Source organism: Longimicrobium sp., assembly GCA_036387335.1.
In the GTDB taxonomy this organism is placed as follows: Bacteria; Gemmatimonadota; Gemmatimonadetes; order Longimicrobiales; family Longimicrobiaceae; genus Longimicrobium.
Map to the genome: position 1 here is coordinate 1 of DASVTZ010000147.1, position 57671 is coordinate 57671.

Below are 57671 nucleotides of genomic sequence, written 5' to 3' on the forward strand. Positions count from 1 at the left end.
ACGCGCATCGCCCTCCGCCACCCCCTGGCCCACCACGAAGCGGCGTGCCGCGCGGGCGTAGTGCGCCTCGGCCAGCGCGCGCGCCTCGTCCACGTTCACGGGAAGGTCGTGCACCACCTGCTGGTCGCGCGCGGCCAGCGCGGACTGCAGCACCGATCCGCCCGCGTCGCCGCCGTTCAGCTCCGCCTGCACCACCGTGTCCGTGGCCCGGTGCGACACCGCGCGCTTCCCCGCCACGTCCCACCCGGCGACGGTGAAGCCGGTGGCCTGGTGGGCCAGGTCCGCCGTCACGGAGAGCTCGATCAGCGCCTGCCCCACGGTGAGGGTTGCGCTGCCGGCGTCGCGGGCGGTGCGCGGCTTGGCCTTGAGCGTGTCGCCCTCCATCCACAGCTCGGCGCCGGCGGCGCGGGCGCGCTCGCGGGCCAGCGCCAGGTCGCTCTGGTTCACCTGCGCCACCACGCGGTGCGTCGGCCCGCTGAAGTCCACGTCCGCGCGCAGCGAGTGGGCGCTGGCGATGCGGCGCACCACCTCCGCGTCGCTCACGTCCTCGAAGGTCCGCGTGCGCCGCGTCATGCGCAGGTCCTGCAGGCGGTCCTCGGCCAACACCAGCAGCTCGGGCGGCCGCGCGCCGGAAAAGCGCGCCTCGATCGCCGTGATCCGTCCCTCGAACACCGTCCCCGCCCCATCGCCGGCCCCCATCTCGATCTTGAGCGTCTTTCCGAACTCCAGCACGTCGCGGCCGAAGTAGAGGAAGCCCACGGCGCCGTTCTTCGGTCCCCAGTTGATGAACGTGGCCTCGCAGCGGTACAGCCCCTCCGCCGTCTCCTCCACGAACAGGTCCTGGACCTGGGCGGCGAGCGCGGCCTCCTCGCGCCCGTCGATGGAGATTCGGGGGCGGGAAGCGTAGATGCCGGGAGCGCCGGTGTCGGGCATGGTCCTCGGGAAGCGGGAGAGAGGGAGTCGTGCGCGGGCGTCAGTGCGCCAGCAGGCGGAGCTGGATGCGCGTGCGGCGCTCCTGCAGCTCGGCGTGGACGCGCGGGGAGACCGGCGGGGCGGGCGGCTGCATCTCCGCGCCGCCGCCGGAGGCGGGCTCGGGAGCCAGCACCACCTCCATCTCGTTCACGATCACGGGCATGGCGTCACCTGCGGATGGATGTGGATGCGGTGGCGGAGATGGACGCCCCCGCCAGCGACGCGGAGCCGCCGACCGAGGCACCGGCGGAGAATCCCGCGGACCCCTTGAGCGACGGGGCGGTGGCGCCGCTCAGCCCCAGCGATGCGGCGGCGGAGACGGAGACGGTTCCGGAAACGTCCAGGAGCTTGCCGGGGGGCACCAGGCGCGGGTTCTCGATCCCGTTGGCGAGCGCCACCTTCTTCCAGTCGCCCACCCCCGCCTTGGAGGAGGCCCCCTGCACCGTGTCGCCGTCGCGCGCCGGCTGCATGGGACGGGTTCCCGGCGCCGCCGACCCCTTGCCCCCCGACGCCGCCCGCGCCGCCTCGGCCGCGGGCGAGGTGACGCCCTTGTTGGGGTCGCCGAACTCGATCGCCAGGTCCTGCTTGCTCAGGTTGAGCGACATGCTGGCGCGCAGCGGCTTGCCCTCTTCGGAGAAGTACTCCAGCGACTCTTCCAGCGAGTCCACCGTCCCCTTGAACATGAACGTCCCCCACTGGAACTGGACGCCGGGGGGAAGCAGCCCCGTCTCCCCGTCCTTGGTGGTCTCCTGCGGGGTCATGAAGTAGGTGACCTCGCTGGTGAGCTTGCGCACGTCGCCCCCGGGGTCGGCCGCGCCGGCGGGGAGGGGAAGCTGCACGTCGAACCAGAGCTGCAGCGAAAGCTTGGTGGCGCCCTTGCCCACGAACTGCGTGGACGAGCCGCCGGGCTGGCTTCCCCCCGCGTTCTGGTTGCTGAAGGAGACCTTGAGCGTCTCGGGGTTGAACTGCACCACCACCTTGCGTGGCTCCCCGCCGTCCTTGTTCTGCTCCTTGAGCGCCCCGTCGCTCCCCGGCCACAGCTCCGTGAGCACCGCCTTGGCCAGCGCCCGTTCCTTTGCGTTCGGCATCGTCCTCCCTATTCCCTATTCCCTATTCCCGATTCCCCATTCCCCGCCCCTAAAGCAGCCGCAGCGCCTCATACGCCACCTGCATCTCCTCGATCGCCAACTGCCCATCCTTGGCCGAAAACGCCGGCGCCTTCAGCTTCACCGGCAGGCACCCCTCCAGCCGGAACTGCATCTGCACCGTGCGGTCGCCGCCCATCACCACCACGCTGGCGGTGCCGCGCAGGCCGCCGCCGCCGGGGGCGCTCACCGCCTCGAACCAGCGCCACAGGTCCACGTTGGCCGTCATCCCGCGCTTCAGGGTGAGCTGACCGAAGTCCACCGGCCCGGCCATGTGCACCGGCCCCGCGTTGCGCCCGCCCTCGCGGATCGTCTTGGGCTCCATGCTCATCTCCAGCCCGTCGACCTCGCTGAACGCGGCGTGGCACAGCTTGTCCGCCACGCCGGGCACCTGGATCTCCACCTCGAAGTTGAAGGCGGTGAACGGGTGCGCCGCGGCGTCGGAGGCGTCGAAGGCGCTCACGTCAGCGCTCCTGCACGGTGACGCCGGCGCCGGTCTGCACCAGGCGCACGGTCAGGAAGGCCAGTGGGCGCGAGGGAGCCACCCGCAGCTCCACCACCAGCCGCCCCAGCTCCACGTTCGCCGCCGGGTTCACCGTGTCGTCCGTCACCACCCGGAACCCCTGCTCGGCCACTGCGCCGGCGAAGGCGCCGCGGGTGAACATGTCGGCCAGCAGCGTGTCGAACTGGCGCTGCACCAGGCGGCGGAAGGAGGCGTCGTTGGGCTGGAAGACGTAGAGGTTCCCCTCGCGCAGGGCGAGGCGGCGCAGCAGGATCAGCAGCCGGCGCACGCCCACGCCCGAGAGCTCGGCGTCGTCGGAGAGCGTCTCCTCGCTCCACGCCATGAAGCCGCGGGGGAAGGGGGCCACTGCGTTCACCCGCCGCCCCAGGAAGGCGCTGCGCGCGGCGGCGCCCAGGCGGGGCTCCAGCGCCACCACCCCGGCCAGCGGCTGGTTGGCGGGGGCGGCCCACGCGCCCAGCGCCAGGGCGCGCGCCGCCAGCACGCCGCTCACCGCGCCGTCTGGCGGAATGGCGCGCGTGGGCTGCCCGGACGATGCGGGCGCCACCACCGTCCACGGGTGGTAGAGCGCGCCGAACGACAGGGTGCGCGCCGCCTGGTCGCCCGGCTCGGCGGAGCCGGCGCCCAGGCTGTCGGCGAGCGCGGCCGCGTGCGCCAGCGCCTCCTCCTCGCGCATGCGCACGGGGAGGGAGATGACGGTGAAGATGTCCGAGCGTGCCGCGCAGAAGCGCAGCATGGCCTGGTGAAGGACGGGCAGCAGCGCGGGGTCGGCGGCGGCGTTGCTCTCCCAGCGGGGGGCGGTCGGCGGGGCGTACGCGACGGTGGCCGACCAGGGGCTCTCCTCGCCCCCGCGCCGCGCAGCGGCGCGGAAGTACGCGGCCCCGTCCGGCGCCCACGCCTCGTACTGCCGCGCGGGCCCCGCGTACAGCCGCGTGGGCGCGCCGAACGACGGCTCCACCGAAGTCTCCAGCACGAACGCGTCGCCCGGGCCGCTCCACGTGAGCGCCAATCGCTGCTCCTCCACCGCCACCGGATCGAGCACCGGCGCCGGGAGAGCGGCGGCGCCACAGGCGCGGAAGCGGTCGCGCGGCACCCCCTGCAGCCAGCTCTCGGACCAGGCGCTGCGCCCGGATTCGGCCTCGGCGCGCACGCGCAGCCAGGTGGCCGCGGGGCAGGGCGCCGGGCGCAGCAGGCGCGCGGCTGGGTTCCGCGTGTTCGTGCGCCGCCCGCCCCGCCCGAAGCGCGGGTCGGACGAGTCTTCCAGCACGTAGCCGGTGGCGCCCGCGACCGCGGTCCAGGCCACCTCCATCACCCCCTCATCGCCATCGGGACCGGTGACGGAGGTGATCGCGGGCGCATCGGGGACGGCGGGCGGGGCGTGTTCGCTCCCCTCGCGCCAGCTCCACCCCGTGTGCACCGCGTCCGGCATGGCGAGGATGGAAGCCTCCTCCACCGGGAGCAGCGCGTGCATGCGCGTGGGGCGCACCCCCGGCCGCTGCTGGTACTGGCGCTGGAAGGCGGTATCGAGCAGCGTCTCCGCCCCCTCGTCGGCGAGCGCCGCGTCCAGGAACAGATTCACGTCGAAGTGGTGCAGGCCGTCGCGCTCCAGCGCCGTGGCGTTCCTCACCTGCGCCGGCTGAAAGAGGTCGTCGCGGGGAAGGGCCAGCAGACCCAGGGGAAGGTAGACGTCGCCCGCGGTGCGCCGGGGCGCGGCCAGCGGGAAGCGCGGGCGCCCCAGCTCGGCCCACAGCGGCGCCGCCACCCCCCGCTCCACGGCGCCCCACAGCGCGGGCCCCGCGATGCCGCGCGCCACCTCCTCCACCGGCTCATAAAGAAGCTGGTCGGGGGGAAAGAGGCCGAAGTAGCGCGGGTGCCCGGGCGCCAGCGCCACGTCGGCGGCGCGCAGCAGCGACTCGGTGGTGCGGCGCGCCCACAGCTCCGCCGCGGCCAGCGAGGCCACCCACGGCTCGGCGGCGACATCGCCCCACGCGGGCCCCGTCTTCAGCATCCCCCAGGCGCGCCGCACCACGAAGGTGCGCGCCGAGTCGCCCCGCTCCTCCTCGTCCACCAGCAGGAAGATGGAGCTCCGAAAGGGGGCGGGCGGCGCGGCGACCTTGGCCACCAGCCAGCACCCGGGGCGGATCCCCGCCGCGTGCCCCTCGGAGAGCGACACCCGCACCTCCCCGTTCCCCACCTTCCAATCGAGCGCGGCGACGGCGCGGGTGCGCCCCGCGCCCAGGAAGGCCAGCGAGACGGGCGCCTGCGCGGGAAAGGCGCCGGGAAGGAGCGAGCGGAACCAGTAGCCGTCGCCAGCCGCGCGCAGCTGCTCGGCCTGCCGCTCGGCGCGGGTGCGGTCCGCGTCGTCCGGGGCGGGGCGCGGGGGAAGGAAGGCCACCGTGCCGCTGGCGGGGTAGTCCACCCGCAGCAGGTCGCGCGTCTCGGGGCGCAGGAGCCGGAAGCCGTGCGCCACCCGCTGGACCGCGCTGGCGGGGAGGCTCTTGCGCAGGGTGGTGGCGTTCACGCTCACCGCGTCCGCCCAGCTCCCGGGCGACGACGCGCGCGCCCACGCCGCCCCGGCCACGGCGCCGCCCCGCCCGCGCAGCACGCCGGGCACCAGGAAGCGCGCCGCGCGGGGGCGGCGCGCCAGGCGCAGCACCCAGCAGCGCCGGCCCCCGTTGCGAAAAAACTCGCGCACCGCCGGCGCCAGGTGGGCGTACGTGGTCTCGCCGCGCACGGGGTCCCACGCCAGCGGCAGCTCGCCGCCGAAGATCTCGCCGAAGCGCACCACGTCCTCCACCGCCACGGGAATCCCCACGGGACCCGAGGCGGCGAAGCCCGCGAAGGCCGCCACGTCCATCCGGGGGAGCCCTGGGGGCGCCGGAACGGTGACGGTCTCGAAGCGGATGCCGGGAAGGCGCGGCGCGGCGGTGGCCATGGAGCGGTGCCGCCTACTCGAGGTCGATGCGTTCGGCGGCCAGCACCAGCTCCTCCACCGCCACGTCGGTTCCCTTGCCGCTCAGCGAGGGGCCCGTGTACTTGGTGGGCCGCGCGTTGGTGAGCTTCCACGCCTGCACCGTCTGCGTGTGGTCCTCGCTCTGCAGCTCGATGGTCACCGTGCGCAGCGCCGTCTGGCTTCCGTCGCGCACCTCGCTGATCCAGTTGTACAGCGTCTCCAGGTCGCCGATCAGCCCGCGCTTCAGGGTCACGTCGGGGACCTTGTAGGTGCCGGTGATCTTGAGGGGGGCGTTGTCTTTGGAGTTCCCCGCGCGGTACTCCGCCACGGTGATCTCCATCCCCAGTCCGCTCACCTCCTGGAACGCCGCGCGGGTGCTGGCCGCGTCGGGGCCGTTCTCGATCACCACCCGGAAGTTGAACTGGTTGTAGGGACGCTCGCGTTCTACGGCCATCGTTGGCTCTCCTTGCGAATTGCCTCGCGCGGGGGTGTGCTGCGCGGATCAGGGGTCCGGGGCGGCCGCGCGGGGGCGCGCGGCCGCGGGCCCGGTGCTCACGCCTTGCGGTCGCCCGTCCACTGGCCGATGCGGAAGATCACGAACTCCGCGGGGCGCACCGGGGCCACGCCGATCAGGCAGATCAGCCGGCCGTTGTCGAAGTCGTTCTGCGTCATGGTGCTGCGGTCGCACTTCACGAAGTAGCTGGTCTCCGGCTTGTCGCCCATCAGGTGGTTCTGCTTCCACTCGTTGTACAGGAAGTCCTCGATGGTGCGCCGCACGTTGGCCCACAGCGGCTCGCTGTTGTTCTCGAACACCACCCACTGCGTCCCCCGCTCGATGCTGCGCTCCAGGAAGGCGAAGTAGCGGCGCAGGTTCACGTACTTCCACTCGGGATCGCTGCTGATGGTGCGCGCCCCCCACAGCCGGTTGCCGCGCCCCTCGAAGAAGCGGAAGCAGTTGATCCCCTCGGGGTTCAGCACGTCCTGCTGCCCCTTGTTGAGCGAGATCTCGAAGCCCAGCGCACCGCGCACCACCTCGTTGGCGGGGGCCTTGTGCACCCCCTTTTCCACGTCGTTGCGCGCGTAGATCCCGGCGACGAAGCCGCTGGGGGGGAGCACGATCTCCTGGTCCGTCACCGGGTCCAGGATGCGGACCCAGGGGTAGTAGAGGGCGGCGTGGCTGGAGTCGAGCTGCGCCCGCTGCGCGCGCACGTCGGCCAGCGCCTGGTCGTTGGCGCTGTCCAGCACGGCGATGCGGTAGCGCATGCGCTCGGCGTGGCTCACCAGCGCGTTGCTCACGGCCTGGGTAGCGGCGCGGGCGTCGTCGTCCACGTTGCCGCCGGCCGAGTAGCCCGGCGCGGCCACGATGGAGATGTCGGAAACGTCCTCCAGCGCCCGCAGCCCCGTCTTGTGGCGCACGTCGGTGTCGTCGCCCTCGTAGTGCTCGGGAAGGGGACGGTACCCGTCGCTCCCGCCGGTGAGCGCCACCTCGAACGTCTGCCCGCTGGCCGCCGGCACGTCCGCTCCCACGGCGGGGGTGAGCTGGTCCAGGAGCAGCCGGGCCACCTCCGCGCCCTCGTTGAGCGTGGGGGCGAACTCGAACGTGACCGGCGTGCGCAGCGACTGGGCGCGGTTGGGGATGTCGGCGGCGAAGGTGGTGCCCACCGAGCGGCGCCCCTCCGGGTGCAGCCCCAGGTTCTCGAAGGTGTCGCGCCGCAGCACGTTCCCCACGCGGTCCACGAAGGTGACCTCCACGCTCACGCTCACCACGTGCACGCTGTCGCGCCCGGTGCCCTCGGCCACCAGCGTAGCCAGGTCCCACGCGCCGCTCCCGTCGCCCGGGTGCAGCCGCCAGTTGCTGCGCCCCAGCACGTCGTCGAAGTAGCGCTCGGCGCGAAAGAGCATCCCGCCCGCCGGCGTCACCCCGGCGGGGCTCCCCTGGTCGGCGATGTAGACCACGTCGTCGGGGTTCACCCCGCGAAGCACGTTGAAGGTCACGCCGCTCACCGGGTCGCGGTCGGTGGCCAGCACGTTGCCGCCCACGCGGAACGCGAACGAGACGCGGCAGTCGCCGGCGCGCCCGGGGTAGCGGGCCCGCAGCGTCAGGTCGCCGATCACCGCCGTGGCGCGCCCACCGGAGGTGGCCAGCGCCAGGTCGTCGCCCACGAGCGGCTGGTCGTCCTCCGCCTGCGGCAGGGCGTAGATGCGCGACACGTAGAGGCGCTTGCCCCCGTTGTCGAAGAAGTTCCGGACGCCGTGCGCCAGGTAGTTGTGCGCGCGCTCCGTCTCGCCCACGTACTCCAGGCGGTCCAGCCCGCCGAAGACGCGCTCGAACTCGGCGAAGCTGGTGACCAGCTCGGGAAGCCCGTCGGCGGGGCCGTAGCGGGCCGGGCCCACGAAGCCGGCGGTGCTGGTGCTGACCCCCTCGATGCTCTTTGCGCGGAAGCTGGTCTCTTCCACGTACACGCCGGGGGCAAGGTATTCGGGCATCTTCTGCTCTCCAGGGTTACGGGGGCGACGCTGCGGCGGAGATCCACAGGCGAGGGAGGAGCGCGGCCCCGCCGGCCGCCAGGGTGCGGAGCACCAGCTCCTCGCCGTACACGAGCTCCGCCGTGTGGTCGTCCACCGGCGGTTGTCCATCCTCCTGCCAGAGCTGCGCGGCGCGCTGCTCGTCCAGCACGCTCTTGATCGAGGGGCGCTCCGGCCACGCGCTGTCCACGTCCGTGCAGCCTGCGAACGGGAAGCGCAGCGCCCCCGGCTCGTACCACGCCTCCACGGACACCGGCCAGCGGTTCCCCGCCGGCGCGCCCTGCCCGCTCCCGGGAGGCGAGCCCAGCCGCAGCCGGTCCACCGAGGGAACGGGGAGCACCAGGAGCGCGCGCCCCTCCTCGTCGGCCACGGCCGTGTGGGTCACGCCCTCCACCGTGGCGCGCAGCACCGCCCACGCGGCGGGGCGCTCGAGCTCCGCGTCCCACAGGTCGGCGCGGACGGTGGCGGCGCTGGCAGGCACCGGCCGCGCGGGCGACGAGAACAGGTAGGCGCGCCCCGCGGGCCCCGGCACGCTGGCCGCCGACGCGCCCAGGAACTCGCCCCGGTAGCCCAGCGGCAGCGTCACCGAGAAGGCGGTGGGCAGCCAGCGCCCGGCGGGGTCGTCCACCGCGATGGCGTACTCCTGCGGCGGCCCGGCCAGCTCCGGGTGCTCCTCGTCCGCCGCCGGAAGCTCCTGCTCGCGGCGGCCGGGAAGGGCGGGGAAGGAGTACACGCCCGACCCGCTGCGCACCGCGCGCACGGGGGGAAAGCCGCCCCCCGCCAGCCACGCGAACACGCGCAGCGAATCGGTCACGGGTACGTCGAAGGCGGCATCCCAGAAGCGGATCCCCAGCGGCGAGAACGAGCGCGTCCGCTCCAGCACGCGGATGCGGGGTGCGAGCGCGCCGCTCACGGAAACGCCTCCTCCAGCACGCCCATCCCGAACTCGCGCTCCTGCACCGGCCCGAACAGCGCGTCGGAGCGGGTCGACTCCAGGTCCAGCGTGCGCGCCACGTAAGGCACGGAGAGCTGGTACGCGTGGTCGATCATCACCTCCCAGATGCGAAAGGTGTCCTCCACCGACAGGTCGGTGAGGGAGATCGTGACGGTCTCCTCGGGCTGGAACACGCCCGGGCGGTAGGAGTTGAGGAGCCCGGCCGGAAGCACGGGGTTGTCCTCCAGCACCCGCATCATCCACCCCGCGATCTCGTGCTGCAGCGACGCCTTGCGCGCCCACGCCGTGGCCATGAAGTGCAGGTCCACCGGCAGCCGGGTGCGCTGGCGGCGCCCGTCCAGCGTGCGGCCGGCCGGGTTGCGCGCGCCTCCGTTGTGGTAGACCCGGTACAGGAAGAGCGACACCCCCTGCTCCATGGGATGGTTGAAGTCGTCCGATACGTAGACCTGGAAGTCGAGCACGGCGCCGTTGAACTCGGCCGGGTCGTAGCTGGCTCTCAGCAGGCGGACCACCGCCTCCATGGCGCTCGCGATCGCCGCGTGTGTGCTCACCGCGCCTCCCCGGGCGCCGCGGCGCGCACCGCGGCCAGCAGGCGCTCCCGCCCCAGCTCACCCAGCGGTGTGCGGTGCGGGCGAAGCTCGTAGAGGAAGGCGTGGCGGGCGTCGCCGGACAGGGCCAGCACCCGCGTGCGGGGGGAGCGGTAGAGCATCAGGGCGGGGACCGTATCGTTCTCGGGGGATGGGTCGGTGATCACCACCACGTCGGCTTGAGCCGGGATCTCTCGTGTGTCGTCCACGGACGCGCCGTCCAGCAGCACCAGGTCGGGCGCCTGGGCCAGTATCTCGCGGAGCACGTCCCGCAGCACCGGCGGCTCAACCGCGAGGGCGACACGGATCAGGGGGAGGCTCCTGGAGAGGCGTGGCCTGGGGCGGCATCCCGGCCGCCCATACAGGATGCGCGCGGCGCCCCCTCCGCGAATGGGCCGATGGGTGGGGGTGAGGGTGCACGCCGCGGCCCGCACCCCCGGGACACTTGCGCCCCGCCCGCCCCCACCACGTGAGGCACGCGTGGTACGCATCCGCGATGGCCGCACGCGCGCCCTCCTGCATCGGGCTCGTCCAAGTGAACGAAGCGCCTGAACCGTTGGATCTAGACCACGGTTCCAGGGGGATAGTGGATCGCGGGCGGGGAAGTCTCACGCGGAGGCGCGGAGACGCGGGAGGAAACAGCGACTGCATGGCTCACACGGAGCCACAGAGAGAACCGCAAAAAGGTTATCTCTGTCGTTCTCTCTCTGCGTCTCCGCGCCTCCGCGTGAGACAAAGCTGTTCAGGATGCAGACCGATCTCCTCTAAATGGTATCACGCGCCAGCAGTACGTCATCGGGCCGCCCCCCGACGTGGAGGGCGGCCCGAAGTGGATCGCGTGAACCGGCGATGGTGGATCGAGCTCAGTAGCGCGAGCCGGACCCGGACAGTTGCAGGGTGCGCAGCAGGGCGCCGGCCTCGCCCCGCGTCGGCACGTCCAGCTTCTCCAGGATGTGGTGCACGTGGTTCTTCACCGTCGCGGGCTGCAGGGCCAGGGTGCGAGCGATATGCTTGTTGGTGAGCCCGCGGCTGATCAGCTCCGCCACCTCGGCCTCGCGAGGAGTGAGCTGCACCCCCGGCGGCGCCGCGCGACCCGTTCGCGCCAGCGCGGCAACACGGTTGGAGAGCAGCGCCGCCACCCGCGCCGAGCACTCCAGCTCGCCGCGCGCGGCGCTCAGCACCGCGCGCGCCAGGTGCTCCAGCGATCCGTCGCGCCCCACCCACCCGGCCACCCCCGCCTCCACGCACGCCATCACCGTGTCCTCGTGCTCTTCGTCCACCGCGAACACGACCGCCTTCACCGTGTGGGGGATGTCGTGCACCAGCTGCAGCGCCCCCGGCATGGACACGTCCAGCAGGACCACGTGCGGCGCGCTCTGCTCCACGCAGGCCAGCACCTCGCGCGCGTCGCCCGCCGTCCCCACCACGCGCACCCCGGGGCTGCGTTGAAGGCCCTGGCTGATGCCGTCGCGGTACAGGCGCACGCTGGCGGCGACCAGCGTCCGCACCTCGTCCTCTCCGTTGGATGGGAAGCGTGGATCAGTCTGGCTGGCGGGTGGGCACATGAGGACCGGTCATGATGAGTCGCCCGCGCCCCCACGATTCCGGCGCCTGGGGACGGCGAGCACCGCGTCCTGCGCCCGGGGGATGCGTGGGCGCTGGGACGGGAGTGCGGGGGGATGGTCGCTGGCCGGACGGCGGCGGCATCGCGCGGGACGGAATCCTTTGCGCCACCGTTCGTCCGTATGTACGTTGCAGTCGTCGGGCGAAACACAATCGAGTGTCCGCCGTCCTGTGTCCCAGGATGCGCCAACCGCCTGGATGCGACAAGTGACATTTTGTGACCAGTTTTCTGCGCGGTCCACCTCGGCCGTGATGGACGGAGGCCTCTGTGCCCCGCCGCCCGCTGCGCCGCCGCCCCGGCGCGCATCGGCGGAAACGCGCGCGATCCCGCCCTCCGCGCCCCCCGCGAGCGGCGCGGTTCCGCGGAGCGCCGAGGAATGGAACGCGCTGATGAGTGAGTTCATGGAGCACTGCCTTCGCGCCGGCCGCGCACCGCGCGTGGCAGCGATGGCGCGGATGCTGGACCTCTCGCGCGAGCGCCTCACGCGGGAGTTCGGCGCCGCCACCGGCCGCTCCCCCGCCGAAGCCTTCCGCCAGCTCCAGGTGCGCCGCGCCCAGGAGCTCCTCGCGACCACCTCCCTCTCCACCGGCGAGATCGCGCGACTGGCCGGCTTCGGAAGCCCCCGCGCCTTCTACCGCACCTTCCTCCACTGCGCCGGCGCCACCCCCACCGAGTTCCGCCGCCTCGCGCGCGAAGGATAGAAGACCCGCACGGAGTTTCCGAGTTCAAAAAGAAAGCCTCCCACCGCTGAAGCGATGGAGGCTTCCACTTGTCCGGGCGCCGGAGTCGAACGCTGCCACGCGCTACGGATCGGGTGGGCGCTTTAGCGAAGCTCACGCGGATCTCCGCTTCCTAGGCCACCTCTACGCGAAGCTGCTGTTGACCCCCCCCAGCGCCCTGCCGGGGAGCGCCAATTCACGCAGGGCGGTTTCGGCCGGACCGAGGAGCTGATGGTGGAGGACGCTACGCCCGCGGAGCACCGCCGCCTAGGCGACGCCGCTCGCGACCTAGCCAAGCGTGCAACCGGCGCGCTCGAGTTCGATCTGCGCCCCACACTCCGCAAAGCCACCGTCCGAAACGGCAAAGTGGCGGAATGGGCCGGCAGTCTGGAGGCGGGTGGCCGACAGTAGACGGCGGACCTCCTGCGCCAGCCCCGCCGCTTCATCCGCTGAGGACAACGAAAATAAGCAAAGGCCTCGCCGCGGCAATCGTCTGCCGCTTACATCATCCGCCTGCCCCCGCGCCCTCCACCCGGGTCACTTGTCGTAGATAGCCAGCACGTTCATGTCCGGCTCGGACTTTAGTGTCCCCACCAGCCGGATGCCGTGCTTGAACCCGCGCTTGATGAGGTTGTAGGCGAAGGTCCCCGTGTCGTACTCGCAGGCGGGCGCCACGTGCAGGTGGAGCGTATCGCCGTGCTCGTCAAGCGGCAGGCGGTAGTCGACCCAGCGGATCCGCCCGTTGTCGGACGCCGCCTCTTCCACGACTTCCATGGCCTGCACCGCGCTGAAGTGGGTCTGGAACCATGCCCAGTACTCCCTCCGGCTCTCCTTGAGCGGTTTTTCACCCGTCGACTTCTCCGGGTAGCGGATCGGAACACTCCCCGCTTTTTTGCCGAGCCGGTGAATCAGCTTGTCATACAACTGGATGATCTTGCCGTTCTCGAACTCCGCCGCAGTCGGGATCAGCCGGGTACCCTTTCCCTCACCCGCTTCCGATTCGCCATGAAGGTCGAGGAATACGAACTGGCGAGGAACCAGCTTCACTTCAGCGGGGATGCGCCACCAATCCTGAGCCGGATCGTTCACGAGGCGCAGGCGGTCCACGTGCTTGGATAGGTAGTGGAAGATCAAGTGCTCAAGTTGTCGCTGAGGGTTGGAGATCACACGGGTCTGCGAGGTCTGCGTGATTCCGCGCTTATTCTCTTCGGAGTTCTCAGCCCCCGCTTCCGCGGTCAATTTGAGTCCTGGGAAATATGTGAGCAGCTTCGCCAGACCGCCCAGGTCGAACTCCGCACCCGCCTTTGCGCTCAGTTTGAGTTGGCGGATGTTCTCCTCCGAGAGTTCGACTGTGACCGCGTCCGTCTCGAACTCGGGACGGATGACGGCGTCGTAGAAGCGCCCAATCTGGTTCCGGTCGATGAAGAGAGGCGCGTCCGCGAGCCACCCCAGCATCTCGACCCACGTCTGCTCCTTCGCTGTCACGTTGCTCATCTGCTTCCCCGTCGAAAAATTGGTATACCGGGTGGACCGCCCCGCGGCCCGCGGAGACTAGCGGGACATCAATCTATCACCGAAGAAAAACCGGCGCCAGAACGCCGATGACCAAGTCTCGCATCTGGCGCCACGGGACTCTTGCGACTCGAACACGCCAGCAAGTGCACGCCGTAGGCACGTCAGGGGTCCGACACGTTGGCCTCGCCTGAGCGCCACCGCTCTAAGCGCTCTCCCCAGATGTTAGGTGGCCTTTCTATCCCGAACAACCGCCGCAGGATTGCAGGGAAGAAGGGGCGTGTACATGTTACTCGACGTTACATAGGGTGACGCTATGCAACGCCGTGCAACTTCGTCCCTTTACAACCCGGACCGGCATGCCCATCGAGATCCAGGGGGCGGTCTATCTCACAGCCAATGAGGTTGCGGACGCGCTAGGTGTGTCACGGCAAACCTTTTGGCGTTGGCGCCGCGAGGGAGTAGTGCCCGGCGGCCACACCTTTCGTGATCGTCAGCGGGTCTTCACCCCGTCCGAGCTGGAGCAGGCCCGCGAGTACGCGAACCGCGTCGAACCGCTCGACTCGGCAGGAAGGGAGCAACTCAAGCTCTTCAACGGATCCGCGTGAAGGAGGCGAGATGAAGCCCAGGGCTGTTGTGCTGCTGAGCGGCGGGCTGGACAGCACCACGCTGTTCTACCGCATGGCGGCCGAAGGGTTCGCCCTGCACGGGCTGTCGGTGGACTACGGGCAGCGGCACCGCAAGGAGATGGACTACGCGCGGCGCACCGCGGAGCGCTTCGGCGCCGCGTACGATGTGGTGGACCTCACGAGCGTTACCCACCTCCTCGCCACCTCAGCGCTCACAAACCAAGCGGTGCCCGTGCCCCAGGGGCACTACGAGGCAGAGTCGATGAAGCTCACTGTGGTGCCGAACCGCAATGCGCTGATGCTGGCCGCGGCCTTTGCCGTCGCGGCCAGCGAGGACGCGGTTCGGGTAGCCGCGGCCGTGCACTCCGGCGACCACGCCATCTACCCGGATTGCCGTCGTAACTTCATCGAACTCTTCCAAGAGATGCAGAACGCGTCTCTGGGCACACACATCGAGCTCAGTACACCGTACCTGGACGCGGATAAGGTGACCATCGCCCGCGATGCCCGGCGGCTGGGAGTGCCGCTCGCGGAGACATGGTCTTGCTACCAGGGCGGGGCGGACCACTGTGGGCGCTGCGGGACTTGCGTGGAGCGCGCATGGGCCATCGCTCAGGCTGGGTTCGACGACCCTACAGTTTACGAGGATGCCGGGTACTGGAGGGAAGTGATGGCTGAATCCGCGGTGGTCACGTGGTGAGCGCCGCCTCGCCCCGAGTCCTCCGATCCGCGAGCCCCTCCCCTGTCTGGAACGGAGTTCGCAAGTATGGGGTCAAGGAGGTGTTCCCCACGCTTCAGGGGGAAGGAGCGCAGGCGGGGACCCCGGCGGTGTTCCTGCGCTTCGCCGGGTGCAACCTGGGCCTGGAGGTGTGCCCCTGGTGTGACACGGACTGGGCGAAGGCCGAGCACACCGTAGACGTGGAGGGTACGCTAGCGCTGGTACGCGCCGCCGCTGAGGACGGGTTCGGGGGCGAGCGGCCGGGGCTGCTGCTGGTGGTCACCGGAGGCGAGCCGTCCCTCCAGTTCGATGCGCCCCTTTCCCGGGCGTTGCGCGCGCGCGGCTACCGGGTGAGCATGGAATCCAACGGATCCCGTCCCGTCGACCGCGCGCTGCTGGATTGGCTGACGGTGAGCCCCAAGCAGCCCCGGTTCGCGCAGCGCGAAGGGAACGAGCTCAAGCTCCTCTTCACCGGCACCGCGACACCTGGGATTACGCCGGACGTGGACGCGGTGCGGCGTATGGCAACTGACACCCACTTCGGCCATTACTTCCTTCAGCCGGTGGACCTTCCCGGGACGGGTCCTAACTACGCCGAGGCGATCCGCGCGGTGATGGAACTCGGTCCGCCTTGGAGGCTTTCCGTTCAGACCCACAAAGTGGCGGGGATACGGTAAGCACATGGAGATCTTCAAGGAGTTCACCTTCGAGGCGGCCCACCGGCTCCCCAACGTCCCGGACGGGCACAAGTGCGCGCGCCTGCACGGCCACAGCTTCCGCGTGCGCATCCACGTGCGCGGCCCCGTGCACCCGGTGCTCGGGTGGGTGGCGGATTTTTCCGACATTAAGGCCGCCTTCCAGGCGACTTACGACCGCCTGGATCATAACTACCTGAACGAGATCGCCGGGCTGGAGAACCCCACCAGTGAGAACCTGGCGCAGTGGATTTGGAACGAGGTGGCGGCGGCTCTGCCGGGTCTTAGCCGTGTAGCGGTGCGGGAGACGTGCACCTCCGGGTGCGTGTATCGCGGGCCGGAGGCAGCGGAGTAATGGACACGGTGCCGCGCGTGAACGTGGTGCTCACCTGCACCAAGCGGAAGCGGCACGCCGCCCCGTCGGCGCTCCAGTTGCGCTCATACGCGGCCGACGCGCCAGGCCAGCGTCTCGCCCGCTGGCTCGCGGCACTCGCTGCCTCGGCCGTGGAGGAGCCCCGCGTTCCCTTGTGCGACCTGTATGCAGGCGACCACTGGCAGAAGGGGTGCGAGCTTCCAGCCGCCGCCACCGCACGCGGGATGGATGCGCGGCTGTGGGTCTGCTCCGCCGGGTATGGCCTGGTGCCAGCCGACGCGCCGGTGCGCCCCTACTCTGCCACCTTCTCCCGTGGGAATCCTGACGCCGTGTGGCGATCGGGCGACGGCGGCACCCATGCCCAGGGGGTAGAAGCGTGGTGGCGGGGAGTGTCGGAGTGGGAGGGGCCGCAGCCCGGCGCTCCGCGCACCGTGGAGGCGCTCGCGCGCACTGACCCTGGGGCCGCCGTGTGGGTGGTCGCGTCGTCGACTTACCTCAACGCTATGCGCGCCGACCTAGCCGCTGCGGCGGGTGCGCTGGACGAGGAGGATCGCCTGGTGCTCGTCTCCGCCGGGTGCAGGGGGCTCCCCGGGCTGGAGCGGAACTTCCTGCACTTCGACTGGCGCCTGCAGGGGAGCGGAGGGCCGCTCGCCGGTGCCGCCATGTCGCTGAACGTGCGCGTGGCCCTCCTCCTCCTCCAGGGCGGGTCGGAGACGTCGGCCGACGCCCTCAACGAACGGTTACGCTCCATCTTGGGATCGATCCCGGCGCGCACTCCCGTCACGCGGCGGCGCGTCTCCGAAGCGGAGGTGGAGGGCTACCTTCGTGCCGAGCTCGCCGCCCGCCCGGATGCTCGTAAGACGCCGCTCCTGCGCAAGCTGCGGAGCGAAATGGGGTGGGCGTTCGAGGAGAAGCGGTTCGGGCGCCTCTTCGACCGTCTCCACGCCGTTCATTCATGAAGTTCTTCTTCCCGGACAGCCATGACTCCGTGGATCCCAGCTTCGATTTCGAACTGGAGACCCGGGCCGAGTTCCGCATCCGCCAGCGCGATGACCAGTACGCGCATGAGGTGTTCGCCGACCCGCCCTTCGACGGCGTCCTGGTCTCCAAGGCCATAGTGGACGGCTCCGGGAGCGGCAGCGGAAAGTACTCGCTCGCCCAGCGTCACCGACTGTTCCGCCTCGGTGTGCGGGGGTTCCTGCGCTTGGACGAGCGCCTGGGTGGACGCCGCCTCTCGACGTTGGGAGACTGCGGAGCCTTCTCATACGTGCGAGAGGAGCAGCCGCCATTCACGATCGACGAGGTCTTACAGTTCTACACCCTGTGCGGGTTCGACCAGGGGATCTCGGTGGATCACGTGATCCTGGACTACTTCCCGCTGGGAGAACGCCTCGACGATGCACGGATGCGGCAAAGCATCACCCTGGCGTTGGGGGACGACTTTCTCCGCACCCACAGGTCGCAGGGATGCGGCTTCGAGCCGCTGGGAGTAGCGCAGGGGTGGAGCCCGGCATCGTACGCGGACGCGGTCGACAAGCTCCAGCGGATGGGGTATGATGCCATCGCGCTGGGCGGGATGGTGCCGCTACGCACTCCGGACATCCTGGCGTGCCTGGAAGCTGTCTCCACCGTGCGCCATCGCGGTACGCGCCTGCATCTGCTGGGGGTCACGCGCTGTGATCACGTACTGGAGTTCCAGGGCTACGGGGTCACCAGCTTCGACAGCACCATGCCGCTGCTGCAGGCGTTCAAGGATGCCCGCGACAACTACCACACCATGGCGCGCAGCTACGTCGCGCTTCGGGTGCCGCAGGTGCAGGGCAACCCCCGGCTCCAGCGCCGCATTGCGGCCGGGCAGGTGAATCAGGAGCAGGCCCGGGCGCTCGAGCAGGCATCGCTCCGCGCCCTTCGCGACTATGACGTCGGCCACGCGGAGATCGACGATGCGCTCGAGCCGCTGCTGGCATACGAGCGCATCCACGACGAGAAGGCGGACCGGAGGCGCGCCTACCGCGAGACGTTGGAAGCGCGGCCCTGGAAGGAGTGCCCTTGCGAGATATGCCGGGCACTGGGTATTCACGTGATCATCTTCCGCGGGGCGGAGCGCAACCGGCGCCGCGGGTTCCACAACTTGACTGTGCTGTACGAACGGCTCCACCAGGAGCTTGCGGGGACGAGGACGCGGCGGCCGGCTCTGGCCGTCGTACGATGAACGGGCCACACTCGGAGAGGCCGATGCGAGAGGTCGCCATGCTGCGGCTCCCGGCGCTGGAGATTCGCCAGGGGCCGGAGCGGGTGCTGTACAGCTTCGCCGTGGACGGGAAGCTGCTCCCCAGCTTTACCACGATCTCTCGCGTCCACCGCGACGAGGGGGAGGAGATCCGCGGTTACCAGCGACCGGAGGTCATCTCGCATGTCGCTGAGATCCGAGGGTACCTGGAATCGGAGCGCCCCCTGATCCCTAACTCTGTGGTAGTCGCCTTCGACCGCCGCGTCCGCTTCGAGCCGGTGGACATCCCGTCGGCCGCATCCGGCGACAGCCGCTTCGGCTTCTTGTTTATCCCAGTAGACCCGACGCTTCCCGACGAGACGAAGCCAGGGTGGGTGGTGGACGGGCAGCAGCGTTGCGCCGCCATCCGCGAGGCGCGCGTGGATCGCTTCCCTATCAGCGTCACCGCCTTTATCACCGACGACCAGCAAGAGCAGGTGGAGCAGTTCATACTGGTGAACGCCACCAAGCCGCTTCCCAAGGGGCTGATCTACGAGCTCCTCCCCGGAACGGAGTCGCGTCTCCCGGGCGCGCTCCAGCGCCGGCGCTTTCCCGCGCTTCTGTTGGAGCGGCTGAACCGGGACCACAACTCGCCATTCCGCGGGATGATCCAGACGCCCACCAACCCCGAGGGTGTCGTCAAGGACAACTCCATCCTGCGGATGCTGGAAAACAGCCTTCACGAAGGCGCCCTCCACCGGTTCCGCGACCCCCACACCGGCCGCGGGGACATCGACGAAATGCTGGCCGTCCTCAAGGCGTTCTGGAGCGCCGCGGCCGAGGTGTTCCAGAAGGCGTGGGGTCAGAAGCCGCGCCACTCCCGGCTGATGCACGGTGTGGGAATCGTGGCGATGGGCTTTGTGATGGACGCTATCGCCGATCGTTACCTAGATGCCGGCCCAGCGGAGGCCGCCGCCTTCCGCGCCGACCTGACCCCCCTCGCCGAGGTGTGCCGCTGGACCTCGGGGCACTGGGATTTCCCGGACACCCCGCGTAAGTGGAACGATCTGCAGAACACCTCAAAGGACATTGTCCTCCTCGCCGATTACTTGCTGGAGCAGTATCGCCAGCGGGTCTGGACTCCACAGCGGCTGCAGCGAGCAGGCGTAGGGTGAGGCCCGTACTCCATCAGCGCGAGTAATCCATTGGAACGTTGATCTGAGAGCCAGCAGTGCTATCTAGAATTCAGGGTACCAAACACAACAGCGGTGCCCATGTTTACGGGCGCCGCTGTGACGTGGAGGGGCCGGGTAGCCGGAGTAATTCACTGACGCGGCATGTGCCCGCCAGACCTCGCGCGCCTGTACCGGGCGCGGAAAATGTGTGCCCAGTATCCGAAGATGGTGGTCGGGATGAGCAGCATGGCGCCGACGACCAGATGGACGACGATTCCCCTGCTGTCCAATCCGTCCTTCTGGAGCGCTGCCGCCACCACCAAACTGAGCAGGCTACCCGCGAACAGCATCGCGCACCCGAGCATCACTGCGAAGTCAACGTTGTATTCGTCTAGGCGTTCACTGTTGCTGGCGTTCACCAGACGCACCTCCAGTTCCTCAGGCGCCGGCAACCGAACAGGGGCGGAGAGCGGATGGGCGGCGGGCGCGCCCGGGGCGGGTTCTCTCGGCGCTTCGGTGCCACCTTCCTGCGAGATGCCCGCGTCGTCTTCCAGCGCCATCGGACCTACTCCTGCATCTGTTGATTTTGAGGTGCGAGGGTTGCCCCACGCGCGTACACCGCCTCGTCAGCCGCCTCCACGCGGAACTCCTCCTCCCCTCACTGCTCCTATTCAAGCCCGTCGCGCCTCGGGGCGAGAGCGCGAGGAGAGCGGGATTAGACGTCCTGCGCCTCGCTGGTTGCGACGCTGACCGGGAGCCCCATGTGGGCACAGAGCGTCGTATATGTCTTCGTCACGGAGTCGGATACATTGTTGAACACCCAGCGCCCTTCGCCGGCCGGCTTCATCAGCGCACCCGTCCAAGCAGGGTCATAGCCATCAGGCCCCTCTCCGTTCCGGGCGACATAGCTCACCGTGCCCGGGGCGAGCGCATCTAGCCGCTCGAGATCGGTCGCATCGACGCTCCATTCCGCATCCTGACCCATCCTGTAACCCAGCTTCCCGAGTGCCTGCAGGAAGACGGCGGTGAAAGCCACGTTCTGCTCGTCTCTTCGGTCCCGAAGGTAGGCGACGCGCTCGCCCACCGACTGCTCCGTCGAGGGAATCCAATAGGAACCGAAGATGTCGGAAACGTAGGTCCAGAAGGCGCGCACGAAGTCCTCACGAGTGCGCATGATGTCTAGGTCGCGCTCAGCTTCTTTGATGGGTTGCGTGTGGTTCACCGCCGAACGGCTGAACGCCTGCACCAGGGTGGAGAGCGTGAAAAGTTTGGAACTGGTGCTGCCCAGCGACTTCGAATCCTCCTCGATATGGTCCTGGCTCATCCACGCGAACTGCGGCTCCATGCGCATCTGCTGAAGGAGGAGAATCACGGGGCTAAAGTGCTCAAACTTCAGCATGTCCTCCTGCGCCGCACGGCTGTTCAGGGCGTTCCCTTCGATGTACAACCGGCGTTCGGCCTCCACCGGAATCCCGGCAACAGCACCATCCTCCGCGATATCCGCCGCGTACACCACGAACGGCATCATCGTCTTGGAGAGAAACGTCCTGATCCGGGCCATCACCGCTTCGAGATCCGTGACGACTTGGCGCTCTCGCCGGGCATCGTCTCCGCGCTTCTCCGTCTTCCGCAACGCTTTGCGTGCACGATCGAGGTCAAGTGCGACCTTCCGCTCAAGAGAAAGAAATCCGACGCAGCGGCCCTGGCCATCCGCGATGTGCAGGGCTTCCTCGCCAAGATCAGCGCTGATTTCAAGGATTCCAGCATAACCGTAAGGGCCGAGAGCATCGCGGAACTTTCCCACGCTGTAGCTGTCGGCTGATGCCGGACCGGGGGTGAACCGGACGAAGCGTGCCCGGCTAAACCCTTCTGGAATGGCCAACTGAACGGCCCCCAGAAAACCTTCTACAGCGCTCTGCTTCTCTGTGTTGTCCATCACACGGTGGTAAAACTTCACGATTTCCATCATGCGTGGGGAAGTGTGAACGCGATCGCCTTCGATCAGTTCTCGCGTGGATTGGCCCTTGGACGCCCCCTTGGCGAGCGAGCGCTGTGCCTCGGGATTCACCGCAAGCGTGCCGTTCCGCAGGTAAGTCACGACGTCAGCGGCACGCATCTGTCCCGTAAGCACGACTTTCCCTGCCTGCTTCCCCACTATCACCGCTACATTCATGGCTCCCTCCATGGCGAGAAACGTTTGATTCGGCCGCGTCGCGTACCGCGTTATCGCCCGTTGGCCGATTACGAACGGTATTGTACGTGTCGTCTGCGGATTCGTCAACCCTGTAAACTGCCATTCGTAAGATTAAGATAACACGTCTTCGGGCTATGATCGGTTTCTGAGCGTGCCCTGGGCCCACTTTTCCTGAAGCCGCATGGTCCTTGGAGACGCGATGCCGTGGTCGCGGCAGGACAAGAGAACGCAAAAAGCCCCGCAACGGAAGCCGTTGCGGGACCCCCTTGTCTTCTATAGTCGGGACGGCCGGATTTGAACCGGCGACCCCCTGAACCCCATCTAAGTCAACTCATCATCGAGAATGCGCAAGATGGCGGAATTACTAGCTTTTTCGATGGACCCTGCTGCATCCGAAACACCTTTTGATGCGGTTTGCGGGGGTAGAAACATACACAAAAACATACACGGTCCGATCACCGATGGCTGCCTGTTCGGGAGCGTTCACGGATGGTTTGGTAAAAAGGGGTCTCGGGGGGGGGGGAGGGGTTCCGCTTGCGCATGCTCGCGAGTTCCTGGTCGGCGCCGATTCAATTCGGCCCATAGCGCCGACTTTCGGCGCTACATCAAGAAGCCCGGCAGCACGACGATCCCTCTTGCTTTCAATCTTCGTCCTTCCTCAGAGTCCGAGAACTCGCCATGGCAGATCTCACAAGCGCCTGGTGGGTCCGCCGTCCTCGTCATCCGCACGGATTGTGGAAAGCCGCTGTCTCAGGTCGACTGCCAGCACCGGCTGGGCAAGATCGCTGATCTGGACGTAATGCTTCCATTCATGACGTTCGTGGGGCTCAGTGAGCGCGAGGAACTTGAAATCTTCAGTGTGATCAACAGCAAGGCGAAGGGACTCAGCGGGAGTCTCCTCGACTACCACGCGAGTCGGCTCTCTAACGACGTGCGGGTCGAGGACGCGGGACTCGACGACGATGAGGTCCTTCCGCGGGATGCGGACGACCAAGCGCCGACCCCGCGTCAGAGCAGTCTTGCACGGGGCAGCATCGCCCGCCGTGCCGCGACTCACGTGGCCGTTGGAGTCGTCGCATGAGCGCCCACGTCATGGTCCCGCTCAGCGGGCGAGCTCAGAAAGGCGCGGCGCCCGGTCCGCTCCGACCCGTGGACGCAGAGAGCCTGGTCGTCGGCAAGGACATCGTCGAGCTTCTTAGCACCGCGATGTACGTCGATCCGCTCTCCGTCTACCGAGAGTACGTCCAGAACTCGGCCGACTCCATCGACGCGGCCGTGCGAAGGGGGGTGCTCCAGGAAGGGGAAGGGCGCATCGAGATCCTCCTCGACCCGGTGGAGCGCAGTGCGAGAGTTCGTGACAACGGTCTGGGTGTGCCGGCGCGGGCGGCAATGTGGGCGAGGCAGGCTGACGTCACGCTGCTGCAGCCGGGAGCTTCCCGCCAGATATGCGCGAAGGGACGCTCCCGAACGTTCGCCAAGGGACAGGGAGGAGCACGCACGGGAACACGGTCCCGTTCTCGGTGATGCACCCCTGCCCGATCCCCGCCTGGCACCCGGTGAACGCGGGCTGCGCCGCAATCTCCGCGTCCACGAGGACCTGCTGCGCAGGTGACCCACGATGTCCAGCCGGCCGCGGTACTCCAACACCCGCAGCGCCGCTTCCTCAGCGGAGAGCTCGGCGCGCGATGATCTTGCCTCTCCGAGTCCCGCACCGTCGTCGACATGGTTGCCTAGTGCACGTCCGGACCCACATACTTGGTCGGGCATCTCATGAGGGCGGCTCCTTGCTGCGGTTCACGCCTGTTCGCGACCGCTGATTGATTCGCAGCAGGGGTGTGCTCTCTATAATGGTTAGGACGCAGTGCTCAACATGGTTGCGAAGCAGTGACTTCACCAGCGTCGCGTCGACGCGCGGTGCCTCAGACGTCCAGCTCCGTGTCGGCGCGCTCGAAAAACCGGGTCCCGGTCCTCCCTGCAGAGAGGGTGCTAGTCTAATGCAACCGGCTGCGTCCAGAATCGCCGGGTGTGCAAATGGAGAGTAGCAAGGCCGAACCGCCGTACAGAGGTCCGCTACCGGTAAAAAAACGGTATGCCTATTGGGAGGCAGGCTGAGTAGGGACAGCCTTGTAGAGGAGGATCACACGGTATTCGGCCGGTGAATCTTGTTCTTCGAATCGATGCGATTTTTCTGCTGCTCCGATGACGAAACGTGAACCCACACCGCTCACGGCGAGTCCCTCGCGTCAGGCTATTCCAACCCTCAAGGGATATGCCGGCCAGATTCTCAGGACGGTGCGGGAATGGGTTGAGCTTAAGCCGGGCGAACGGCTGTACCTCGAAGGGGCGGAGGATTTCGACCGCATCGGGGACACTAGCGCTGAAACGGTGCAGGTCAAGGAGGTAAGCGGCAGCATCACCCTCCGAACCAAAGAGGTCCGGGAAGCAATCGTCCATCTCTGGCAGCACCAGAAGAACAATCCTGACCGGAAAATTCAGCTTCGGTTTCTCACCACCGCAAAACGGGGGCGTGAAAAGGGGGCGCATTTTGGAAGCTCCGAAAAGGGATTCGATTACTGGGACCGTTGCCGGGAGGCGGGAGTCACCCTCGAACCCCTGCGTCAGTTTCTGGCAATAGTAATTGGTGCAATGGTGATTCCGACACCGCGACGTGAGTCCAGGGGCGCCCGGGAATCGAGGGAAGTGTGGAATGGGACCGTGAACGAACTTCAAGATTTTATAACCCGTGCAGACGACGAGGATTTACGTGAGCGGTTGATCCGCCGAATCCACTGGGAAACGGCCAGCGAGGAGCAGGCCGAAGTCAGGGAAGAGATTCGGCGAGCACTGCTTGCGTATGGCGAGAGAGTGCACGACGCGCAACCTGCGGAGTGTGACAAGGTCCTCCCGCATCTGAGTGTGCACGCTTGGAAGGTGGTGTGCCGGAAAAAGAAACGCTGGCTCGACCGCCCGGCCTTCCAGCGTATCTTCCAAAAAGTCGTCGCGGTGCCGATTCCGCGAAGAACGTACAACCGCCTCCGGAAAGCGGCTAAAGCTGGTTCCCAACAGAATCCGGCCCCGGCTCCTCCCCGGCCGACCGAACCCTTCCCCACATACCAGCTCGCCTTTCTACTCGCGCGATATCTTCGGGCGGATCCCGACGCACGGCAGCGCATGGCGAGCTTCGGCTCTCCCACGGTCTACGGTATCACCGAGTTCGACTGGTGGTTCCAGCTCGTAGAGCATTCCGATGCAGCAGGTACACGCGCGAGACTCGTTGAAGCCGCGGTGCGTGCGTTGCCACCCGCAGTTCGACCGCTGATTGCCGGTGAGCTGGAGCGTGACCACGGGTGGCCTAGCTGCTCCGTGCTCGGAAACCAATGGTTATCACGGGATGCCGTTCAGGAGCTTGTCGAAAGACTGGTCGATCAAGCGGATGACCCCGTTTTCCACCAACCCGGCGCAACCGAGGCGGCGGTAGAGGCGTTCACCTGCTGGGCGTTGCGCAGGACCTGGTCCCGGTCGCCGCATTCTCCGACCGTGATCGAGGCGCGTCTCGACAACCTGGGAAAATCGAGCCCCTACCTCGCGGATCTCTTGAAGATGACTCGGACCGCGCAGTGGTGGGCGGGAGAGACAGCCTGGGGCGAGGCACACCTGGGAACCGCGTTAGGTGCGCTCGCCCTGGTCAGGTTCTGCCGGGGGGACCCGGAGTTCGCGGACGCTGTGCTGGAGGATCTCGCTTGGTACGCGGAATCTATTGAGCCCATCAACGAGGACATCCTCGGGCTGGTCCTCCAATGGTGGCCAGAAGGGCATGAACGTGTGCGCGATCTGGTCGACCGGTACGTGGAAGCCAAGCTCGAGGACCTCGGACCAGCGGATCGGTGGGAGAGACTATCTGAGCTGCGGACGCTCGAGTCGCTGCTATCGCCCCCCATTCTCTCGGCCGCCGGCAGCTTCGGGGGCGTGGGTAGAGAGGACGAGCGCTTCATGCCGAGTGTCCGCTGGGCCGTGAGAGCGGCTTTCGACGGACAGGTTGCCGGGTTCTTAGAATCTTTGGGAGGGATCCGGCCAGAGGTCTATCTAGCGCTGCTTCCTGAGATGAGTTCCGCCCCGGCGAGACGAGCTCTCCTTCGCGCGGCGAGACGAGCCGTTCTGGCCGGTTTGGGCCAGGTGCCAGGCGGCTCTCACCCGACAAGCGCTGCATTGCGTGCCAGCTTGCGGTTCGCGGAGCCTGCCGAGCTCGAAGGGATGGCCGCCGATCCGGATGCGTACTCGTTGTTCCTCGACTGTCTCTGGCCACCGCTGACTCCCGCACACCGCGAGATGATCAACGGCCGTAGCTGGCCGACATCTGCTGCGGGGCATGTCGCCCAGCTCCTGGCTTCGGCGGCTGCTGCGGATCCGACGAAGTACCCCCCACCCGCGTAGCCGCCTGCGGGTGCGGGAGCTCAGCACTCTTGGCGCCGAGCGCTTGGATAAGATCGTGGGCGTGGGCCGGTAAGAGCCGCATGCTCGGTCCGATCGCTGCCACTCAGGATTTCGCCCGCAGTACCTGCACCTAAGGGGGAAGCGATGTACGAATGGATGCCCTACCTCAAGGAGCTATTCGGGGCCACGCGGAGTGCGGAACGGCAGGCCGAGCAGCTTGTCGCGCTTGCGGAGTCATTCGCCGGCCCACCCCCCTCCCTTCCGCTCGCCCTCCGACGGCTATCGCAAGTCGAACACCTCGAAATCTCCAAGAGGCTGTTCGTCCTCCCTTGGCTGGCCGGCTGGCTGGCCCATCCTACCTCGCTTGTCCGGGGCCGTGTACGCAGGCTCTGCGCAAACTCGGCCGGCGAGACTGGCATGGAGATCCTCCGAGAATACAACGATGAGCAGTTCTCCAGGAGCCCAGAGCGCTGGCTCGCCCAGGGCCTGTCCGCTGCGGCGGAGATTATCGGTCACAAACCGGAATGGGACGTGCCCCTCCCCTTCCGTGCCCTCCCTGCGCTCCGGGAGGAGATCGTAGGTATGGCGATGCTGCTCGGACTCTCGGAGTGGGCGCGTGCCGAGCAGAACGCCGGGAGTGTGGGTGGCGTGCTGGAGGATTTCCTCCTCCACCCCGACCGCACCGAGTTGAGAGGACGGCTGCACGCGTGGGCCATCAGTGGCCCGGTTTTCCTCAGGTTTCTGGTCGTCCGGTGGATGGGATACTCGGGTCTGTCGACCTCTTCGGCAATCCCGGTGGACCGGCTACTCCGCCAGCGTTACGAACACGACGCGTTGCCGATCATCGCCGTCGCGGCCATCGAGGCGTATGCGCGCACATCCAGCATCGATTCACCGCCGGCGGGACAGGGTGCCCTGCGTTTTCTGACCGACGAGTATCGATGGGTCACGAGGCGCAGCCCGGCGGGACCACTCAGGCAGGACGATCTGCGCACCCTCAGTGTCGGGTTGATGCGGGGGATCGGCATCCTTGCCCTTCAGGCCCGTTCCCCCGAGGCCCGGGAGACGATCATCAGGTTACTGCACGAGCCCTCGGCCCTTCGTCTGGATCTATTCGCTTGGAATTTCGCCGAGGACCAGGCGCGCCGGCTTCTCCGCGTTGCCGTGGGACTCCACCGCCAGGCGCTGCGCGTCCGGATCAGGCCCAATGCTCGTGGCAATGCTGGCCGTGTGGGGTTCCATGGCACGTTGCGGATCAGCGACCCCCAGCGGCTCCTGCAGCGATCCAATCGCAGCAATGACTACTGGGCTTTTCCCATCCCAGCCTCCGATGCGCCCGACGACCCGCTACAATGGACCTACCAGTTGGAGGAGACGTGGAGAGTTTCGCCGCGAACCGACGACCTGCTTCCACTCGTCACACCGTGCCTGACCGGCTTCGGGTACGATCCGCCGGACAGGTACTCGCCCAGGCTCCAGACGGAGGTCTCCTCCGAGGTCGATGCTCGCGGGTGGTGGATGCTGGAAGGCGCTCGCATTGCTGCCGCGCTCTACGCAGAGCCGGACGACGAGCCTGGCTCCCGCACGAAGATGGCGTGCCTGGACTACCTGACGGGCCTGACGATCGGGGTGGACATGGTGATTCCCGACGCGGCGTCACCGATCCGCCGCCGCCTGAAGGAGGTGGTCGAGCAGATCTGCATGACGGAACTGGCCCACCCTGATGCAGTCGACGAATTCCTCGGTGCCGGAGGACTCACGCCGCTGAAGGCGAACGTGCTGGTCTCCTGTGCGGTCCGAGCCCTGGAGGAGCCCAGCGACTCTCCGTCCCAAAACTGGATTACGAGGCATCGGGGAGCGCTCCGTCTGCTGGCCCGAGACCAGGGGACGCGGCAGTGGTTACGCGCCGTTGCGGCGCTTGTCCTGCGGCTGCACACGCCTTCGGCGTCCGGCGCCGCAGTCCCGGAGGACACCGGGGTTCCGGACCGGGACAAACTCCATGAAGCGCTGCCGGCCGCGATCGTCCTCGCATCGAACGAGGTCGTCAGCGGACTGGCCGAGACGCTCACGGCGCAGCCGAGAACGCACTTGAGTCCGCTTGATCTCGCGGTTTGCGCGGAGTTCATCGCGCGGTCGGTGGCAAGCGGTACCTCCGCGAGTCCGGCCAGCGAGCGAGCGGCTGCCCTGTATCTCGCCGCCGTAGCCTCGCGGCACCGACCCGCGGCTGCGGGACCGGGCTTGAGACGGCTGCAGTCAGTCCTGGTCCGGCGGCGTCTGCTGGGGGCGTTCGCGTCCGCGGGATCGCCCGTCGAGAAGGGAGTGCGCCGCCTGCTTGACGCGCTTCTGCGAACCGCCAGCAGCGCTGAACTGGAGTTCTTCATGGCGGAGTGGCGCCTCGCGGGCCGGCATCTGCCGCGGAAAGACGTCTATCGCCACCTTGTGACCATGCTGGGCGAAGGAGCCGGAGGGGGGGCTCCGTTCGCCGGAACTCCGCGCAGGCAGGGGCCGGTGCCTGATGATTCGCTGGTGCTGGAGCGTCGTGCCCTGCGGGAGCTATGCATCGAGGCACGGGAGCTGGCGGACGACTTTTACCAGATCTATGGCCAGCTTCGATTCTCACGACAGCTCCCCGTCGAGACACACGAGTCCGTGGCCTTCCGCGGTACGGTTCTCCCCGGCTGGACCACCGGGCCAGGGGCGCCGCCCGAAATTGTGGCCACCGGGGGATCGCTCGCTCGTGTGGACGATGACCTCGCATTGCGCGCCAGCGACGTGGTCATGGGGTTCGTCCATCACCGGCCGGACGAAACCGGCCTTACGGGGCTTGCCCATTACAGGCCGGTCGCCCCCGGCACGGTCGACTTCCACCAGCTGCCCGGGAACGAGACGGATAAGCGGAAGGCGTTCGAAGAACGTCTGGCCAGCTTCAACTCTTGTCATCTGATCGGCCGGGTCCTCCGGCAGGAGGACAATGGCCAAGTCGTGGTCGATCTCGGAGTGGAGGCCGACGGAGTGCGCCGGAGGATACGGGTAGCCATCACGCCCCCGGTCCCCCCTCCTGACTCTCCGGTCCTGATCGAACTCCGGTGCCTTCCTCCGGTGGTCGACCTGCCCACGCGATTCCGGCTCACGAAGGGCAAGCCCTCCACCCCGCCCATCGATGTGCGCCGGCTCTGGCGCGCCGACCGTCTTCTGCTGGACCGATGGGCCCAGGCGCGGGAAGAGGGCCGGCTTCCGGCGCTCTGTGCCACGGTCGTTGAGGTGCGGGCAGACAAGAGCACCGTATTGATCGACCCGGGGTTCAAGGTTTGGGACCCTGACAGGGGCAGAGCAATCTGGCCAGTCGCACGGGCTGCGGAGGGGCTTACGCCTCACATCGGACAGGTCGTCGTCGTGGAACCTCAGAACAACGTAGGCGCCACCTCCCCTGCCAAGGCGTTCCCTCTCGTGAAGGCGGAAGCCGCTCTCGATGCGGCACCGCTCTCGCCCGGCCAGATGGTCACGGGCACTCTTGTGGCCGGCTCCGTGGGCGCGGGTGGCGTGAGGAACTGGTCCGCTCGAATCGGCAGTGCCGATCTCCCTGTTCCACGAAGAGAACTCACAGCCGACCTCGGGGAGTTGTTGCGGCTCGACACCCTCCCGCGCACCGATCCAAAGCTCGCCCGAATCAACCTGGAGACACGCTGGCTCCGCGTTCTCGAGGATGGCAAAGCCGCGAGCCTGCTTCGCGTGGACCCCATCTGGGGGTACACGGATCTGCTGTTGGCGGTCGCCTCTGGACAGGTTGAGTACATCACCCTGGTGAAGCGTGACGCAGATCTCGCCGAGTACGTCGTCGAGGTGGCCCCAAGCAGTCTCGCGGGTGCTGGATCGCCGGTCCCCGGCCTTGCCACTCTTGCAACCCTGGCCCGTCTGACCGAGGGCCAGGTGTACTTCGAAGGCGCTCCGCTCCCCGTCGATAGGCTCCCGGCTTGCACCCGGCTCCGTCTAACCACGATCATGGGTGATCGTGAGCAAACAGGTGTCGGCCCGACATCTTTGCATCACGGGGGGAGGGAGCCGGTCCTAATGGTCGAGGGCTTGCCCGACATGACCAACGCAAAGCTCTGTGACGCCTTCAAGCCAGGCGATCCGGTGGACATCGAGATCGTCGACCGCGGGACGCGCCTGGAGGTCCGGCTCAACGACCCGCCGTTCGATGGCCTTCCGATACCGCGCGTCTGTGTCGAAGCCGAGTCGGAGGATTACTTCCGCAAATTGGAGAGTTCCTTTGCTTCAGCAAGGGTGGAAGGCGAATGGTTCCCCTGGTCAGAAGATTTTCGGCTTGACGTTGGAGCACCCAGCGAGTCGTCGCTCTTTCTGGATCGGCGAATGCCGGAGCGGGACGTACGCGAGCTGATCGAACTCAAGCGCTTTGACATGCTCCGCCACCGGCCCCGGTTCTGGCCCGACCGGCGGGGGCTTCAGTGTGACGTGGGATTCCTCCCCGTGCGCCTGGATCCCCAGCTGCCCTACCTCGTCCCATCGCCCCTTTCAGCCCAGGAGTTTCGCAAAGCCGGGACCCAGATACGGGTTCGCACTTCGAGTGCCCGCCCCCGCCCACCTGAGGAGTTGGGCGACATCAAGGCATTTACCACACTTCCCTGGGCTCTGGGGGGCGGCACGGTGCAGGGGCTCGTCGTGGGCGTGCCGCGCGCCGGAGGGACCAACTACACGGCTCGCTGGCTCGTTCCCTCGGCTGACATCCGCGCCGGGGCTGCGGCACCGGAGTGGAGGTTCGAACCTCCGGTGCCGCTGACCCTCGGTGACCTGTTGCGTGTTGCGAGGGTGGGCGACCGGGAGGTGCTCCAGCGCATCCCGCGCCAGGTGTACGGGACCACGCTGCATACTCCGCTGACACCCCAGGAAATCACAGAGATCGCACGAGGGGAGCGGGGGACGAAGATGGCCCTTCTCCTGCGCCGCCCCAACCCCGACGACCCGTACTGGCTGTTCTCCCTCGCTCCCTCTCTGCTTCTGCGGCTTACGCCTGACCAGATCAGCGGGGAGAGATACCTTACCCAGGCCCGCCAGCTCGACCGGGTACAGTTCGAGTTCCTCCGGCCGGCGGCTGGGATGCCAGTCGTTCGCATCGTGAGCCTCGAACCTGGTATCACGCACGAAGCGGAGGGGCGGCAATTCTCCTTGCAACTGGGAGGGCGCCTAAGCGACGGGCAGTTCCCGTGCACGCTCCCTGCCGCCCTCTTCCGTAACCTTCCCGCGCTCCAGCTTCTGCTCGAGCACTCGGATCTGCCTCTGGCCGCACCGGATGTGCTGCTGGAGCAGCTGCGGAAGGAGCGGACCACGAGCATCGCCTGCGTGCTTGCCGGCCTTCGGCTCCAGACGTCAAGGACGACCGAGCCACGTACCCGCTCGGAGCTGTACGATTTCCGGCTCGTCCCCGACTTGGTGGCCCCGGGCACGGCTCTCCATTCCCGCGCCGAGGGAGAAGAGCGTGTCTCCGCAGGTGAGGCATTGGGTGATCGCAGCCGACTCAGCGGGCTCCCGGGGAAGGTCGTGTCGTGCAGCGATGGCCTTGGTGTCGAGCTGACAGATCTCTCCCACGCCGAGGCGCTCCCTCTGCCGCTGGAGGAGCAGACATGGCTGCGCTTCGTCGGCCGGCTCCCGCGGGCGGGGTTCTTTGCCGACTTCACCCTGCTACGCGAGGCCAAACGCGGCATCTTCGTGTCGTTGCGGCGCAACAAGCCGCCATCGCTGGGCCCATGGCTCGCCACGCTCTCCCTCGGCCAGCCTGGCACCGTGGTGCGCGACCGTCCGCTCTTCTACGTGGGCCGTCTCTCGCCGGAGGAAATCCTGGATTGCGGACTCGACGACGCCGTACACGCCCACGAACCGGCGGGAACCCGGGAGATCTACCTGTTCGAGGCGGGTCCCGGTGATACCCTGTTCGCAAGACGTGCCCAGCTCCGATTCAAGGGTGAGCCGTTTGACCCGCACTTCCTTCATCGGGGCGACGTGGTCCGCGAGTTCCGCGTATGCGCGGCCGAGACGGAGGAGCGAACTCCTGGGGACGACGCGGAGGACGAAGATACCAGCATCATCGATATTGGAGACGTGGAACTCGGCCTGCGTCACGATGTCGAGCGGTTTCATGCCCGAAAGGGTGTTTTCATCGGTGCCATCCGGAATGTGGATGGCAATGTGCAGATCACCCAGTTACGCGGAGGGCTCGCTCAGACCAACCTGCGGAGCCTTCCACCTGCGTACCGCACGGGACGGTGGCGGTTGATTCTGGAGCATCCCGTCGAAGGCTGGCCTGCCTGGATCGGCGAGAACGTGGAGCCGGAGGATGCGTATCTGAAGCTGGTCGAGGTGGACGACCAGCATGGGACGATGACCTTCCGGCTCCTGTCGACCGACGAGGTGTTCACCCTCGACAACCTAGTATATGTGCGGGCGGGCACACCCAGGGAGACGGACGATACCGCGCGTCTCCCGGTGCAGTCGCTCGACCCACGCCATACCGGCGGTTACTCGATCTCCGACAACCGGTTCTCAGAGCGGCGCGGAAGACTGCACGCCCTAGTGGGAACTCCCCTCGAGCGCATCTTCCTGGCGCGGGTCGTCGAGGTGGAGGCCCGTCCCGCGAGTCGCAAGGGCGAGCATTGGGAACGGAGTCCCGAGAAGCACGTGCGTCTCGCCTTGACGGATGTCCCGGCACGCCGGTTCTGGTATCTCCTTGACGGCCCGGAATGCCAGGTGATTGTCCGTCCTCCGTTCGAGACAACTCCCGCCGAAACGCTGGTCGTGGAGTTCGACATCGCGGTCAATGTCGAGCTACCCCTCGCCAAGCTGGATGGGCTGCGTGACGAATGGGGGCAGCCGCAGCCGGGTGACATCCTCCTGCTCAGGCCTGACAAACGGGGCTACCGGGTCACGATAACGGGCTTCCTGCACGGTCACCTCCACTACCTGAAGCCGGAACGCTCTCCCACGGTGCTCACGAAGCTCTGGAGCACGCCGGAACGGCGGCAGGAGAAAGCAGAAAACAGGAGGGCCCGGCCGAACTGCAGCATCGTTGGGTACTCTCAGCTCCGTGGTCTCTGCGAGATCAACGAGACCACGCTTTCGGCCACGCTGCCGATTCCGCAGACCGTGCTGGGACTCGACCCAAGCGGCCGTTGGGTCAAAGTGCGGAGTTCGGTCGAAAGCCAGTGGCAAGTCGGCAGGCTCCGGATCGAGCCGGGCGGGCCTGTTCTGGTCGTGGACGGCGCAAAGCACCCGATTCCGTGGCACTCGGTCACCCATAGGGTGGACAATGCATCCGCGCTCACCGCATATGTGAGTGACCTGCGCTGGCAAAACCTGGCGAGCAGCCAGGCCGACGCGCCGGAAGGCATCGAAGGGTCGGACGTGATTGCCGCGCGTGACCCGCTCACCGGAGAGTTCTCGCTGACGGTGCAGGCCGAACACCCGATGCCCGTCGACCATCTGGTGGAACAGTTCCCTCTCAAGCGCGCGGGTGACGTCAGCCGCAGCCAGAGCAGGTCCTTCATTGTCGCGCGCGCCGAGGAACGGCGTCTCGTGCTCGAGGCTGGGCTTGGCCGGTATGCCGAACTGCCGCTGGAACTCGTGAAGCCCCTGCACGGCGCGCAGATCCGCACGGATCTCGCGCAGGATCTCCAACTGCTCATGCCGGGGGACGAGGTGACGCTGGAGCCGGTTGCCAGCACGTCCTCGAGCATGGCGATTCTCCCCCATTTCCGGATCACCCGGGTGAGGAGCGGGACGGGCCGCCACTTCTCGGGTCCGTTCGTCACGGTGATCCACCGGACGTCGGAGGGTGTCGTTCTCGGACCCGGGAAGGGTGGCCTACCGGGCGACCGCTTCGAGGACGTTCTGGACGAAAGCGACGTGGTCGTCGACCTGAATGCCTTTCCCAGGCACCAGCGCTACGCGCGGCTCCGCGAGGCCTTTGCCGAATACGAGAACCGGGTGGTGCTCCGAGTAACACGGGTCGGCCGCGCTGGCCGGCGTGCATTTTTCCAGATCGGGATAAGGACCGAAATAGAATCCGGCCGTGATCAAGACCCCAGCTGGGTCTTCCCCGACGAACAGTTCGTCACCGCGGAGGAGTGGCAGGTTCGCCTTCTGGCGTTGGGTGACGGCGAGGGGGACTGGCTGAAACGCGGAAGCGAACTCCACCTGGAGCGGCGTAGCGCAAAGAGTGCTCCGCGGCTTGTACGCTGGGACGGCAACTCCCTTCGACGCTGTTTTGCACCGCCGATGCCCGGCGACTCCGTGGTGATCGTGGGACGGGGCGCACCGGAGCACCCGTTGTACCACGTCGTGGGTTTTGAGGAGTACGCGGTCGTGTGGGAGGAGGACCCGGACGATCCCCTCTCCCTCGACCAGGAGAGCGCTCGACGGGAACTCCACCCTTACCTATTCCCCACCCCCAGTGCCGTGCTCTGGGCCACAGTGGAGTGGATCAAACCGCATCAGAGACAGATGGGTCTGACGCGGCGCAGGCAACTCGCCGCGGCCACCCCGCTCCCTGGCCGCATTGGACGCGCCCGGGTGCTCGGGGCCATCACCGGCGAGCGCTTGCTGGTGGATCTGCTCGGCACGCCGTCCACGCTCCGGGTCGAGGATTACTGCCAGCCCGCGCCCCCCGAAGCCAGTGTGCTTGAGATGATGGAGAGCGCGAACCCCGCTGGCCGCGGGATCGAAGTCGAAGTTGTCCGGGAGGGCGGCCGTCTCGTGGCGAACCGTGTATACCGCACGATTCAGCATGGCGAGGCCAATGGTGTGGTGGAGGCATCTTCAGCCGGCGGAGTGCTCGTACTCTCCGCCGGGAACCGCATCTACGTTCGTGAGCGTGAGCTGGGCTGGTGCCGGCTCTCACCGGCCCTGATTCGCGAGATCTTCCCCGTCGGAACGCCGCTCCGCATCGCACCTGTGGCCGATGGCAACGGTCTGAAATTCAGCGCTGTGGCGACTCGGCAGGTGCTGGAGGAAGTGACGGCACTCGAGGACCACCCGGAGGAGCCGATCCTCGTCACCCATCTGTGCACCGACCCGGCGGAACGCATCGCCTTCGTCCGGAGCCAGAGCGGACTTTTGCTGGAGGTTCGCCTGGGTCTGGGCGAGGAGATGCCGGAGTATACCTGCGCATATTACGACCGCACCGATCAAGCCGGTCACCGCATCCTCCTTCGCCTGGACGACTCGGAGTCGTTGCCGTGGTTGCTTCCGCGACCGTCGCGCGACTACGTGATCGACTCGCTTTCTCCCGACTTGCTCGCGTTCAATCTCAGGGAGTTTCGGGCTGCCGCTGGCGCGGGACCGGCTTCCGCGCTCCACTGGATCAACAAGCAGCGTGCGCTCGAGCCGAGCGCGCGCAACCTGCGCCACGTTGCGGAGGTTCTTCACGAGGCCGCCGGCGGCGCTCCCTTGCCGCTGGAGATGCTGGTGCAGGCGGAGGAAACACCTCCTTATGGGCTCGGAAAGGCGTGGCAGCAGGCTTGCGTTTTCCTGCTTGGCGGAGCCGCTCTCGAGGAGATCACCCCTCCTGCCCGTTTCGCTGCCGGATATCTGCTCCTCCTCGCCGACGGTCCACTAGCCCTCGCGAAGAAGGCATTGTCCAGCGCCGTCGCGGACGAGCTCGCCTACCAGTTCGACGCTCACTTCGCCCTAGCGTATGCGCTCTATGTGGGCGGCGAGAGGCAGCGAGCCACCCAGGAGTTCAGAGTTCTGCTCGCTCGCGCCTGGGCGAGTGCGATGTACAGCCTGCCGGTACCGATCCCCAGTCCCCCAACCACTGCGACTGACCGTGGATTGTGGCGAGCCTGGGAGAATGCCGTAAGGCACGGCAACACCACGGCTCTGGGGGAAATCGTCTTCAACTTGATCGCCGCGGAACCGGGAACGCCGGAAAGCGAAGCGGCGGCTTTGTGGCTCCAGCTCACCGGCACGAAGACTGGACCCACCTTCGACCCGACGGTGGAGGGCTTGTTTGTTGCGCTCCACGACGCCAAGCACTACGGAATTCCTGTCCACCCGCGCATCCGCCTGTTCGCGGCGCTGCTCTGCTTCGCTCGGGGGGACGTGTCGCTTGCGTGGGCATTCCTTACAGAGGCCGCCGAAGCCGAGGCCGAAAGCGCCGCCTCTCCCGAGCGGGATCTCGCGCGAGCGTGGTCAAACTGGCTCGGCTCGTCGGAGTCCGGTGCCGGTGATACTTTCATCGATGCACTAATCGAACTCCATGCTGAGTGCAGAATGCACTCGGTATGTGACCCTCAAGTGCTCAGCGGGACGTGGGAGCTGTTCCGCACGTGCTATCATCGGTGGATCCTGGCGGTGCCGGCATGCCGCTTGGTTCCAAGGCCGCCTCACGACTTCGGCGCGCTGCGATCCTGGGCTCGTCTGCTGGACATCGAGCAAGTACTTCCCGTTTTACAGGAAGGTCGGCCAAGCCGCGAGAGGAAGTCACTGTAGCAGGCGCGGGTTGGTGGGGAATGTGATTGCGGGACGTCGGCCGAGCGCCGGCAGTCGTCCGAGCAGTCATGCCCCGGACACAGAGAGGAAGGGGCGTTTAGTCACGCGAGTTTGGGAAATAATGATAATGGATCGGGGCGAAGGCACTTCACCTGCCAACGCCGATCCGGGCACCACCTACTGCGCCAACTCACCCGCCACGCTTCCCCTTACCCAGTTGCGGAAGAGAGCCCTGCCTAACGTAACTCCATAGAAATCGGCAACCCGCATATATTTGTCACCTGAATCCCGCGCGCCTCTTTGGCGTGGCGGACTTGTGCTGACAAAGGACATGAACGATAGACTTACCGCCGATCATAGCGATCAAGTCTCCGGATCCCGCTTGATGGACCGCGTGCGCCTTCAGGTGCCCACCGCACCTTCAGCGGCGCTCGCTGCAGAGGCGTCCGCCAGCGGCTTGGGGAGCGACGACGCACGCCAGGTCATCCAGGCCGCGGAAGCCCTCTTCCAAAATCCTGGGTCCAAACCCCTCGCTGAGCCTGCGTCACCGGCTCTGGCCCGGCTCGCAGTGGAGCGTTTCGCCGCGCTCTTTGCGGCTGCGCCGGGTGTATTCACCGAGGCGTTGGAGGGGGCGCGAGCTGGAGCGGAAGTCTTGTCCACCGACCGCCTCCAAGGGTTGGCGGAAATCGTACAGAACGCCGATGATGCCGGCGCAACGCGGATCTTCTTCCAGTTGGAGCCGGGGGAGCTCCTGGTCGCACACAATGGCCGGCCCGTCAATCTCCGGGACGTGCTTGCACTGACCACCCCGTGGCTCACGACAAAGCGGGACGACGCCTCGGCGACTGGCCGTTTTGGGATCGGGCTTATGACGCTCCAGGCGCTCGCCCCCGCGCTGGAGATTCTACTCTGGGCCGTACTCGCTCGGCCTTGGTAGCCCCTCCCTGGAGTGGATCGAGAATCTTGTCCCTGCCGCCGTCAGCCGCGCAGCAAGCACAACCCTTCTCCGTATTCCGTTCGGCCCCGGCGTTCTCGTGGCAGAGGAACTCGCCGAGTGGTTCGATCGCTGGGACGACTCGGCACTATTGTTCCTCTCTTCCGTCCGCGAGGTCGAAGTCCGCGCGGGCGAACGGCCCCTCTGCATGCTGAAGCTGGAGTGGGAGGAGTTGGGGGACGAGGTCGCGACGATCGGGACGCAGCCATACACGGTGAGCCGACGCTGTGCACGTGCTCAGGATGGACGGCGCTGGATCGTGCACACCGTCGGAGCGGCGCCACCCGCGGGAGTCGAGCGGGCCAGGAAGGCGCGGGCGGAGAACATGCCGCTGGGGGTGGCGCTGCCGCTCTCCCATTGCGAGCGGGGTTCCGTCTATGCCGGACTTCCTGTAGCCGCGACTTGGCTGTGCGCAAGACTGCACGGTCAGTTCGATCCCACGGCAGGTCGGCAAGGACTCGCGGCGACTCCATGGAATACCGCACTCTACCCGCTCGTGGCGGACCTCTGGCAGGCGGCCGTGGTCCGGCTCTTCGCAGAAGCGCCGTCGAGTGCGTGGGCGGTCGTGCCGCTCCCCGAAACGGATGCCGGCCCCGGACCTATCACGGAACTCGAGCGGGTCATGCTCGCCCGGGCGCGGTCCGAACTGCCGAAGCGCATCAAGATCACCGTGGGCGGGAGTGTCTGCCCGCTCGCCTCTCTCGCGGTCGAGGTGGCGAGCCTGAGCGGCGTGATCACGGAAGCCGAGACGGCGCGACTCGCGAAGCTGCCGGCGGCGCTTCCCACCGCGGTTCGCGACGAGGAAGCTCGCTGGCGCGACGTGTTGCACGACTGGCGGGTGTCAGGTGCGGAGCTTCCCCCGCCTGTCGACGTCGAAACCGCCCTCGACCTGCTCCGCGACGCCGGGCGTGACCCGGACGCGGTGGTTACACTCGCCGCTGCCGCCGTCGGCGAGGGACTCGAAGATAGACTCGCGGCGTTGCCGTGTATCGTGCTCGACGACGGGTCACGCACGCGGCCGCCGACACAGGCGGACGCGTGGATGCTGGTCGTGACCTCCGGAGGGATCGGAGACGAGCTCGGTGTCACTCGCACGCTGCATCCGGCGCACTTAGCCGCTTCAAGCCCAGCCAAGGCGGTACTGGAGTGGCTCGGCCGCGCAAAGGCGCTTGTGCAGAGCCCGAACGCCCTTGCAATCCTGAGTCGGCTGGCGCGTGCGGGAGAGGCAGGGCAGCGACTGCCCAATCCGCTTTCGGATCGGCAGGTGTCGGCATTGCGCGATGCTTTCGACACGCTGTCGCCCGACGAACGTACCAGAGTGGGTCCAGGCGTGGGGCGCGCAATCCAGTTGCGGGCGCAGCGCTTCGACCGGAGGGGCCGCCGACAGGAGACGGTTGCGACCCCTGCGGAGGCCTATATCCCGCAGCGAATCGAGAAGGACCGTGAGGGTTTCGCGGTTGCGGCAGGCAGTGCGCCAGACCTCATCTGGCTCCATGGACGCTACGCCGAGGTGCTACGGTCGCCTGGGCGGTCGGGGCTCGGTCCCCTGCGTTTCCTCCGGCTGCTCGGGGCCGAAACCGTACCTCGGCTCACCCCGCACCCCCAGCTCGAGAAGCGCTACGTTAACGAGCGACGACTCGGGTTGCACATCTATCTGGACGGCAGTCCGGGGTCTCGCCGCGAGGCGATGGAGGCGCTGGGCGCAACCTACACGCTCGAGGACAGGCACAGCCCCGACCTCGTCGCCGTCCTTGAATCGATCGCCCGGGAACGCAAGGCGAGAACCAGGCGCGTGAGAGCCGCGGCGATGCTCGGCGCGCTAGACCGGGCCTGGGAGCGACTCGCAGACACGGCGAACGTCGCCGCCGCATCCGACAGCTACGGCTGGAACTCGAGGGGCACGGTCCGGGCGTTCTGGCTCTGGCAGGCGGCGACGATCCCCTGGCTCGACGATACGAGGGGAGTTCCCACACCGCCCATCGGACTGCGCCGCCGCACGCCGGGAACCGTCGCCGTGCATGGGCCCGACGCGGCGGGTTACCTGCACAAGGACCTCCAAGAGCATCGGCTGGACGTGCTCGCGGCGTTGGGGGTTACCGGTGACCCGGACACAGGCACTCTGGTCGCGCGGCTGCGCACACTCCAGAAAACGCAGCCTCCAGATGAAAGCGTTGCGACTGAAGCTGCGGCCATCTATCGCACGCTAGCGGAGCGGCTCGCGGATGGTAGGCACCTGCCGGGGGACCTGTCGTCGGCGCGGCTCCTGGCGGAGTTCAATGTGCTGCCCGGCCTGATCCTGACGAACCGCGGCTGGAAGCGGACGTTCGAGGTTCTCAACGGGGATCCGGTGTTCGGCGAACGCCGCGCGTTCGTGCCGCTCGTTCAAGGGACAAAGCGGCTCTGGACAGCCCTCAAGGTGCGCTCGCCGTTGATCAGCGACTACGTGAACGTGCTGGTCGAGATCGGGGGCTCGCGCAAGCCACCCGCTGTCGCCGATTCCGTGGTCATGCTCGAATGCCTGCGTTTCCTGGCACATCACATCGGTGAAGTAACGCAGGGCGGCGCCGTGGAACGCCAACTCGCGACACTGCCGCTTTGGACGAGCCGGGGCTGGAAGGCGCGGAGGCCCGTGTACGTGGTCGATGATCTCCCGCTTGCCGACGGGCTCAAGGATCGGGTGCCGGTCTGGATGCCGGGCGGCGAGGTGGCTCAGTTCAAAGTCCTGCGCGCGCCGCTGCATCTGACCGAGGTGGTTGGCGCCTCGGCGAGCGTGGTTGATGCCGATCAGGCGGAAGCCCACGTCGAGGCAACTGCGACGCTCCGGAGCGCCGTAGCTCTGCTGAAGGAGGATCTGATTCGGAATGAGCCTGCGGCGGCGGGTAGGATGCGGACTGAGTGGGACCGGCTCGCACAGCTCGAAGTGCGGATTTCGCCCACTCTGCAGGTTCGGTTAAGTGGTGTCGGATTCAGGGACGGTCTGGTCGTCCCGGTTTCCGCCAAAGCGGACTTGGACGCGGGCATACTCTTCATGCGCGATTCCGGTCGGCTTGCCCGCGTCGACGGCGGCGGCCGCGCAATCGCGAGCCTATTCGGGACCGACCCGCGGCGTCTTGCGCAAGCGTGGTTGGCCGCGTGCGGAGAAGCCGAGGCCGGTCGTGAGGCGGTTCAGCTCCGGCTCTCGGAGGAGCGTGCAGCTGCCGAGCAAAAGGCGATAGCAGAACGACTTGCCGATTTCCGGGCACGGACGGCAAGGGCGCATGAGTCACGCCCGGCCGGCGGTGGGCGAACCTTCGGATCCACCATGCCCGTACCCGCGGCTGACACGCGTCACGGTGCGCAAACGCCGTCCTCTCCTGCTCAACCGAAACGAACGCTGATCGATCCCTCGAAGTACCGGCTCGTCGATACCCAGGGCAGGGTGGAAAACACCACCGGGGCGAAGATGAAGCCTGCGAAACAGGACTCAACGGGCGAGCCGCTGGCAGAGCCGAAGCAGGGTGGCGCCACGCCTCAATCAAACACTTCACCGGCGCAGTACACGGGAGAAGAAAAGGAGAGACTTGGGTTGGGGCTCCTTCAGAGGGTGCTTGCGAGCGATGCGGGGGAGGTGATCGACCTGCGCGCCCAGCGGGGCGTGGGGGCGGACGCGGTGGACCTCGACCGGCGGTACTATGAATTGAAAGTCTACGCAGGCCAAGAGCCCGATCAGATCGTGCTTGAAGGCTCTCAAATCAAACGGGCGCTCATTACGCCCGCCTTCTTTCTCGCAATCGTCTCGGACCTGGAAGGCGACAAGGCGCGTCCCAGGGTTCGGATCATAGTCAATCCGCTCGCCCAATTGCAGCCCGGCGAGAAATCCTCGATGCCCTTCACCGGCGTTCGATCGGCCCACTCCTTGGTTTACGAATTCGACCGGGATAGCTGAACGGTCAACCCGCAGTCGCCGCTCGGCGGGCGCGGACTTCACATGCGACCGGCCGCCCACACACATGGTGGACGGCCGGTCCTGTCTGGATCTGCTTCCCGCTCGCGGTGGCCGGCGTGGATTCGCTACCGGCTGGGGCGCGGGAACACCTGAGCCCACCGGGTGCCCCGCGGCATGTAGATCCGGTTGCCGGTGTACTCGTAGCCGCTCACCTCCGTCAGCAGTGCCGTCCCGGAGGGCGTGTGCAGGAACGCGAGCGGCCGCTCGCCGTACTCCGACTGGTCGTCGGGGTAGCGGACGTAGGAGATGTACTGCTGTGCCAGGAGCTGCAGGCCGGCGGACGAGCGGCGGAAGATGGCGAAGACCACGTGGCGCTGCCCGCCGCCGTCCGCCTGGAATGTGGCCGCGAGGATCCCTCCCGCGCCGGCGACCACCGAGTCCTCCGAGGCGCGGGCCGGCTGGAAGCCATACGCCGAGAACACAGTCCGGGAAGCCTGCCTGAGCTGCGGCATGATTCCGGCCGGTACCGGTTCGGACTCCATGGTGATCGCTCGGACCGCGATCGACGTGTAGACGCGCCCCACGAAGCCGCCGCTCGTGAGGTGCAGGGCCGCTTCCGTGACCGGGTCCTGGATCTTCAGGTGCGGAGTCACCGTTATTGTCCCGGCGGCAACCTCCTCAACCGAGGGAGCGACGTGGAACAGGCGGATGCCCCGGTAGAAGAGCTCCACGAACTTCGACTCGGGCTGGACGCCCGTGCGCCGGGCTTCCGCGAGCGCCTCGCTGATCGGCTCGAGGATCTGGGTCCCGCGGAAGTCGGCGACGGGCATGATCTCGTACTCACCATCGGTCGCCCCCCACGCTGAATAGAGCACCACGCGCGCAGGCGGGCTCCCGGCCGGGGGCCGGACGTGGCGGCGCTCCGCGCTGGGCGGAGCCGGCGGTGGGGGAGCCGGTGGAACCGGCGCTGCGGCCACGCGTGGAACCTCGGATCGTACGACCACGAGTGTCCCGGGCGCGGACGGTCCAGCGTACACCAGTCCTGCGGGACTCACCGCCACGGCCGCGAACCCGCCGGGGCTCGCGAACTGTGACCAGGTCGCGCCGTCGTCACCCGACCAGAACAGTCCCGCGTCCGTCGCGGCCCAAACGCGCCCCGCGCCGTCCACTGCGAGCGAGCGCGTGTTCGTCGGCACCGGCAACCCCGCGGTGTAGGCCCACGTCATCCCGCCGTCGGTCGAGCGGAAGATTCCCCGGTGGGTGCCGGCGATGAGCGTTCCCGAGGGCGGCTGCGCGATCGCGCGCACCGTTCCCTCACGGAGTCCGGAAGCGGGCCGCTCCCTGGTGTCACCTTGATTCCGGGAAAAGTAGATCCCGTCCTCCGTTCCCACGAAGAGCAGTCCGTCTCGCTCACCAGAAGCGCGTGGACATTCGTCATCTCGAGCCCGCGGCCCACGCCCTTCCACCCCGCCGGATCCGAGCGGAGGATCGATCCGCCGCGCGTGCCGAGGAAATACAGGGAGTGCTCGGGATCGGCGACGACGGCTTGGCCGTACTTCGAGGGACCCCGCCGATCCCAGCTTGCGCCCGAGTTCCGCGTTTCGAACAGTCCGCCGCTCCAGCCGGCCACCACCGCCAGCACCCGGCCGTCGGGTTCGGCCTGGATCGCGCGGATGTTCCGGTCCGCGAGCCCCGCGCTCGTCCAGGAACGCCCCCCGTCCGCCGAGCGGAGCACGCCGTTCCTCTCAGTGCCCGCCCAGATCGTACCGTTGCTGTCGACCGCGATTGCCTGGACCCCGCTGGCGAAGTTGCCATGCGGTGGAAGGATCGTGGGCTGCTGCGCGGCGCGGTGCGCGGATTTGCTACCGCCACGAGATCAGGGCCAGAAGCGGGCGCGCGCGGGATCGGAGTGGAAGGGCAGGTCGGTACATGATTCTGGGAGGAGGGTGGACGCCTGTTGGAATCGGTGGGTGCGACCATGCGCGCCCCCCGATGGCTGAAACCGTAGCTGCCGACCATCACCGAGGGTGGCAATTCACTGGCCCGGCCGTTTGCTGAGGAACGGGATGTCCAGCGACCCTGGCTGGAGCATGAAGAAACCACTCAGGTGACGGTGATCTCTGGCATAGGCGCCGAACAGGAAACCGACACGGGAGCGCGAAAAGGCATTGTTCTTACGCACTCGAATCAACGCGGAGACTCCTAGGTACCCGCCACCACCCAACAACACGGCCGACTTCGAATCCACCGTCGGTGTTCCATCGGGTGTTGCGGCCGGCACGGTATCGGTCTTCGCCCCACTTGCGAGGGAGCCGAACCCTCCGAGATGCAACCGGATACCCTCGCTGCCATCCCGTCGCAGAAACGCGAACTGCAGATTCACGGCCGGGCCTGTCATGGGTGTTGCCGCCGCGAGAGACTTGTCCGCCCTCGAGAAGGGGAACATAAGTCCGCCGAACACCTCCGTGTCGACCCAGCTCAGAACTTTGCCCGGCCGCACGATCGTGGCGGTAATCGGGGACGGATCGTGCACGTACAGGTGGAAGGCCGGGTCATGCCGGACGGTGATGGCCACCGACGTCCCTGGGTCCTTCAGCACGGCCACTTGGTTCGGGAAGAGATCTGAGATAGACCTGTTTTCCCCGTGACGAGAGTTTGCGCCGGAAGCTGAACAGCGGGAACGCCGAAAGCGTTCATCTGACCTGACACGATGATGTGCTGCCGGACACCCCCTGCCCCGGGTTTGATGAAGATGCGCACTTCGCCGAGGTCATTGCGCTGCTCCGCGGGAAGGTTCTGATAGTCGGCAATCGAATAGGCTCTACCGTCCTTCGTTCTGATTTCCACGACCTGACGGAGGGCGGTGGCCGTGGGATTCTCCTTTACCGTAATGTCGAAGCGGCTTAGAGCCGGTTGCTGCTTGTCTCCGAGCTCGAATGTGAGGTGGTCCAGTCCGCTCAGGTCCGGGAGTGTGATCGGCAGTGAGAGGATGTCGCCCACGTTGGTGGCCTCCACGGGATATTTCTGGCCGTTCAGGGTTAGGTGAAGGTGCGATCCCAAGCCCTTACCCCTGAGGCGCAGCCTGATGACGTCGTTGGACCACGTGAAGGGAGTGGCCGGCCCACCATTGACGTGAACGACCTGAACTAACGGTTGTTCAGGGTTTTCGTTGACCGGAACAGAAAGCTTGTAGATCGCCACCGCGCCGGCCTGATCGAAGACGTAGAGCTGGTCGTCAGCGGCTGCGGAGGTGAGCTGCAGCGTGCCGAGATACCCGTTCGTCGTGGGGTTGGTGACCTGGAACGTCCCGCGTCGCGCCGCGTCTGCAGTGGAGACGGGGTAGGTGACGCCAGACGAGAGGCTCTTCGCAGCCCCGGCAGGAAGAACGAGGTTCACGCTGCGGTTGTACGTTGGATAGAGCGAAGTGACCGGGTCGCTGCTGGGAGCGGCTGTGAGTGTCACGGCTGCAGGGGGGGCTGCAACCGCCGTTACCGTGCAGGTGACCTCCTGCACCGTTGGGTCCGCACCCTCCTTGAACGGCTTCTTGGACTGAATCGAAACCGTCAGGGTTGTTGTCCCTGCAGCAGTCGGGATGAAGCTCCCGGTCCAGTTCGATCCGGATAGTCCTACCGGTGAGCTCGCGCCCCCGGGTGCTCGCAAGGTCCCCTGATCGAACTCAATGGAGTTGTTGACGCTGCCCGACACCGTCAAAGGCGTGCCTGGCTGACCCTCCACCCGATTACACGAAGGGACTACCCACCCCAGCGCAGGACGTGCGATCAGAAGAGTTGTATTGATCTGCTGACCACCGATCGTCAGGCTCAAGGGTACGGAGCGGGTGGCGCGGGGCGAGCCATGGTCCTCGTTCACGCGAACGCGGTAAACCTTATCACCGAGGTGCATCGGCTGGTCGATGGTATAGAGGCCGCCACCCGGCTGGACCGAGATGTCGCCACCTTCCTGGTTCATCGTCAGGGTTACGTAGAACGTGTAGTCCTGGGGACGCGCCTCTATTCTCCAGACCGGACCGGAGACGTTCATCGGTGTGACATGCAGGGCACCGGCCTCCTGGCTTTCCGCGGTGACGCTGGTGATCTGGAGCTAGGCATGCCCCGGCCGGACCTGGAGCGAGGCGATCAATAGCACCGTGCCGTACGTCAGCGAGCGAGTCATGGGCGACCTGTGTGGAGAAATTGGTTGAGTACGCCAGGGGACCGCACCAATCGACGCCCGGTCACTTCCGTGCGGCGTCACGAAGTTTCCGTGAGGGTCAATGTACCGGAAGTCCGAACTGCCCGCCGTGATCTGCACGCTGGCCAGCCCCTCCTTGAAGCTGTCGCCGTGCCCGTTATGGGGCGGCACCACGTAGTTCCCGTGGCGATCGATGTAGCCCCACATCTCGCCCTCCTTCACCGCCGCGAGCCCCTCATCGGAGAACGGGAAGGCGAAGGTGAAGGGTGGCTGGATGACGAGTTTCCCGTGCGGTCGATGTACCCGTAGAGGTTTCCGTCGCGGACCGAGGCGAGCCCGTTGTGCAGGTGCGAGATCTCGGAGAACCTCATGCCCGTCACGTAGTGCCCGGCGTGGTCGATCAGGCCCATCGGTCGGCCACCAGCACCGGCGCGAAGCCTTCCTTAAAGTCGCCCGCCCAGTCGAACTGGGGCTGGATCACGATCTTCCCGGACGGAACCACGTACCCCATCCGCCCGCCGGTCTTGACCGCCGCCACGCCTTCCGAGAAGTCGGCGACGTCCTCGTAAATGGGCTGGATCGCCCACTGCCCCGTTTGTCGATGAACCCGGTGCCCTCGGGGACGCGCACGGCCGCGCGCCCGGAGTGGAAGTCGCGGGCGCCCTCGAAATCGTAGTCGATGATGTAGCTGCCCGAAGGCCGCTCACGGTAGACGGAGCGCCCCTCCCCGGTGTCGATGCGATCCCACGAATCGCCAAAATGGGAGACCGGGAATGTGGGGTTGATTACGATCTTTCCTTCTGTGTCCACATAACCCCACTGAGAGCCCACGCGGAAGCGGGCCAGTCCCTCGGAGTAGTTCGCGTCCATGTAGCCCCACTTGCCCTCGAACGACACCGGCGTAAGCCCGAGATGAGAAAGCTCCCGCCTGCGTGGCTGGCCGGACTCGACGAAGCTGCGCATCGTCTGGGTGGCAGTTCCTTCTCCCCTGCGCCCTGAGTCGCCGCAGGCCGCGAGGAGAAGGCACGATGCCAGGACGGGTGTGAGCATTATCGGCTTCATCTCGGGTCTCCAGTCGGAGGTGCGATTTGATGAAGGAAAAGCCACGCGAAGAACCGCCCGACGCGCGCCAGGCGCCCCGTTGCCGCGACTTCGCGGAAACGGCACCGTCATCGCAACGGTCCAGAAGCGATGAATCCGTAAAGGAATGCCAGCGGGAGGAGAATCACTGCGTCGGGCAGCATCACCATTTCGGGTCAATGCTCCGCATGGTAAACGGAGGACCGTCGGGGCAGCAAGAGATTTGATTGTGGGTCCACCGGCCGCAGCCTTTAGCTGCGAGGTCCAGGGTCCAAGCGTCAGCAGTGGACCGCGGCGGTCCCGGATCTCTGCGCGCCACACGACGCCGAAGTACCGGCTATCGAACGAACTCCTTGGTTTACAAGTTCGATCGGGATGGTTGAACGTCAAGGCGTAGTCGTTCACTCAGCCAACCCTAAACAGCCGCTACGGGCGCTGACAGGAATGCGCTATCGGCGATGCCGACTGATTAGCATTATGGACTGACCACTTTGATCCTAACTTTCCGATCACAGACGTGCCTGGAACGCTGACAGTCAGGCCGAAAAAGGCCAGCCACCTCGAGAGACTTCTACTCCCGATTTTCGACTGTTAGCCACTCAGGGACGGGACACTTCGCCTTCTCGAACGCTGTTTTGACTGTTGCTCTTATCACGTCGGCAGCTTCGGCCCGAGTCTGTGAAGGGAGCGCAGCCAGGAGAGTAGTCAGCGCTTCGGCAGCATTACCGCCGGCAATCACACTGAAGTACCACGACGTAAGCTTGGCCAGATTGGTGAAAACCATCCCATCCCCTTGCATAGCAACAACTTAGAAGGGGATAAGCTGCCAGTCGCACTACGCGGCCGCTCAACTAATCGCCACCCTCGAAGACGGCGACCCGGAAGGAAGTCTCCGGGCGAAGGTCGGCCGCGACGCCCGTCGCGGTATCACCCACCTGCTGCCGGTGCAGCGCGCATCGTACGTGCGGTGCTCGTGCCCCTCGAGGTAGTAGTTCCCCTGTGGGCCAGCGAGAGGAGGGTCTACGCCGAGCGCATCCAGCAAGGCCGGCTCGTGAAACGGAGGGCCAATCCCGCCGAGAATGGTCGAGTCCTACGCTGTACCTGGAGGATGAGCAGGTGCCCGAGATCGCGGCGATTGTTGAGGCAGCTTCGGGCGTGATCGACCTGGCTCGGGTCGAGCCCGTCTTCTCGACCGGCGGTGCCCGAGGTGCGGGATTCAGTGATCCGCTGCAGAATGAACGCGCAGAACGGGCCGCTGTCGCCCTGGTCGTGGGCCGGTACGTGGACGCGGGCTGGGACGTCGAGTCGGTCGAGCACGCCGGGTGCGGATACGACTTGGATTGTCGCCGCGGTGACACGGTGGAGCATGTGGAAGTGAAAGGGGTGCAGGGCGATCAGCAGGAGTTCTTTTTGACGGTGGGCGAGTTCCGCCGAGCGAGAGACGACCCCGACTTCGTCCTGGCTGTGGTCACGTCAGCTCTGTCGGATGTTCCGGTAGTGAGCGAGTTTCGCGGGAGCGAGTTTCTGGCCGTCTTCCGGCTCGATCCCGTCCAGTACCGTGCAGCCCCTGAGAAAGCTACGTCTGTAATGCACCATCCGGTCATCTCGCGGGCCATGCGCTCTTGACTGGATGCGGGTGGCGGTGGACGATTGGTTGACGCTCGCGGGTAGCCCGTCGCCGCTCCATCCGCGACCCGTTACTTATGAATATCTCGTGGACTGACCTTCGCCCCCTCAAAGGATCGCAGCACGCCGCGTTCGAAGAGCTGGTGTGCCAGCTCGCCGCGGGTGAAACCGTTCCGAAAGGCGCGCGCTTCATCCGCATCGGCGCTCCTGATGCGGGCGTCGAAGCTGTGTGGATCCTGCCAAATGGTGACGAGTGAGGCTGGCAGGCCAATTACTTCATGGCGACGCCGGGCAATTCGCAGTGGAAGCAGATCGACGAGTCCGTCGAGACGGCTCTGCTCAAGCGGCCGCGGCTGACGCGCCTGACGATCTGCACCCCGCTCGACAGACAGGATCCGGGATACCGAACCAGCACTGGTTCATGGACCGGTGGAACCAGGGTCAACCAGTGGACGGCCGCGGCCGGCACCCGCGCGGTCGATTTCGGTTACTGGGGCCAGTTCGAAATCCTCGAGCGCCTGGCACGGGAAGAGAATCGCGGCCGAACCTACTTTCGGTTCAACGCCGAGGTTCTTACAGGCGATTGGTTCCGCGCCCGGCTCGACGAATCGATCGCCAACGCGGGTGCGCGGTACACTCCCGAGCTGAACGTGAATCTCCCCATCGTTCACGTGTTTGACGGACTCGGGCGCAGGCCCGAGATCTTCCGTGATCTGAAGAGTCAGCTACGGGACATCCGGAAGAGCCACGCAGGCTCGGTGAGCCCTACTGTCCGCGAGATCGCTCCGGCTGGCTTCGACCTGCTTGATGCGGACATCGCGCGCCTTCGGGAGGCCATCGGCGCGATTCCGGAGCAGGTGGGCTGGATCGATTGGGAAACGATCCGCCATATCTGCACCGCAGCGGCGGACCATGCATCGGGATTCACGGACCTCTTCGGGGCCGAGAAGAGGGCCCGGCGAGAACGTGCAGCCTCCCAGCCCAAGGACTCGCGGCACTCCGGGAACGGGGGAAACGCACGAGCGGGGACGGACTCGGTGCCGTCCCCGCCCTTGCGCTTCCGCCACCGGCTCGGCTCCGTCTTAGTACATGTCAGCCATGCCGCCGGACGCCGGCACGTCCTGACTCCGGACCATCTCCGGCCGCTCCACGACGACCGACTCGGTGCTTAAAAGGAGCCCCGCAATCGACGCTGCGTTCTGCAGCGCGGTGCGTGTGACCTTTGTGGGGTCAATCACGCCCGCTTCCACCAAGTCCTCGTACTCGTCGGTGCGGGCGTTGTATCCCCAGTGCGCGTTCCCGCTCTCGCGCACTCTCGCCACCACGATTGAGCCCTCGACGCCCGCGTTCTGAGCAATCTGACGGATCGGCTCCTCCAGCGCTCGCTCAAGAATGCGTATCCCCGCCTGCTGATCCACGTCGTCCACCTTCAAATCGTGTAGCGCCGCCTGGGCGCGAAGCAGCGCGACACCGCCGCCAGGGACAATTCCCTCCTCCACCGCCGCGCGTGCCGCGTGCAGCGCGTCCTCTACGCGGGCCTTCTTCTCCTTCATCTCCGTCTCGGTGGCCGCACCCACGTGGATCACTGCCACGCGGCCCGCCACCTTGGCCAGACGCTCCTGTAGCTTCTCGCGGTCGTAGTCAGATGTGGTTCTTTCGACAGCCGCACGAATCTCTCTGATGCGGGCTTGGATGACCTCGATCTCCCCGGCTCCGTCCACCAGGACCGTATTGTCTTTGTCCACTAGGACGCGCTTTGCGCGGCCCAGGTCGCCGAGCACGGCACTCTCGAGAGTGAGGCCGACTTCCGCGCTGATTACGCGGCCGCCAGCGAGCACGGCGATGTCTTGCAGCATTTCCTTGCGGCGATCGCCGAAGCCAGGGGCTTTTACCGCGCAGACTTTGAGCGTGCCACGCAACTTGTTTACGACCAACGTCGCCAGCGCCTCAGCGTCAACGTCCTCGGCGATGATCAGAAGCGGCCGGCCCACCTGCGCTACCCTCTCAAGCACTGGCAGCAGATCCTTCATGCTGCTGATCTTCTGTTCGTGAATGAGGACAAGGGTCTCCTCAAGCACCGCCTCCATCCGGTCAGGGTCGGTGACGAAGTATGGCGACAGGTAACCGCGGTCGAACTGCATCCCCTCCACCGTTTCCAGCACGGTCTCCAAGCCTTTCGCCTCCTCCACGGTGATGACGCCGTCCTTTCCGACCTTCTCCATTGCTAGGGCGATCAATTCCCCGATCTCCTCGAAGCCCATAGGCTGCTGGAAATCTGCGCTCCCGAGCGACACTTCCGCCCTCCTGCGCTCGTGAAGGGCGCGAATAGCGCGGTCGAGTCGGGTAAACGCATGATCTGACGCCGCTTCTGCCAGCATGCCCGCTTGGTCCGCCGTCAGCCCAGCCGTCTTCGCCGCCGTCCAAAAGGTCATGGGTAGCGTAGCAGAGACGCTAACCCGGTGGTCCGCAACTTTGCCGGGGAGAGGCGGGAGGGCGTAGTCCGCCGCCAGATCACCAATGGTAGGCGCAGGGTTGTTCGCGTCGTCTAGCGCGATGAGTTCATCGAGCGTCACCGTGTCGACGCCGGATTCCACCGGTTCCCGGGACGACGCAGCCCCCCCGGTACCCGCCGAGATGTTGCCGACCTGTGCGATCTCGCGCCGGCTCGTGACCGGGACGGACATTCCCTTGAGCTCGGCGACCACCTTCTCCACGGCCTTGTCGATGCCACGCTTAAGCGCCATCGGGTTCGCGCCGGCGGCGACCATTCTCAGACCTTCGCGGAAGATCGCTTGGGCTAGTACTGTGGCGGTGGTGGTTCCGTCGCCGGCAAGGTCGCTGGTCTTAGTAGCCACTTCCTTGACCATCTGCGCACCCATGTTCTCGATTGGGTGCTCCAGCTCCACTTGTTGAGCGACGGTCACGCCGTCCTTGGTGATCAGGGGCGCCCCAAACCTACGGTCGATTACGACGTTACGGCCCTGGGGCCCCAGCGTCACCCGGACGGCGTCGGCCAGCTTGTCCACGCCGCGCCGGAGCGCAGTGCGGGCGTCAGTTCCAAAGGTGAGTTCCTTGGCAGCCATCGCTCAGCTCACTTGGTGGTGAGGGAGAGGGCCGGTTGCCGGATCTTCCACGTGCCGAGGTTCCGGGCCAGCTGGCTCGTCTCGGCCTCGAGGGCCTTGATCAGGAACTTGGGATCGGAAACTGTCTTCACGATCCGGAAATCCGGAGGCAGGTGCTTGAACTTCTCGTTCAGCTTGTCACGAAGTCCCTGGCTCAAGTCCGCCTGGAATTGCGTTTCCCGCTCGGAGGTCATCACGAAGATGTAGAATCCCACCCGGATGTACATCGGAGTGTTGGACTCGGTAGCAATGCGATTGCAGATCTCGATCACCGTGTTTTCGACTGCCGTCTGCGACGAAATTCCTTCGGCGCCGACGGCGTCCACGAGCACGCCTACAAAACGCTGCCATGCCTCGCCCTTCCGTGCCTGCAAGTCTGACGGCGAATCCCAGGCCACGCGGAAGCGCTGCTCGTCGAATTGCTGGAAGTTCGTCGCAATCGTCGGGCAGAGTTCATTGATCAGCTTTTCATATCCCGCGAGCGGGTGTTCCGCGTTCCACGGATTGCATTCCCGCGGGGAAGCGCCATCGACGACCGCGAGGCGGACAGCTTGGTAGCTCGTGCTCATCACGGGATCTGAGGTAAGTTCATGAACGTGCGAGGCGCAGCAGGTTCGCAGCGACGCGTGAGGGGATGTTCTCCGGGATCTCCCTCGGCGTCCATCCGCCGAGATCGGCAGCCAGTTCTTCGGCGGCGGAAGTCCAGTCGGCAACCAGACTCTGCTCACGTGGCGTGACCAGCCCGATTTCGCCTGCCGCGGCCGGAATTGCCGCCAGCGTTTCCAGCACCCGCTGGTACTCGTCCTGAGACGCGTTTCCCTTCACCACCTTCGGCAGGTGAGCGAGTGCCACGTCTCGGAGTTTCTGTACCTTCCCCAGGCTCAGATCCTCTGTCTTCCAGAGCGCCGATACGAGGAGGACCGAGGCCAGGATCTGGACTGCAGTCGCCGAGACGTGAAGCGTAGTTGGTATGTCGATCTGAGAGGCGTCGCAAAGGGCGCACGCGAGGCTACCGTTCACGACAAGTAGGCTGCTCCAGAGGGCACCGTAGGCTACGCTCAGCAGGATCGTCGTGAAGAACACGGGGCGGACCGACTGCCGGAACGTGACATACGCCGTCCGAGCGTGCGTAAGGAGCAAAATAAAACTGAGCGCAGTGCCAAGGACTATGAAGAGAATCGACTTGGAAACCGGGCGGGGGGTCTGAGAAACCGTGTCGATGTAGCGCGACGAGAATCCCAGTGCACCCAGCAGGATGAACAGGGAGGGTCCGATCAGCCAGGGCGCGGCGTACTCAAGGCGGGCGGGCCAGTACACCCATTCGCGGGATTTCGACATGCGAATCGACAGTCCGAATAATGGCGCAGCGGCGCATCAACCTTGATCCCAACATACCTTTCTTCAAACTGACGCACCAGATTTCGACTTGTCATCCGTCGTTCGCACGAGGCGAGCGCGGTGGGACTCCTGCGCGTGGTGATCCGGGGTGGGTCACCCGTTGCACGCATGCAACGAAACCGCAGCGGTGCGGGAGCATCCCGCGGGCGCGGAGCGCTGACGCTTGAGCCCGGGTGAGCCAGGTGAGCACCGGCCGCATCGTGCTCCCGGACGAAGTGCTCGGCATGCCTCCCGAGAAGCAGCAGCTGCTCGTCCGTGGCCACCGGCCTCTGTACGTCGACAAGCTGAACTACCTCGAGATGCAGGAGGTCCGTGGGCTTTATAAGCCAAATCCGATGTACTGAAGTGGAGTTACTTCGGGACTTGGGGAATAAGAGCTCGTCGGCACCTATTGTCGGGGCGCTTTCCCTCCTCTTATTCCGTTGGGCACCTACGCACTTCGGGTTGATTTTAAGCGCGCGCGCCGCAAATGGGCGGTCCGGTGTCGGAGAATGGAACTCAGTACGTAAATGCGATCACCAGAGGAATCGCAGATGTTCGCCACACGATTCGCGTCACGGTAACGGCCCCATTTCGCGTAGCGCTGCCCTATCGCACGACAGAGCGTATGACGCGATGCAGCCAACCGGATATTTGTATATACCGCTTCTGCGGCGGGCAAGCTGTCTTGGAGCACAAGCGCAATCCCCAGCCCCTCGAGTGCGCGTCCGCGTTCTACCTCATCGCGGATTGAGGCGGTGAGCCGCCGCGATTCCGCAATGTGGCCAGCAGTAGAAAGCCGCAAGGCGGCCGCGGCGCGCGCGGAGTCGGCACCCGCGACTACGATTTTCCGCAGGCGCAGATCGGCGGACTGCATGGCGTTGGTTCGCAGGTACTCCGTGGCCACCCTCACTCGCCATGGACCCATGCGCGAATGCTCTTCCTCATACGCTGGACACTGGCGGAGCGCGGCCTCGAGCGCGGCAAAGCCGCGTGAGTGATCACCCTCGTCTAGCAAGTACGAACCAATGTCAATCAGCGAGTCGCAGCGCTTTCCGGGTATGGTCGCGAATTTAAGGGCAGAGTCGGGCATTCCGAGGGAAAGGTACAGTTTTCCAACAATGCTCTCGTTCCAACCTCGGTTCGCATAGACGCTTCCCGACGTGTCGAGGGTGTACGCGACGACCTCGGCGCGTTGCCTTTCTCCAGCGTTGAATAGGAGTTCCACGGCACGACTGTACATCAGGCCTTCAGCCCCGAGGTACTCACCACTCGGAGGTCCCTTGAAGTCCCCGAGCGCAATTCTCGCCTCTCGGATTTTCTGAGACTGGAACAGTACCGATGCCATGGCTAGGACCGCCTCGTCCCGGGACACGCCGCTCGAGAGGCGGCGTACGACCTGCAACGCGGTATCCAGTCCCGCGGCCAAGGCGATTCCGCCGGCAACAATCCCCACATAGTTCTCGTTGCCGTCAAGCGGAGCACGCGCGGCTGTGGTGAGTACCTCGGGAAGCATTCCCGCACGCGCGAAGTGATCGATTGCTGCGATCAATTCCTGTTCCGCGACACGGTTCGGGTTAATCGACCCCATGCCCGGTAGTTGGCTCGCAGCCCAGAATGCGGCGGTCGCCTCCTCGATTCTCCCAGCACGCCCAAGTACTTCCGCGGCACGCACCAGTTCCTGCTTCTCTCTTCGATTCTGTATAGATCGGTCAATCTCCACCGCGGTGAGCGACAACTCCGCCGGAGCATTGATTTCCTGCGCCACGTCGGCGATATGGACCAGTGCCTCCAGCCGCCCAAGGCTGTCGGGCAGGCTGAGTGCACTGGCTCGCGCATCAGTTAGGGACCGCTCGCGCGCCGATGCAGGTCTGAGATGGGAAAGCCCGCGGGCCACGTCGGCAAGCACCCAAGCCCGGGCGATCGGCGTTTTGGTCGCGGCGGTCAGCGCAGACGCGGAGTCCGGGTGGATTTGACCTAGGGCCTCGGCCATTCGTGCAATTAGTCCCGTGGTGTCGTTCTGGACGAGGTGCCCTAGACGTAGAGCCTGCTGCAGAACCCGGCCCGCCGCTGGTACGTGGCCGAGTTGGAGTAGGCTGTCCGCGACAATGGCGAGCATGGCTGCCCGCTCGGCGGGTGCGCGAACAAGGGCGGCGGCGGCAAGCGCCTTCTCAACAGAACCACCTTCGGCCAGCGCGAGGGTCAGGGTAGTCAGGGTCGCCCCATCGTCGTCGTCGTGGAAGAGGGTCGCCAGTCGTATGGCCTCCTTTTCGGCGAGCCGTGCTTGAACCGGATTCGAGTTATTCACGCTGAGTGAGACGCTTCCAAGAAGAAGCATTGCTACCACTGCGACCGCGAGTTGCGCACGGAATGCCCATAGAGCCTCCGCGATCATTCGGCGGGCGTCCTCTGTGACCGCAAATCGACGCAGTCGGACCGCCTCGCTGAGCGGCAAAGGCGTCGCAATCCGGTCACGAAGCCGCCGCCGTCCAGGGGCAGTTGGCGCGCTACGCGTCTGCAACAGCCACATCTCCAGGCGGGCCTCCGCGTTGCGCTTTTTTACCAAAAAGGGATCAGGGGCGTCGTGCAGGAGTTTCGCTAACTGGTCGTGGATGAGTTCGAACTTGTCCGGAGCCTCCGCGGTGCTCGCAGGAAGCCGATTTACTAGTAGCAGGCGCTCAAACGCACGTAGTACTCTGTCGAGGGTTTTGGCATCCAGTGATCGGAGGCTGGGCGCTTTCAGCAACTCGTTCGCAGCCAATGTGAGGCGGATCCCCCCTGGGGAGAGTTCCTGGAGGACAGTGAGGGCGATCGAACCATCCACGCCTGTGGTCTGGCTGACTTCGCTTCGCACGTCCTCCAAGAAGTCGCGCACAAGCCCCTCGCGCCCTCCGCGCGCGCGGTACCGCTCGACAGAGAGTTGCGCCGGGCCCTCCCTTTGCAACATTCGGCCAACGCCCTGGAGTTCGGCGGGTAGCACTGTCCACGGTTCGCGTTGCGAGACTCGTTTGTCGCGGGGCGGCCGGAGGAGGTCACGGGCGAGGGTCGCCGCCAGGTCGTCCATCTGCTGCGCGCGCAGGGGATCACCGTCCACGAACTCCGAAAGGATCTCCTCGGTGACTTGTCGCGCTTCGGCCTCACGGAACGGCTCAAGCATGTGCAGCATGGAAAGCGACAGTACTCGCTCGCTGGGATCAACCTGAAGGAGCAGCACGAGGAGCAGATCAAGTCGGTCGCGACGGAGCGCGACGGCCACGCGTGCGCGGTTATCGGCGACTAGGTCGTGGAGCAACGATAGGAATGCTACACGCTCATCGCTGCTGGAATGCAGAAACAACTCCTCGAACTGATCGATGACGATGATCAGTGGACGGCGGTCCACTGCGGCTGGCCAGGCACTTCTAATAAGCGTTGCGGCACGGGTTGGCGGAAATTCCCTGCTCGGTACATGTGGCAGGTTCACAGCGCGGGCAAGTTCACCAAATGGATTGTCGTGTACCCGCAATTGCACCACCTCAGCCCAGGCCCGCATTTCAGGAACAAGTGCCGCATTCAACAGGGAGGACTTGCCGCACCCTGCCTCACCAGCAAGCACGAAGAACCGGTGGCGGAGGTCTCGGATCTTAGAACGGCATTCGACTTCGTCCTGAGTTCGACCCGGGAGCGTCTCGCCTTCTGTGTAGGGAAGTAGGCCGCGGAATCCGCGCCGGTCGGTTGGCCCCTCCTCTGGTGGTACGACCCGCAGAAACAGGCGCAGAAGCGGGCTTGTATAGCGGAGAACAACGATCGTCAGGACTGCCCCCAACAGCAGTGGGAATAGTCCCCATGTGAGTGCTGCGATAACCGTTGGCACGGCAGCGGCAATCGGCAGAAGCGGGCGGAAAAGCTCTACAAATCGGCGGTGTTGACGGCGCGGCATGGGCGATGTGAGCGGCGAACGCCCGGCCGCAGGGCGCGGGCAAAGGAGTCGGGGCGCGAGGCGCAGCTCGCGCGGTCTTGCCGATGTGCGTTGGTCTAGCCTCCCAGGCAGGTCCCACGTCTGGGAAGAAGCCGGGTTGCCCAGTATACTCTCGGTTCCGGGCAAATCCAAGCATGCGCCGCGAATGAATAGACCGGGGATGATTGCAGGAACCGGAGATAGGGCATTTGGGGCACAGCGGTATTCATCTGCGACAACTACTGCGCTTGAACCCAGTCCTGCCGCTCTCAGGAACGTGGCGTAGGTGCAGTCCTGCCACCGCTCCGAGACGGGGTCCTCGATCTGTGGGTCATCCTCGCGGATGGCGAAACGCTCGTTGATGGTGCTGCTTACCGAATCCTGCCGGACGTTTTGGGGTGAAACGAATGCTTCCTCACTGGCCCGGCGGCTCGATGCCCTCTCGGAACGTCCGCGCGACCATCTGGATCGTCTGCAGGTGACCGAGCGCGGCGCCGATCCGGTTCACGCCTGACTGGCGCGCGGCGCGGATGACGCGCTCGCGGCTCTCCGGCTGGAGCCGGTTGAGGTGCTCTTGCGCCGCCCGGCCGAGCTGACTCGCCTCGCGGCTGGGGTGGACAGGCGCGGGCCGGTTTCGCATCACCTGTTCACGGTCGCGGCCAATCCCGCTGTCGGCCGCAACCCGTGCCTCCTCGCGGTCGAGGGCGGCTCGCACGTTCTTCGCCCCGTGCACCGCGGGTCCATTCTGCGGCTGAAACGTGCTCCACTTCCCCAGGTCCCCCTCGTAGTACCCGATCGTCTCGATCCGTTGCGCCACGCGTTCGCGCGCTTCCGTTTCGGCCGTCCGGTCGCGCCGGGGGATCACGCCTAAAAGGCGTTTCGGCGCGGTGATCTTCTGTTCGTTCTTCAGCAGCTCCCCCGAGCGAATGCGCTGCGCCGTCTCGGACGGCCCGTCCCGCTCCAGCGCGCGTTCGATCCGCCC

General features: G+C 66.5%; 42 protein-coding genes and 1 pseudogene (1 of these 43 running past the window's edge). 17 read left to right on the top strand and 26 right to left on the bottom strand.

What is annotated here, in order from left to right:
* The 11 genes from VF647_13695 to VF647_13745 form a co-directional block, all read right to left on the bottom strand.
* Positions 1-933 (bottom strand): hypothetical protein (locus tag VF647_13695; protein HEX8453151.1); only part of this gene is annotated, 933 nt, incomplete at its 3' end.
* 40 nt (positions 934-973) lie between these two features.
* Positions 974-1135: a hypothetical protein gene (locus tag VF647_13700; GenBank protein ID HEX8453152.1), complete on the bottom strand. Its 162-nt coding sequence runs from the start codon at positions 1133-1135 to the stop codon at positions 974-976.
* A gap of 4 nt (positions 1136-1139) precedes the next feature.
* Positions 1140-2060, bottom strand: a complete 921-nt coding sequence (locus VF647_13705) for a hypothetical protein (protein HEX8453153.1) — start codon at positions 2058-2060, stop codon at positions 1140-1142.
* A 49-nt stretch (positions 2061-2109) separates the two neighbouring features.
* Positions 2110-2580: a phage tail protein gene (locus VF647_13710; protein HEX8453154.1), complete on the bottom strand. Its 471-nt coding sequence runs from the start codon at positions 2578-2580 to the stop codon at positions 2110-2112.
* A gap of 1 nt (position 2581) precedes the next feature.
* The gene (locus tag VF647_13715; protein HEX8453155.1) at positions 2582-5572 is read right to left on the bottom strand and encodes a hypothetical protein; all 2991 of its coding nucleotides are present in this window, start codon (positions 5570-5572) and stop codon (positions 2582-2584) included.
* A gap of 13 nt (positions 5573-5585) precedes the next feature.
* A complete protein-coding gene (locus VF647_13720) occupies positions 5586-6044 on the bottom strand; it encodes a phage tail protein (protein HEX8453156.1) in 459 nt (152 codons plus the stop codon).
* Positions 6045-6142: 98 nt separating this feature from the next.
* The gene (locus tag VF647_13725; GenBank protein HEX8453157.1) at positions 6143-8077 is read right to left on the bottom strand and encodes a phage tail sheath subtilisin-like domain-containing protein; all 1935 of its coding nucleotides are present in this window, start codon (positions 8075-8077) and stop codon (positions 6143-6145) included.
* A gap of 16 nt (positions 8078-8093) precedes the next feature.
* Positions 8094-9029 (bottom strand): hypothetical protein, encoded by a 936-nt coding sequence (locus VF647_13730; GenBank protein ID HEX8453158.1) that lies wholly within the window; start codon positions 9027-9029, stop codon positions 8094-8096.
* The gene (locus VF647_13735) at positions 9026-9622 is read right to left on the bottom strand and encodes a DUF4255 domain-containing protein (protein HEX8453159.1); all 597 of its coding nucleotides are present in this window, start codon (positions 9620-9622) and stop codon (positions 9026-9028) included. The genes VF647_13730 and VF647_13735 overlap by 4 nt, the downstream gene beginning before the upstream one ends.
* Positions 9619-9924, bottom strand: coding sequence for a hypothetical protein (locus VF647_13740; GenBank protein ID HEX8453160.1), 306 nt, complete (start codon positions 9922-9924; stop codon positions 9619-9621). The genes VF647_13735 and VF647_13740 overlap by 4 nt, the downstream gene beginning before the upstream one ends.
* Positions 9925-10521: 597 nt before the next feature.
* Positions 10522-11166, bottom strand: a complete 645-nt coding sequence (locus VF647_13745; protein ID HEX8453161.1) for a response regulator transcription factor — start codon at positions 11164-11166, stop codon at positions 10522-10524.
* A gap of 505 nt (positions 11167-11671) precedes the next feature.
* Here VF647_13745 and VF647_13750 point away from each other — a divergent pair.
* Positions 11672-11983 (top strand): helix-turn-helix domain-containing protein, encoded by a 312-nt coding sequence (locus tag VF647_13750; protein ID HEX8453162.1) that lies wholly within the window; start codon positions 11672-11674, stop codon positions 11981-11983.
* A 555-nt stretch (positions 11984-12538) separates the two neighbouring features.
* On the opposite strand, the gene VF647_13755 is transcribed toward VF647_13750, so the two are convergent.
* Entirely contained in the window at positions 12539-13495 is a 957-nt protein-coding gene (locus VF647_13755; GenBank protein HEX8453163.1) for a hypothetical protein, read from the bottom strand.
* 377 nt (positions 13496-13872) lie between these two features.
* Here VF647_13755 and VF647_13760 point away from each other — a divergent pair, with 377 nt between their 5' ends.
* From VF647_13760 to dbpB, 7 genes are all read left to right on the top strand, one after another.
* Positions 13873-14121 (top strand): helix-turn-helix domain-containing protein, encoded by a 249-nt coding sequence (locus VF647_13760; GenBank protein HEX8453164.1) that lies wholly within the window; start codon positions 13873-13875, stop codon positions 14119-14121.
* Positions 14122-14131: 10 nt separating this feature from the next.
* Positions 14132-14842 carry a 7-cyano-7-deazaguanine synthase QueC gene (gene queC, locus VF647_13765; GenBank protein HEX8453165.1) on the top strand — a complete coding sequence of 237 codons (711 nt, stop codon included), beginning with the start codon at positions 14132-14134 and terminating at the stop codon, positions 14840-14842.
* Between the two features lie 80 nt (positions 14843-14922).
* A complete protein-coding gene (locus VF647_13770) occupies positions 14923-15537 on the top strand; it encodes a hypothetical protein (protein ID HEX8453166.1) in 615 nt (204 codons plus the stop codon).
* 4 nt (positions 15538-15541) lie between these two features.
* Complete coding sequence (gene queD / locus VF647_13775) at positions 15542-15910, top strand: 6-carboxytetrahydropterin synthase QueD (protein ID HEX8453167.1); 369 nt, start codon at positions 15542-15544, stop codon at positions 15908-15910.
* Positions 15910-16887 carry a hypothetical protein gene (locus VF647_13780; GenBank protein HEX8453168.1) on the top strand — a complete coding sequence of 326 codons (978 nt, stop codon included), beginning with the start codon at positions 15910-15912 and terminating at the stop codon, positions 16885-16887. The genes queD and VF647_13780 overlap by 1 nt, the downstream gene beginning before the upstream one ends.
* Positions 16884-18140, top strand: coding sequence for a tRNA-guanine transglycosylase DpdA (dpdA, locus tag VF647_13785; GenBank protein HEX8453169.1), 1257 nt, complete (start codon positions 16884-16886; stop codon positions 18138-18140). Before VF647_13780 ends, dpdA begins: the two co-directional genes overlap by 4 nt.
* A 23-nt stretch (positions 18141-18163) precedes the next feature.
* A complete protein-coding gene (gene dbpB, locus VF647_13790; protein HEX8453170.1) occupies positions 18164-19312 on the top strand; it encodes a DGQHR domain-containing protein DpdB in 1149 nt (382 codons plus the stop codon).
* Positions 19313-19461: 149 nt separating this feature from the next.
* Here dbpB and VF647_13795 read toward each other — a convergent pair whose 3' ends face one another.
* The 3 genes from VF647_13795 to VF647_13805 form a co-directional block, all read right to left on the bottom strand.
* On the bottom strand, positions 19462-19872 hold the full coding sequence (locus VF647_13795; GenBank protein HEX8453171.1) for a hypothetical protein: 411 nt from the start codon (positions 19870-19872) through the stop codon (positions 19462-19464).
* 155 nt (positions 19873-20027) lie between these two features.
* A complete protein-coding gene (locus VF647_13800; protein HEX8453172.1) occupies positions 20028-21485 on the bottom strand; it encodes a DNA sulfur modification protein DndB in 1458 nt (485 codons plus the stop codon).
* Positions 21486-22194: 709 nt separating this feature from the next.
* On the bottom strand, positions 22195-22500 hold the full coding sequence (locus VF647_13805; GenBank protein ID HEX8453173.1) for a hypothetical protein: 306 nt from the start codon (positions 22498-22500) through the stop codon (positions 22195-22197).
* 83 nt (positions 22501-22583) lie between these two features.
* Here VF647_13805 and VF647_13810 point away from each other — a divergent pair, with 83 nt between their 5' ends.
* The 5 genes from VF647_13810 (at position 22584) to VF647_13830 (ending at position 41356) form a co-directional block, all read left to right on the top strand.
* Positions 22584-23030, top strand: coding sequence for a hypothetical protein (locus tag VF647_13810; GenBank protein HEX8453174.1), 447 nt, complete (start codon positions 22584-22586; stop codon positions 23028-23030).
* A gap of 675 nt (positions 23031-23705) precedes the next feature.
* Positions 23706-25937, top strand: coding sequence for a hypothetical protein (locus VF647_13815; GenBank protein HEX8453175.1), 2232 nt, complete (start codon positions 23706-23708; stop codon positions 25935-25937).
* Positions 25938-26354: 417 nt separating this feature from the next.
* Positions 26355-36437 (top strand): hypothetical protein, encoded by a 10083-nt coding sequence (locus VF647_13820; GenBank protein ID HEX8453176.1) that lies wholly within the window; start codon positions 26355-26357, stop codon positions 36435-36437.
* 385 nt (positions 36438-36822) lie between these two features.
* Complete coding sequence (locus tag VF647_13825; protein ID HEX8453177.1) at positions 36823-37374, top strand: hypothetical protein; 552 nt, start codon at positions 36823-36825, stop codon at positions 37372-37374.
* 97 nt (positions 37375-37471) lie between these two features.
* The gene (locus VF647_13830; GenBank protein HEX8453178.1) at positions 37472-41356 is read left to right on the top strand and encodes a hypothetical protein; all 3885 of its coding nucleotides are present in this window, start codon (positions 37472-37474) and stop codon (positions 41354-41356) included.
* Positions 41357-41481: 125 nt separating this feature from the next.
* Here the strand turns inward: VF647_13830 and VF647_13835 are convergent, their stop codons facing one another.
* The 6 genes and pseudogenes from VF647_13835 to VF647_13860 all read right to left on the bottom strand — a co-directional run bounded on the left by VF647_13835 (position 41482) and on the right by VF647_13860 (position 46133).
* A complete protein-coding gene (locus VF647_13835; protein HEX8453179.1) occupies positions 41482-42663 on the bottom strand; it encodes a sialidase family protein in 1182 nt (393 codons plus the stop codon).
* A 728-nt stretch (positions 42664-43391) separates the two neighbouring features.
* The gene (locus VF647_13840) at positions 43392-43931 is read right to left on the bottom strand and encodes a hypothetical protein (protein HEX8453180.1); all 540 of its coding nucleotides are present in this window, start codon (positions 43929-43931) and stop codon (positions 43392-43394) included.
* Between the two features lie 17 nt (positions 43932-43948).
* Positions 43949-45397, bottom strand: coding sequence for a hypothetical protein (locus tag VF647_13845; GenBank protein HEX8453181.1), 1449 nt, complete (start codon positions 45395-45397; stop codon positions 43949-43951).
* Positions 45398-45457: 60 nt separating this feature from the next.
* The gene (locus tag VF647_13850; GenBank protein ID HEX8453182.1) at positions 45458-45754 is read right to left on the bottom strand and encodes a WG repeat-containing protein; all 297 of its coding nucleotides are present in this window, start codon (positions 45752-45754) and stop codon (positions 45458-45460) included.
* 193 nt (positions 45755-45947) lie between these two features.
* Positions 45948-46058, bottom strand: coding sequence for a WG repeat-containing protein (locus VF647_13855; GenBank protein HEX8453183.1), 111 nt, complete (start codon positions 46056-46058; stop codon positions 45948-45950).
* A gap of 15 nt (positions 46059-46073) precedes the next feature.
* Positions 46074-46133: pseudogene (locus VF647_13860) on the bottom strand (WG repeat-containing protein).
* Positions 46134-47743: 1610 nt separating this feature from the next.
* Between VF647_13860 and VF647_13865 the strand changes: the two are divergent.
* The 3 genes from VF647_13865 to VF647_13875 all read left to right on the top strand — a co-directional run bounded on the left by VF647_13865 (position 47744) and on the right by VF647_13875 (position 49425).
* Positions 47744-48253, top strand: coding sequence for a DUF3883 domain-containing protein (locus VF647_13865; GenBank protein HEX8453184.1), 510 nt, complete (start codon positions 47744-47746; stop codon positions 48251-48253).
* Positions 48254-48330: 77 nt separating this feature from the next.
* Positions 48331-48510: a hypothetical protein gene (locus VF647_13870; protein ID HEX8453185.1), complete on the top strand. Its 180-nt coding sequence runs from the start codon at positions 48331-48333 to the stop codon at positions 48508-48510.
* Between the two features lie 21 nt (positions 48511-48531).
* Positions 48532-49425 carry a hypothetical protein gene (locus VF647_13875; GenBank protein ID HEX8453186.1) on the top strand — a complete coding sequence of 298 codons (894 nt, stop codon included), beginning with the start codon at positions 48532-48534 and terminating at the stop codon, positions 49423-49425.
* On the opposite strand, the gene groL is transcribed toward VF647_13875, so the two are convergent.
* From groL to VF647_13890, 3 genes are read right to left on the bottom strand one after another with little or no spacing between them, the layout of a single operon-like run.
* Positions 49336-51336 (bottom strand): chaperonin GroEL, encoded by a 2001-nt coding sequence (groL, locus tag VF647_13880; protein HEX8453187.1) that lies wholly within the window; start codon positions 51334-51336, stop codon positions 49336-49338. The two genes, VF647_13875 and groL, sit on opposite strands and share 90 nt — an antisense overlap.
* 8 nt (positions 51337-51344) lie before the next feature.
* A complete protein-coding gene (locus tag VF647_13885) occupies positions 51345-51944 on the bottom strand; it encodes a hypothetical protein (protein HEX8453188.1) in 600 nt (199 codons plus the stop codon).
* Between the two features lie 19 nt (positions 51945-51963).
* The gene (locus VF647_13890) at positions 51964-52713 is read right to left on the bottom strand and encodes a hypothetical protein (protein HEX8453189.1); all 750 of its coding nucleotides are present in this window, start codon (positions 52711-52713) and stop codon (positions 51964-51966) included.
* 233 nt (positions 52714-52946) lie between these two features.
* Between VF647_13890 and VF647_13895 the strand changes: the two genes are divergently transcribed.
* Positions 52947-53117, top strand: a complete 171-nt coding sequence (locus VF647_13895; protein HEX8453190.1) for a hypothetical protein — start codon at positions 52947-52949, stop codon at positions 53115-53117.
* Positions 53118-53203: 86 nt separating this feature from the next.
* On the opposite strand, the gene VF647_13900 is transcribed toward VF647_13895, so the two are convergent.
* Positions 53204-56671 carry a hypothetical protein gene (locus tag VF647_13900; GenBank protein ID HEX8453191.1) on the bottom strand — a complete coding sequence of 1156 codons (3468 nt, stop codon included), beginning with the start codon at positions 56669-56671 and terminating at the stop codon, positions 53204-53206.
* Positions 56672-57104: 433 nt separating this feature from the next.
* Positions 57105-57671, bottom strand: the final stretch of a protein-coding gene (locus tag VF647_13905) for a hypothetical protein (GenBank protein HEX8453192.1). The gene runs 624 nt beyond the window's last position; only the last 567 of its 1191 coding nucleotides appear in the window; the start codon falls outside the window, past its right edge — the gene reads right to left on this strand; it ends in the stop codon at positions 57105-57107.

Coding starts and splice junctions, on each gene's coding strand:
- VF647_13845 (HEX8453181.1), bottom strand. CDS start 45,397: ATGAACGTCTCCGGTCCGGTCTGGAGAATAGAGGCGCGTCCCCAGGAC.
- VF647_13700 (HEX8453152.1), bottom strand. CDS start 1,135: ATGCCCGTGATCGTGAACGAGATGGAGGTGGTGCTGGCTCCCGAGCCC.
- groL (HEX8453187.1), bottom strand. CDS start 51,336: ATGGCTGCCAAGGAACTCACCTTTGGAACTGACGCCCGCACTGCGCTC.
- VF647_13755 (HEX8453163.1), bottom strand. CDS start 13,495: ATGAGCAACGTGACAGCGAAGGAGCAGACGTGGGTCGAGATGCTGGGG.
- VF647_13890 (HEX8453189.1), bottom strand. CDS start 52,713: ATGTCGAAATCCCGCGAATGGGTGTACTGGCCCGCCCGCCTTGAGTAC.
- VF647_13875 (HEX8453186.1), top strand. CDS start 48,532: ATGGCGACGCCGGGCAATTCGCAGTGGAAGCAGATCGACGAGTCCGTC.
- VF647_13780 (HEX8453168.1), top strand. CDS start 15,910: ATGGACACGGTGCCGCGCGTGAACGTGGTGCTCACCTGCACCAAGCGG.
- dpdA (HEX8453169.1), top strand. CDS start 16,884: ATGAAGTTCTTCTTCCCGGACAGCCATGACTCCGTGGATCCCAGCTTC.
- VF647_13795 (HEX8453171.1), bottom strand. CDS start 19,872: ATGGCGCTGGAAGACGACGCGGGCATCTCGCAGGAAGGTGGCACCGAA.
- VF647_13825 (HEX8453177.1), top strand. CDS start 36,823: ATGGACCGCGTGCGCCTTCAGGTGCCCACCGCACCTTCAGCGGCGCTC.
- VF647_13810 (HEX8453174.1), top strand. CDS start 22,584: ATGAGCGCCCACGTCATGGTCCCGCTCAGCGGGCGAGCTCAGAAAGGC.
- VF647_13705 (HEX8453153.1), bottom strand. CDS start 2,060: ATGCCGAACGCAAAGGAACGGGCGCTGGCCAAGGCGGTGCTCACGGAG.
- dbpB (HEX8453170.1), top strand. CDS start 18,164: ATGCGAGAGGTCGCCATGCTGCGGCTCCCGGCGCTGGAGATTCGCCAG.
- VF647_13815 (HEX8453175.1), top strand. CDS start 23,706: ATGACGAAACGTGAACCCACACCGCTCACGGCGAGTCCCTCGCGTCAG.
- VF647_13800 (HEX8453172.1), bottom strand. CDS start 21,485: ATGAATGTAGCGGTGATAGTGGGGAAGCAGGCAGGGAAAGTCGTGCTT.
- queD (HEX8453167.1), top strand. CDS start 15,542: ATGGAGATCTTCAAGGAGTTCACCTTCGAGGCGGCCCACCGGCTCCCC.
- VF647_13820 (HEX8453176.1), top strand. CDS start 26,355: ATGGAGATCCTCCGAGAATACAACGATGAGCAGTTCTCCAGGAGCCCA.
- VF647_13725 (HEX8453157.1), bottom strand. CDS start 8,077: ATGCCCGAATACCTTGCCCCCGGCGTGTACGTGGAAGAGACCAGCTTC.
- queC (HEX8453165.1), top strand. CDS start 14,132: ATGAAGCCCAGGGCTGTTGTGCTGCTGAGCGGCGGGCTGGACAGCACC.
- VF647_13885 (HEX8453188.1), bottom strand. CDS start 51,944: ATGAGCACGAGCTACCAAGCTGTCCGCCTCGCGGTCGTCGATGGCGCT.
- VF647_13855 (HEX8453183.1), bottom strand. CDS start 46,058: ATGGGGTACGTGGTTCCGTCCGGGAAGATCGTGATCCAGCCCCAGTTC.
- VF647_13750 (HEX8453162.1), top strand. CDS start 11,672: ATGAGTGAGTTCATGGAGCACTGCCTTCGCGCCGGCCGCGCACCGCGC.
- VF647_13870 (HEX8453185.1), top strand. CDS start 48,331: ATGAATATCTCGTGGACTGACCTTCGCCCCCTCAAAGGATCGCAGCAC.
- VF647_13760 (HEX8453164.1), top strand. CDS start 13,873: ATGCCCATCGAGATCCAGGGGGCGGTCTATCTCACAGCCAATGAGGTT.
- VF647_13715 (HEX8453155.1), bottom strand. CDS start 5,572: ATGGCCACCGCCGCGCCGCGCCTTCCCGGCATCCGCTTCGAGACCGTC.
- VF647_13850 (HEX8453182.1), bottom strand. CDS start 45,754: ATGTGGGGCTACATCGATCGCCACGGGAACTACGTGGTGCCGCCCCAT.
- VF647_13720 (HEX8453156.1), bottom strand. CDS start 6,044: ATGGCCGTAGAACGCGAGCGTCCCTACAACCAGTTCAACTTCCGGGTG.
- VF647_13900 (HEX8453191.1), bottom strand. CDS start 56,671: ATGCCGCGCCGTCAACACCGCCGATTTGTAGAGCTTTTCCGCCCGCTT.